The following is a 57671-nucleotide window of genomic DNA, read 5'->3' as shown; positions in this document are numbered from 1 at the left end:
CGCGATCACGGTCGACGAAGTCAACGCGCGTTCGGTCGAACTGTTCCGCGCGCGCGACGCCGCGCAACTGCTTGGCCCCGCCGGGCGTCTGTGGTCCGAAAGCCCCGGCACACTGCGCCGTGCGTTCGAAAGCCGCTATCACGGCGAAGCGCGTTTCGACGAAGAGATGAAGGTGGTCGCACTCGACGGGCGCGTAATCGACGTGCTGTGCACGCTGTCGCGGCCACAGCCGATTGGCAGCGACACGCCGACGCTGCTCGGTCTGATCGACATTACCGAACGCGTGCGTGTGCGCGAAAAACTGCAGCAACTGGAAACCGACCTCGCCCATGCGGGGCGAATCTCGCTGCTCGGCGAACTGATGGCATCGATTGCGCACGAGATCAACCAGCCGCTCGGCGCCGTCGCGGCCAGTGCGCAGGCCATCCAGAACTGGCTGAACCGACCGGAGCCGCCGCTCGACGAAGTGCGCGAGCTTACGGCGCTCACGCTCGCATCGGCGCGCCGCGCGAGCGACATCATCGTGCGCACGCGCGCGATGGCCGCCAAGAGCCAGCCGCGGCGCGAACTGATCCGCCTCGACGAAGTCGTCGACGAGTCGCTGATGTTGCTCGGTCACGAGATCCAGGCAAGAGGCGTGGAGATCGGGCATCGGCCCGCGATCTTTGCACCGCGCATCATGGCGGACCGCACGCAATTACAGCAGGTTGTCGTGAACCTGACGGTTAACGCAATGCAGGCGCTGGCGCAGTATCGCGCGGGCCACGGCAGGATCATGGTGACGACCGCCGTGCCGGCAGCAGGCCAGGTCAGCTGCACGATCGAAGACGACGGACCGGGCATCCGGCAGGAAAATCTCGCGCTGCTTTTCAACCGCTTTTTCACCACCAGCGAAGGCGGCATGGGACTCGGCCTCGCAATCTGCCGGACGATCATCGAAGCACATGGCGGCCAGATCCGTGCAGACAACGAATCGACGCTCGGCGGCGCGCGCTTTACGTTTGTGCTTCCGGCCGGCGAGTAGTCAGTTACCCTATCCGCCCGGTAGCCGGCGGCCGGCACGCGCTGCCGCAGAATGTCGCTTCGCTTTCAGGATCGAACGGCATCGGCGCGCATGCGATTTCGATAATTCAGCACGAGGCGACATCGGAGCGGCGCTACGCCGCGCTATCTTCCAAAGCGCCGCCCGCCTTGCAAACGCATCGGCCATCGTCTACAAAGCGACGATGTACCTGGCTATTCGCACCATTGGCTTTCGTTTTGACTCATGCATGCTTGCTCGCCTCTTCCAGAATGCCTGCATCGCCTGTCATGACAGCACATCTGTGAAATTTACTTAGTTCAACCGGAGAAAAGAATGACGATCGTAGCCGATCAATTCGTCGACGTCCTGCTGGCCGCAGGCGTCAAGCGTGTCTATGGCATCGTCGGCGACAGCCTGAACGGGCTCACCGACGTGATCCGCAAAACGGAAGGCATCGAATGGATTCACGTGCGCCACGAGGAAGTCGCCGCGTTCGCGGCCGGGGCCGAAGCGCATCTGACCGGCAGTCTCGCCGTCTGCGCGGGCAGTTGCGGGCCAGGCAACCTCCATCTGATCAACGGGCTGTTCGATTGCCATCGCAACCGTGTGCCGGTGCTGGCGATCGCCGCGCATATTCCGTCGCGCGAGATCGGCAGCGGCTACTTTCAGGAAACCCATCCGCAGACACTCTTCAAGGAATGCAGCCACTACTGCGAGCTCGTCTCGGTACCGGGACAGATGCCGCGCACGGTCGAAATCGCGATTCGCGAAGCGATCGGCAAGCGCGGCGTGTCGGTCATCGTGATTCCGGGCGACGTCGCACTGCAGGAAGCGGTCGAGGCGCCACCGATCTCGTCTGCGGGGCTGATCCCACCACGCGCCGTCCTCACGCCCGCGCAGGACGAGATCGACGCGCTCGCCGATCTGCTCGACGCGAACGAGCGCATCACGATGCTGTGCGGGTCCGGTTGCGCGGGCGCCCATGACGAAGTGATCGCGCTCGCGGAAACGCTGAAATCGCCGATCGTGCACTCGCTGCGCGGCAAGGAGCACGTCGAGGCCGACAATCCGTACGACGTCGGCATGACCGGTTTGATCGGCTTTTCGTCGGGCTACTATGCGATGCGCGATTGCGATCTGCTGCTGATGGTCGGCACCGACTTCCCGTATATGCAGTTCTATCCGTCGAAGTACGAGGCGAAGATCGTGCAGATCGATCACGAACCCGGCAATCTCGGGCGCCGCGCGACGCTCGACCTCGGCATCGTCGGCGACGTGAAGGCAACGCTCGCCGCCTTGCTGCCGAAGCTCACGAAGAGGACCAACACCGCGCATCTCGAGAAAGCACAGCAGCACTACAAAAAGGCGCGCGCCGAACTCGACGCGCTCGCGCAGGAAAGCACGCGCGCATCGCTGATCCACCCGCAGCAGATCGCCAAGGCGTTGAGCGACCAGGCGAGCGACGACGCGGTCTTCACCTGCGACGTCGGCCTGCCGACCGTGTGGGGCGCACGCTACGTCGCGATGACCGGCAAGCGGCGCCTGCTTGGCTCGTTTTGGCATGGATCGATGGCCAATGCGATGGCGCAGGCGATCGGCGCGCAGTACGCATTTCCGGGCCGCCAGGTGATCTCGATGTCGGGCGACGGCGGCTTCGCGATGCTGATGGGCGACTTCCTGAGTCTCGTGCAACTGGGCCTGCCGGTGAAGGTTTGCGTATTCAACAACAGCGCACTCGGCTTTATCGAACTCGAGCAGAAATCCACTTCGTTCATTCCGTACGGCACGGGCCTCAAGAATCCTGATTTCGCGGCGATGGCCGAATCGATCGGCATCAAGGGTATCCGCCTCGAAAAGCCGTCCGAGGTCGAAGCGGGCATCGCGGCTGCGTTGAAGCACGACGGACCGGTGCTCATCGATGCCGTCGTCAATCGCCAGGAGCTGGCGATCCCGCCCGCGATCAATCTGGAGATGGCGAAGGGATTCTCGCTCTATATGCTGAGGGCCATTCTGAACGGCAAGACCGATGAAGTGATCGACCTCGCGCAAACCAATCTCTGGAGATAGCGCGCGCGGTGCGAACACGGCCGGACACGCGTGACGTTGCATCGCACCGGCGATCCATTGCCGAAGGGCGCACCGGGGTAGTGTGCGCCGGTGCACAACAGGATGCCGCATAATAGCGACGCCCTTCTGCCGATCCGGCAACGCACGCAGCGCCGCCTTTACCGACAAACGCCTTGCACGCGCCTCGCGCGTGCAAGGCCGCGGATTCTTGCATGTCGGTTGGTTGCAGGCAGCGCGATTTCGCGAGGTAAAACATGGTTCCTCAATCCGCGTATTCGTATTCCCCTGCGATCACCGGACTTCGCCGCTACGCCGTCGCACTGCTCCTGACCGCCTGCGCGGCGGTGCTCGCGTGGACCACGAAAGCGCATGTATCGTGCTTCCTGCTCGCGCTGATCATGAGTTCGCTGTATGGCGGCCGCGCCGCGGGGCTCGTCACGCTCGCGACGTCGCTCGTCGCGTTCATGCTGCTGATCGGAACGCCGCCCGCGCATGGGCTGTCGATCCATGAAATGCCGCGACTGATCGTCTTCGTGATCGTATCGTTGATCATCAACGATCTGATCACCTCGAAACGTCAGACGCAAACCACGCTGCGCGAACAGGCGTTGCGCAATGCGATCGACGGCATTCCCTGCATGGTGGCAGTCAGCGATGCTGAAGGTTGCCTGCAGTATGCGAACCGGCAGTTGCTCGACTTCGTCGGCAAGCATGGGAGCGAGCTCGCCAACGGCGGCTGCATGAAGCTGCTGCATCCGGACGACGCGCCGCGCGTGATCGCCGAGCGGCGCCGCTGTGAAGCAGCGGGCGTGGCGCTGACCACAACCTACCGGCTGCGCCGCCACGACGGCGAATATCGCTGGATCGAGACGCGCATGCAGCCGTTGCGCGATGCCAAAGACCATATCGTGCGCTGGTACGGCGTGCACGTCGACGTGCACGACAGCATGACGACGGCCAATGCGTTGCGCGATACGCAGGCGCAATTGTCTCGCGCATCGCAGGCCGCCACCGTCGCCGAACTGTCCGCCTCGATCGCGCACGAGGTCAATCAGCCGATCGCGGCAATGGTGACCAACGGCCATGCGTGTCTGAACTGGTTGCGTGCGAAGGAGCCGAATCTCGAACACGCGATCGGCGCGGCCGAGCGCATCGTGCACGACGGCACCACCGCCGCGGAAGTGATCCGTCGCATTCGCGCTTTATTCCGGCAGGCGCCGCCCGTGATCGCCGCGTTCGATATCAACGCGGCGATCGGCGAAGTGCTCGAATTGAAGCAAGGCGAACTGCGGCAGCATGACATCGCGGTCGAACTCGATCTCGACGCGTCGCTGCCGATGCTCGACGCGGACCGCCTGCAGATCCGGCAGACACTTTTCAATCTCGTCGACAACGCGCTCGATGCGCTGTTGCAAGTCATTGCGGAGCGCAGGCTGCTATTCATCCGCACGGCACGCAAAGTGCGCGACGGCGGCGATTATCTGCTGATCGAAGTTCGCGACCACGGCCCGGGCTTTCCGGACGCGAACCGCATTTTCCAGCCGTTTTTCACGACGAAGCAGAATGGCATGGGCATGGGCCTCGCCATCTGCCAATCGATCGTCGACGCGCACGGCGGCCGCTTGTGGGCTTCGAATCACGAAGGACCCGGCGCGACGCTGCATATGCGGCTGCCGCTTGCGCGCGTGCCGCACCACACGACGCTCGTCACGCCAAACGTACCGATTGCACCAATTGCAACAATCGAGTCGATCGAATCGATCGCGCTGATTCCGGCCCCGCAGATTCACGGCTCGGCCAGATAGCCGCCGTTTTGAGGCGTCGCATTTTCATCCGCGCCGGGCAGCACGAACTCGAACGTCGCGCCGCGCGTCGAATTGGCTTCGACGCTCAAGGTCCCGCCGTGCGCTTCGACGATCGAACGGCAAATCGACAGGCCCATGCCCATGCCACCTGCCTTTGTCGTATAGAACGGTTCGAAGAGCTGGCCGATCGCGTCGGCGCCGATGCCCGGGCCCGTATCGGACACCGCCACGCGCGTGGCCTGTGCGTGATCGGCCGACGTCGCGATCAGCAACTCGCGCGGGCCGTCGCTCACGCCGCTCATCGCTTCGATTGCATTGATCATCAGGTTCAGCATCACCTGCTGCAACTGCACGCGGTCGCCGACGATCGGCGGCAGCGCATCGGTCAGGCGCGCTTCGACTATCACATGATGTTTGACGGCTTCGCCGCGCGTCAGCGCAATCACCTCGCGAATCGCTTCGTTGATCGCCACGCGCTCCGTGCGCGCGGGCGCTTTCTTCACGAGCGCGCGAATGCGCCCGATCACGTCGTTGGCGCGCGAGCCGTCGCTGACAATACGTTCGAGCGCCTCCCGGACCTCGTTCAGATCGGGCGTGCGCGCGCCGAGCCAGCGCAGCGCAGCGTGCGCATTCGTCATGGCCGCCGCGATCGGCTGCCTGATTTCGTGCGTGATCGAAGCGGTCAGCTGACCCATCGTCGCGACGCGGTTCGCGTGGGCCAGTTCGACTTCCATCTCGCGGTAACGCCGCTCGCTTTCGCGTGCGTCGAATTCGGCGCGCTTGCGCTCGGTCAGATCGACGATAAACGCAACGCCCTGATCGCGCGCCTCGCCGAATGTCGCCGCGCCCACCAGCACGGCGACGCGGCTGCCGTCCACGCGCAGAAATTCCTTTTCGTACGGCGGCACGGAACCATGCACCTTGATGTCGGCGACCGCGCGCGCATCGCGCCCGCGCCCGCTTGCGGGCGTCAGACTGGTCCAGTGCAGGCGCCCCGACGCGAGGTCCATGCGATCGTAACCGAGCAGACGCAGAAACGCGTCATTCGCTTCGTGAATGCGCCCTTCGAAATCCCAGATAAACACGCCGACGATATTCGCGTCGACAAGGCGTCGGATTCGCGCTTCGCGCTCGGCGAGCTCGCGATAGAGGCGCGCGTTCTCGAGCGAGATCGCGGCCTGTGAAGCGAGCAGCTTGAGCACCGCGATGCGGCTCGCCGTAAATACATTGGGTGCGAGATTGTTCTCGAGATACAGCACCGCGACGAGCTTGCCCTGGTTGACGAGCGGCATGCAGGCAATGGAGCGGACCGATGCGGGGACAGAGGCACGCGCACCTGCGCGCGCGATATACGGATCGCCCGAAAAATCGTGCTGCGTCGAGGCGTCGTCGAGTATCACGCATTCTTTCGCGCGCATCGCATAGTGGACCACCGATTCCGGCAGCAGATCCGGGCTCAACACCTGCTTCCCGAGGTTGACGCTAAGCGCGTCGCCGCTTGTCGACGCCTGCGCCACGATGCATGGCGCGGCCTCGGTCGGCACGATCAGCAGGCCGCGCTCGGCACCGGCATGCGCAATGGCGCTTTGCATGATCATATGGATCAGATTGTCGGGCACGATCTCGCTCGATACGGCCTGCGAAACCTTGATCACGGTGGCGAGATCGAGATGCTCGACCGGCGTCTCGATCGTGCCGGCTGCGCGCGGGCGTGGCTCCGGCGTCGCGAGGTGAGGATGGAAATCGTCGAGTTGCCGCACTTTTCCATTCGCGCCCCAGCGCAGATACGCGTAGCGCGCGTTCTTCAGGTACAGATGCGCAAATTCCGTGAGCCCGCGCACCGCATAGAAGCGCGACGCCGTTTCGTAGGCGACGGCCTCGTTATGAATGAATGCGTTTTCGCGCGACGAACGGATCGCGAGTTCGTAGAACTGTTCGGCGTCCGCCACGCGGCCTTCAATCCGTGCGAGTTCGGCGGCGACCAGCGCCGCGCGGTTGCTGAAATTCTGCGGGCAATTCGCCGCCCATATTTCGAGCTGCCGATGGTGCGCGATGATCGCCGCCACGTAATCGTTCCGGACTTCAGCATCCCCGACGTCGGCCTCCTTGACACCAGCGACTTGCGTGCCCGGCGATGCCGCGCCGCACAGCGCTGCGTGCGCGAGCGCGCTATAGAAGTGGTATTCAGCCGTTTCCAGGAACGACGGCGATGTCCACAGTAACGCACGCGCCTTGACCGATGCGTCGACGGCCGCCGCGAAGTCGCCCGCGAAGTACCGTGCCTGCATCTTGCGAATCCAGTACCAGCACTCCGCGATCGCCAGCGACGGATCGCTCGACAGGCGGCTTTCGAACTGCGCTTCGCTCAGATACCCGTCGTCGAGCAAGCCGAATTTGAGCGTCGAGCCGCGCAGCGTGCGCGTCAACGCACACTGCGCGGCGATGATATCGACCACCAGCCCGAAGTGGGTTTTCTGCGCAAACGCGAGTCCGCGTTCGGCCTCGCGTTGCACCTCGTCGAGCGGATCGCCCGCCACCAGCAGGTTCGTATTCAGGTTGTTGCAGCTGTAACCGGCAAAAGTAACATCGCCGGTTTTGACCGCGATATCGAACGCGCGGCGAATCAGATCTCGTCCGGTGCGCACGTGCTGGGCCCAAGGCGTCACGAGGCTCCCGAAATTCATGTAGACCTTCGCCTGCGACTGTTTCAACCCGCGCTGTTCGACGAGTTCGTAACCGAGACGCGCAAACCGGAAGCCCGCGTGATAGTCGCCGAAATGCGGCCCGGCTGTCATGCCGAAGTCCACATAAACGGCCGGCGACGTTCCACAGTTGCCGTATTCGAGCGACAGGTTCACGGCGCGGCATACGGCCATCGAAAACAGATTCGCGTCGCTGAAGATGGCAGCCGGCGTCAGGTTGTTGAGCACGCCGATGGTCGCAAGCGAATTCGGATCGGTCATCAACGGCAGATCGATCAGCGATTCGATCGTACGTTCGCCGAGCTGCGGCGCAACGCGCGCATATTCGCTGCGCGCTTCCGCGTCCGACGGATGCGGCGACCAGTCGATGCCGATACGCCGCAAATAGTCGAGACCGACGGCGACCCCCTCATCGGAACGGTCGAGCGTGACATAGAGGTCGATCGCGAGGCAGGCGAGTCTCGCATGTTCGGCGATGCCGTGCGCGAGAGGAAAGAGCTTGACCAGCCGCGCTTGCGCGGCCCCCGGGTCGCCGCTCAGGAACTCGCATTCGGCGCGGTGCACTTCGAGCGATAACGCGAGCGCGTGCTGGGTCTGCCAGCAATCGTCGGCAAGCGCTTCCATGCCCGCTTTCAGATAATCGAGCGCCGATGCGTAGGCAGCCGAGGCCTGAGCGCGCCTGCCCGCCATCAGATTCAGTTCGGCGAGGCGATCGAGTTCAGTCCGCTCGTCGATCAGCGCGACACCGCGGTTGAGCTGGTTGACGATTTCGAAAACCGCGTCCTCGAGCTTTGCGGGCGGCGTCCGTGCGGCCAGCAGCCGGCCGATGCGCAAGTGTGTTTCTGCGCGCTGCGCGTACGGAATCAGCGAATAGGCCGCTTCCTGCACGCGGTCGTGCACGAAGCGGTATGCGCGTTCCTGATAAAGCACGAATTCCTCGCGGATCGCGTCCCACAGGTCCGCATGGACCTGCGCTTCGGGTTTCTCGAACACGAGCGCAAGCGTGCCGGCGTCGGCCTGATGCCCGATTGCAGCGAGGCGCTGCAAGGCCGTGCGCGTCGCTTCGGATAGCCGCGCGAGTTTCATGACCATCAGATCGACGACGTTATCGGTGTAGCCCTTCGCGCGAATGCGCTCGACGTCCCATGCCCATATCGCCGGGCCATGGTCGAAAGCGAGCAATCGTTCGCTCGCGAGCGCGGTCAGAAACTGCAGCGCAAAAAACGGATTGCCGCCGGTCTTCTCGTGCACGATACGCGCGAGCGGATCCGCGCGCTCCGGTGCGCAACGCAACGCATCGGCAACAAGTGTTCGCAGATCGCCGATCGACAGCGGCCGCAGCGCGATCTGCCCGACCGCGCCATGCAGGCGGCGAATCGCGTCGAGCTTGCGCATCAGCGGATGGTTGCGATCGACCTCGTTGTCGCGGTAAGCGCCGATCAGCAGCAGATGGTGCAGATCGGGATCGACGAGCAGGCTTTCGAGCACATCGAGCGTTCCCGAGTCGAGCCATTGCAGATCGTCGAGAAATAGCACGAGCGGATGCCCGGCACGCGCAAAGACTCCGATGAAACGCTTGAGCACGAGCTGGAAGCGGCGCTGCGCGTCCTGCAACGGCAAGTCGGCGATCGGCGGCGGCTCGCCGATGAGCAGCTTGAGTTCGGGCACGAGATTGACGATCAGCGAGCCGTTCGGGCCCAGCGCGTCGCGCAGCCGCTCGCGCAGGTCTTCGAGTTCGGCGTCGCGCTTGCCGAGAAATGGCCTGAGCAACCCCTGGAACGCCTGGGCGATCGTCCCGTACGGAATGTCGCGCTTGTACTGGTCAAACTTACCGGCCGCAAACAGGCCGCGCGGCGGCACGAGCACCTTCTGCAGTTCGCCGACCACCGCCGATTTGCCGATGCCCGAATAGCCCGTCACCAGAACCAGCTCGGGCCGTCCGCCGGCCATGACCCGCTCGAAGGCCGCGAGCAGCGTCTCGACCTCGCGTGCGCGGCCATACAGTTTCTCCGGGATCAGCAGGCGGTCGGGCGTGTCGTGCTCGGCAAGTGGGAAGGGTTCGATAAGCGGTTCGATAAGCGGCTCCCTGTGGGACTCGATCTGAGACTCGATGCGGGGATCGATATGGTCGCGCGCCTCCAGACGATGCAGGCACGTATCGAGGTCATGCTCGAGCGCGGCCGCGGTCTGGTAGCGGTCTTCGGCGGCCTTCGCGAGCAGCTTCATCACGATGTCGGATAGCACGGCCGGTACGGCCGGCACGCGCTGGTTCGGCGGGACCGGCTTGCGCGCGATATGGCTGTGCACCCAGTCCATCGGGTCTTGCGCGGAGAACGGCAGCACGCCCGTCAGCAACTGGTACAACGTGACGCCGAACGAATAGAGATCGCTGCGCGAATCGACCGAGCGGTTCATCCGGCCCGTCTGTTCGGGCGCCATGAAAGCGAGCGTGCCGGCAATCGATTCGGGCGGACACGGCGTCTGGCGCTCGCGCGCGAGAAACGTCGCGATGCCGAGGCCCGTCAATCGCACGGCGCCGCTCGCCTGATTGATCAGGATATTGGACGGCGTGATGTCCTTATGAATGACGCCCGCCGCATGCAGCCTGCCGAGCGCTCGTGCGACATCGATCGCAGTCCGCAAAAAACGGTGCAAGGTCATCGGGAGGGGTTCGCGCGCGATCGGCTCGCCGCCGTCGTCTTCGAGCACGAGGACGAGGCGGCCCTGTTCACGTAATAATTCCAGCGGCCGCGCGATCGGCGCACCGGCAAGTTTTTCCGCCAGCGCGAATTCGTGCTCGAGGCGGCTCAACGCGGCGGGCGTGGGCTGCTCTGCCACCGGGCGCACGGTCAACACCGATTCTCGGCTGCCATCGGGCCGCATACGCCATTGCCTGGACATCACGCGCTCGCCATCGTCCCATAGCACTTCCGACGATGAGGCGCCTGATGCCGCTCCGAACGCGCCTGATGGATCGAGCGACCGGTTCACTCCGGGGCCTCCATGGTGAAGGGAATTGCCTTCCCTCGAAGAAAGGCTCCAGCATATCAGCAGAAATCGGCTCCCCGTGCAGGGCCTCGACGATTATCAGGGTAACTAATTGCGCCTCGAAGCGCGTTGCACACCACGTTGCGGCCGGCTCGCGGCCGATCTGTCACATCGTCGCAATGTGGCGCCCCTATCGTACGGTTTTCGCTGCCAGGGTGGACCGATGGCCGATCAGACGAGCCACGTGTCGCAGGAAGGAGCAACACGGATCATTATCGCGAGTACGGCATTGAACGCGGTATTGGCGACCGTGCAGGCAGCCGCTGGTTTCTCCGCGCATTCGTCCGGTCTGATCGCCGACGCATTGCACGCGACGACCGATATCGGCGTCGATCTGATTCTGCTTGCCGCATGCTGGTTCGCTCAGCGCGGCAGGTTGGCGCGCCCGCGCAAGCTTTCCGGATTCGTGCAGAATGCCGTGCCGGCCGTGGTCGGCGCGATGCTGGTGATCGCGGGCATCGAAATCGCGCTTCATGCGCAAGGCCGGCCGCCGCTCGCCGGAGCCGCCGCGATCGTCGCATCGGGCATCGCCGCGTTTTCCGTCGTGAGCCGCGGCCTGTTGTATCGCGCGCTCTCGCTAAGGGCGCGGCGCCTCGCTTCGCCCGTGCTGTCGGCGGCGGCGTGGCATGTCGGGGCCGACGCGCTGTCATCGCTCGTGGCCACCGCCGGCATTGCGACCGCGTCGCTGGGCTTCGCGGGTCTCGACGCGATCGCGGCCGCGCTGATCGGCCTTGTGATCGCATGCGGCGGCGTGCGGCTGATCGTGCCGCCGGTTACCGGTTTGCTGCGCCGTCTATCGAAAACCGTCGCGATCGGCGTGGCGGCGAAGAAGAGCGGCTAATGCGGCGGCTGACTGCGGCGGCTGACTGCGGTGCCGTCGACATGTCCATTCGGCGCAAGCGCTGCAACGGCCCGCATGCGTCCGTGCGCGTACGTTGCGTGCCCAACCATCGGTCAATCGAGCCGCGCCTTGGTGCGCCACCGGTTCGGCGTATCGCCGACCATCCGCCTGAACACGGTCGTGAAATGCGCCTGGCTGCGAAACCCGCAATCGAGCGCCACGTCGAGCAGCGTTTTCTCGGAGCGCTGCAGCAGGCGCTGCGCGTGTTCGACGCGCCTTCTCAGCAGATACGTATGCGGCGTATAGCCGGTCGAGCAGCGGAATTGCGCGGCGAAATGCATGCGCGTCAGGCCGACGCTTGCCGCGATATCGCCAAGCCGGACCGGCTCCGCGAGATGCGCATCGATAAAGTCGAAGGCGCGGCGCAGCCGCCATTGCGGCAGCGGCGTCGCGCGCGTGATCGCGGGCAGCGTACGTCGCGTGAAGTGCCGCTCGAGCAGACGGGCGACGATCGCAATGCAGATGCTGTCGACGTACAGCGACGCGAACGTCGCATCGGCATACTGAATTTCCGCGAGCGCGCGGCCTAATCGTTCGAGCGACGTATCGCGCGTGATCTGCGACGCGCCAATCGCTAGTTCACCCGCATGCGGACGGCCGAACGCTTCTTCGTAATGCAGTTCGAGCACCTGTTGCGGAATGAACAGATGAATCGCGTCGCTGGCGGCCCGAAAAACGACCTCGGCGCTTTCGCCGGGACCGGTCACCTGCATCGCCCCCGCCGCGAGCTGCCCGTCGAACACGAGCGAGCCGGAGCGGAAATGCACGGCGGTCGGTTTGAGCACGATGCCGACCGTGTGCTGAGCGGTGCCGCTTCGGCTCGTGTGTTCGACACCGTCGACTTCATGCCGCGTCCAGCGCGACGCGATCACGAGATCGCGGTGCGCATCGGCGGCCTCGATGAGGCCATGCATGCCGCCGGGATCGACCATTGCGCCCGCATCGGGCGCGTACTGGTACGGCGGCGGCACGCGCCAATGGTCTTCCAGTGCGACCAGCACGCGCCGCGTCGCAGGCGCGTCCAGCCTCTGCGGCCCATTCGCGCCGTTCTGCTGCACGCAGCATGCGGGCATTTGCCCGCCGGCACCGATGCCGTTCTTCTCGAAGTTCATGTTGGGCTCCGTTACCACGTACGAAGCCGCGCGAACCGGGGACGCGGCGTGCACCGCGTCTGCCCGTACGAGCGGCAGCCGCGCGACGTTAGGCACAGGCTTCGATGCTAGTCGACATGACGCAATGCGCAAAGCATGTCATTTTGTCAGACACGCGCAAGGCATATGAAAATCATCGCGAACGGCAGGTGCACAAAGGGATGACGGCTGCATCGAGCCAGATGCGAATACACTGCGCCGCGCTCGTGCGGTTTTCAACGAATACAAAATAAACACACCCGCGCGCATGCCCTATGCGGCACGCCGACACAATCGATTACAAAACAGTTTGGCATTGTCCGGGAGCAGCAGGAATAAGCGCACGCGTTACTGCGTTTTTGCTTTGCGTTTTTGCTTTGCGTTTTTGCTTTGCGTTTTTGCTTTGCGTCTTTCCTCTTATGTCTTTTCGCTCGTGCTTTTTCCCGCCTGATTCAATTGCTCTGTTTATTACATCGCCATGCATCTAACCGAAACCGCCGCCGCTACACGTTCCGCCGCCGTCTCCTCGTCATGGTCGCGGCTCGCGATCTTCTTTCATTGGGCTACCGCGCTCGCCGTGGCAATCGGCCTGCTTGCGATCGAGATACGCGGGCCTAAAGGTACGGGCAGCCGTGTGTTCTGGACCGGCATCCACATGTGGGCGGGCACGCTCGTGCTGTGCCTGTCGGTGCTGCGCGTGTTATGGATGCTATGGCATGGCACGCCACGCGAGTTGCCGGCGAGCCGCGTGCAGCGGTTCGTCGCGCGGCTCGTGCATCTTGCGCTTTACCTGCTTGTATTCGCGCAGCCGTTGTTGGGTATCGCGATGGTCAACACGAGCGGCAGCGCCGTTCAACTGGCAGGGACCGGTTTGCGCATTCAACTGTTCGCGAACGATCCGGTTGCGCACCGGTTTCTACACGACGCGCACTTTCTGATCGGCAACGCGGCCTTCTGGCTCATCGGCCTGCATGCGCTTGCGGCGATCGTGCATCACACGGTTTTCAGGGACGCGACGCTTATCCGCATGCTGAAGGTTGCCAAAGACACCTGACGTCGCCGCGCCTGTGCGTGATGCGGACCGGCGCATCACGCGGCATCCTGTTCCCAGATCTCGTAACCGGTTACACGGCGAATCAACCCGTCTGCGATATGAAAGGTGTTGAGACGCCGCACGCGCGCGTGCGCGCCGACCGGCAGCGGACCTTTGTCGAAAGCATCTCCGATCATCGTAAAGCTCACGCACGAATCGACGAATACGCGCTCGGGCGTCGCAAACTGCTCGATTAGCGCGAAGCGCAAATCGCGCACGTTGCGAAAGAACTTCTGATAGTTCGCGCCGATTGCGGCGAGCCCGTCGTAGCTGACATTGCGCAACGGCGCTTCCCACACCGCATCGAATGCGCAAAGGCGCAGGCACTGCTCGAGCCGTTGCGCACTCTCCTCCTGCAAATACACACAGACCAGGTCCAGTGCGTACTCGCATCGCTCTTCATAACTTTCGGTCGACGAACGGCGCGACAGAATCGCGTCCACGCTGTCGGCACGGCTCGCACTGCCGGCGCAACGCGTCTGCAGATCGTTCATGTTGTTTGTCCTCTGCTTCTCTGAATATGCCATTTCGCCTCGTGCCGATGAGGCCTGTCCCGCCGACGTCGAACCAGTGAGGTTCGAACGAGGAGGGTTCGAACAAGGGAGGCTCGAACGGGCCCCGGCGCGCAGCTTGACTGCCCGCTCGTACTGCAATGTGCCTCCGCTACCGAAAACACGCGAAGCGAGAGCCGTATTCCAGAACCGGCGCAGCACGTGCCGCGCCGCGTGCGTCGCGACGCGCGCCGCGCGAGCGCGCACCGGCCGGGTGCATCGCGATGAATAGTCATGACCAGCGGTATCGGCGAATCCCTAGCATGTATCCGCAACGTCCATGCAGCGAGGCACGTCGCGGCGCCCGTTGCGACGAGCGTCGTCGTGCAAACCATCCGGCTTGCGTCCCGTCCGATCGAACAAAGGCAATTCGAACAAAACATGGCCCACTATCACCAGAACACGTCCGTTGCGCCTCGTCGCAGCTTTATCGCCGACATGGCCCGGCTGGCCGCCGCCGGCGTCGTGAGCGGATGGACGCCCATTTATCAGATCGCCGCGCATGCCCAGGGCGCGGGCACGACGCCGCCCGGCTTTCCCGCAGGCATCGCGCTGTACCGTCAGGCATTTCAGAACTGGAGCGGCGAGATCGCGGCCGCGAATGTGTGGACCGCGGCGCCCGCGACGCCCGACGACGTCGTCACGATCGTCAACTGGGCGCGCGTCAGCGGCTACCGCGTACGCCCGCGCGGCCATATGCACAACTGGTCGCCGCTGACGCTCGAAGCTGGCGGCGCCGCGCAAGTCGTGCTGCTCGACATGACGAAGTCGCTGACGAAGGTATGGGTCGACGCATCGTCGCGGCCCGCGCGCGTCACGGCGCAAACCGGCGTATCGCTCGAAACGCTGCTCGCGAAGCTCGAGACTCATGGCCTCGGTGTGACGGCGTGTCCGGCGCCCGGCGACATCACGCTGGGCGGCGCGCTCGCAATCGGCGCGCACGGCACGGCCATTCCGGCCGCGCGTGAAACGCTACTGCCCGGCCATACGTACGGCTCGCTCAGCAACCTGATTCTCTCGCTGACCGCCGTCGTGTTCGACGCCGGCAAGCAGCAGTACGTGCTGCGAACGTTTGTGCGCAACGATCCGGAAATCGGCGCGTTTCTCGTCCATATCGGCCGCGCATTGATCGTCGAAGCCACGCTCGAAGCCGGCGCAAACGAGCGGCTGCGCTGCCGCAGCTTCGTCGATATTCCCGCGTCGGAACTGTTTGCGTCAGGCGGCTCGCGCGGCCGCACGGTCGCGTCGTTTCTCGATCAGTCGGGCCGCGTGGAAGCGATCTGGTTTCCGTTCACCACGTGCCCGTGGCTCAAGGTCTGGACCGTGCAACCGGTAAAACCGCTTTTCTCCCGCACGGTGAACCAGCCGTTCAACTACCCGTTCTCCGATTCGATTCCGCAGCCGCTATCGGAGCTTGTGAAGCGCATCGTCACACGCGGCGAATGCAATCTGACGCCGCTTTTCGGGCAGACCCAGATGTCGATCGTCACCGCGGGCCTTGCGCTGACCTTCGCCTCCGATATCTGGGGCTGGTCGCGCAACGTGCTGCAGTACATCCGGCCGTCGACGTTGCGGGTGACCGCGAACGGCTACGCGGTGCTGGCGCGGCGCGGCGACGTGCAGCGTGTGATCGCCGAATTCGTGCAGTTCTATCAGAACCGCGTCGACGTCTATCGCGCACGCGGCGAGTATCCGATGAACGGGCCCGTCGAGATCCGCGTGACGGGCCTCGACCAGCCGGCCGATGCGGGCGGCGGCGCGGCCATGCCGCTGCTCTCGCCGCTTCGGCCTCGGGTCGACCGTCCGGACTGGAACATTGCGGTCTACTTCGACATCCTGACGATGCCGGGCACGCCCGCCGCGAATCGCTTCTACCGCGAGATCGAGCAATGGATGATGTCGAACTACGCGGGTGCTTATGCGACGGTGCGGCCCGAGTGGTCGAAAGGCTGGGCGTATACCGAGGGCGCTGCATGGCAGGACATGGCGCTGATCGGTTCGGCGATTCCCGCTTCGTTCAGCGACGGACAGCCGGCCGGCGGCAAGTGGGATGACGCGCGCGCGGTGCTGAACCGGTACGACCCCCAGCGGATTTTTTCTTCGCCTCTGCTCGAACGGCTGTTGCCGTGACGGCGGTGCGACCGATATGCGCGCTGCGCGAACGCGCTCGCTCCATGCGGATTGTTGGCGGCCGTGCGCGCCAACCCTACCCGGCCAGACGGGACATCTGGTGCATTCAACGACAAGGAGGCCTTCGTGCTCTCTGGTGTATCAGGCAATCGGGCTTACGGTAACGACGCCGCCTACGGCGACGACGCTTCGTCCAACGGACCGATGATCAATATGATCAACAAAGGAAACGACATCCTGAACACGCCGGCCCTCGCGTCGGTGGGACAGACGCTGAACCTGCTCGGTCCGGTGGGAAAGCTGGTTCACGTCATACCCGATTTTTTCATCGGCCAACTCGGGTCGAAACTCGGCGAAGGCATCGCGCACATGCTCGGCGAAAAAGGCCAGGTCAAGACGCACTTCGAAAAGGAATGGCTCGGGCGCGACGGCGGGTTGAAGAACGGGGAGTCGCCCGACAAGGATCGCACGGCCCGTGGGACCGGCCTGGGGTGCGGCGCCGACCATCGGAGCACGTGCAACCCCTCGCACAGAACGGATTCCGCGCTGCCGGGCCTGAACAGCCGGCACACGAGGATCACGATGAAAACGATCGAGGTCACGGACGGCAGCGCAATCTGAAATTGCGCCGGCCCGTACGACGGCGCCGGCCGACACCCGGCCAGACGGGTCATCTGGCATCCACACTGATAAGGACACCACATATGTGTATTCAAGCGATAGCGAAAGCACTCACGGGCGACGTCGGCGGCGCGGTCAAGGCTGAGGCCAACGCATGGGGCCTTGGCGGAGCGAGCGCAAGCAGCAGTTTCTGCGGCACCGGAAGCGCATCCGCTCATGGATGCGGATCGTACCGCGAGAGTCACGGTTCGCACGGATGCGGCAGCGGATTGAGATCGCATTGGGACGGGCACAACGGCGGCCACAGCCGCAGCGACGGCTCGTTCGAGAAGACCACCACGCAAACACACGTCGGCCCCGACGGCAGCATCACGCGAAAGACTACGCAGATCAGCCATTCGGGCACATCGGGCGGGGACTACCGCCGTTCCGGCTACGACGCGTCGGGCTATGACCACTTCGGCGCCAACCGTAGCGAGCGCGCCTATCAGGCCGGTTACAACGAAGGAAGGTTCGGCGGCGGCTTCGAAAGCAGCGGCGCGCGCGACCTTGGCAATCAGCAGCACGTCAGCATGCAATGGCGTTCCGATCCGGCCGGCGGTTACACCGCGTCCGGAGTATCGGCAGGGTCCGCTTCGTTCGCGATGGCACAGGCATCGATCGCGCCGACCGGGCTGCTGGGCGGACTTCTGAACCTGTTCGGCGGCGGCAACCCCCAGGCAGCATGAGCAGCGCGCGATGCGCATAGGCCGGTCTCGCGCATTGCCCATCCGCACTGATCCGGCGCACGCGGCCGCCGCCCGCGCCCGCGGCCGTGTGCCTTTCCCGCCACGCCATGTACGCCGGCCCACGCGGCGGGCGGGCTGTCCATGCTACGATGCCACGAACCGTATCGAGCATCGACCCGACATGGCAACCCTATACACGAAGCTTGGCGTAGCGGAAGACGCGAGCGCCGCCGAAATCAAACGTGCCTATCGCAAGGCCGCGATGAAGTGGCATCCGGACCGCAATGCCGGCAATGAAGAAGCCGCGCGCGCAACCTTCCTCGACATCAAGGATGCGTACGAGATCCTCTCCGATCCGGACAAGCGCAAGGTCTACGACTCGGTCTACGCCACTGAGATGCACCGCTGGGAAACACAGCAGCAACGCCGTCATGAACAGCAGCGGCAGCATCGCGAGCATCAGCATCGGCAGCACGCTCAACAGCAACAGCAGCAGCGCGACCGTGAGAAGTCCGAACGGGCGCGGCGCGAGCGCGCCGAGCAGGTCGCGGCCGAAGCGAAATATCAGGAGCGCGTGAGCTTTGCGATGCGCTTTGCGGAGCAGGGCCATAACCGCGATGTGCTGTTCGGCGTGCTGCTCGGCCGCGACTGTCCGCCCGAGATCGCGGCGCGCATTGCCGATAGCGTCTCGGCGCTGCAGCAGGCGCGGGTCGGCGCGGCGCGCGCCGCTGCCGCGACGCGCAAGAGAAGACCCGCACCACGCGCATACAGCGCGGCCACGAGCACCGCGCCGCGCGCGGCAGGCGGCAAGGCGGACGCGCACGGCAAAAAGCCGTCAGGCTTCTTCGATTCGCTGTGGCATAGCTTCTTTGGCGTGCGCTCGTAAGTCGAATTGCGCCGCCGCACCTCGCCCCGTCTCGCCCGTCAAACCGTGTGACGAAACACGGTGGCGCGGGCAGCCCGTCAGGCTTCAGCGTTGCCACGGCGCAGTCCGCGCCACCTCCGCACCACCCTGCCCGCCTTCGCCGCGGTAACGCGCAATCGCTTCGCGCACGACGCTGCGATCGATTTCGCCGTCATCGGCCAGCGCATTGAGCGCGGCGATCACGATCGATACGCGGTCGATTTCGAAGAACGCCCGCAACGCGCTTCGCGTATCGCTGCGGCCGAAGCCGTCGGTGCCGAGCGTCACATAGCGGCGCGGCACGTAAGCGCGAATCAGCTCGGGCACCGCTCTGACATAATCGGTCGCGGCAATCACGGGGCCTCGTGTGGCGTCGAGCGCGGCCGTTACGTACGGAATCGGCGCCTCGTCCGATGCGCCACGCGCCGTGCCGCTGTTGCGCGCGTGCCGCTCCGCTTCCATGCCGTCGCGCTGCAGTTCGGTAAAGCTCGTCACGCTCCATACCGCTGCGTCGATATGCCAGTCGTCGGCAAGCATGTGCCGCGCCGCGATCGCCTCGCGCAAAATCGCGCCGGAGCCGAGCAGTTGCACGCGCGCATTCCGCTGCTCGCTTCCATGCTCGCTTTCATGCACTTTTTCATGCTCCACGGCGCGACCGTGATCGACGGCGGAAACCGGCAACCGGTACATTCCCTTCAGGATCGGCTCGCGCAACGCATCGAACGTCGCGGCCGGCGCCGATGGCTGCGCGTAGTTTTCGTTCGTGACGGTCACGTAATAGAACACGTCGCGTTGCGCATCGACCATCTCGCGCATGCCTGCGTCGACGATCGCCGCCACTTCGTACGCGAAGGCCGGATCGTACGCGCGGCAGTTCGGTATCGTCGATGCCGCCAGATGGCTCGTGCCGTCCTGATGCTGCAAGCCCTCGCCGCCGAGCGTCGTCCTGCCGGCCGTCGCGCCGATCAGGAAACCGCGCGCGCGCTGGTCGGCCGCGGCCCAGATCAGGTCGCCGATCCGCTGGAAGCCGAACATCGAATAGTAGATATAGAACGGCAGCATCGGCAGATCGTGCACGCTGTACGACGTCGCCGCCGCGATCCACGACGACACCGCGCCCGCCTCCGAAATACCCTCTTCGAGAATCTGTCCTTTCGTGTCTTCGCGGTAATAGAGCATCGAGCCAAGATCCTCGGGCTCGTAGAGCTGTCCGAGCGGCGAGTAGATGCCGACCTGACGGAACATGTTCGCCATGCCGAACGTGCGCGCTTCGTCAGCGACGATCGGCACGACGCGTGGACCGAGCGCGCGGTCCTTCAGAAGCGCGGTCAGCATGCGCACGAGCGCCATCGTCGTCGAAATTTCGCGGTCGTTGGAGTCGAGCGCGAATTGGGCCCAGTCGGCGACGGGCGGCACCGGCAGCCCGTGCGTCGCCGTGCGGCGGCGGCGCGGCAGATAGCCGCCGAGCGACTCGCGGCGCGCGTGCAGGTACTGCATTTCGGGGCTGTCCGCGGCAGGCTTGTAGAACTTCAGCTGCTCGACATCGTCGTCGGAGAGCGGCAGGCGAAAGCGGTCGCGGAATGCCTTCAGTTCGTCGACGCCAAGCTTTTTCTGCTGATGCGTCGTCATGCGACCCTGTCCCGCTGCGCCCATGCCGAAGCCCTTCATGGTCTTCGCGAGTATCACGGTCGGCTGGCCGCGGTGGCGGCGCGCTTGTGCATACGCGGCGAACAGCTTGCGCGCGTCGTGGCCGCCGCGGCGCAGGCGGTCGATATCGTCGTCGCTCATCTGTTCGACGAGCGCTGCGAGCGCCGGATTCTGCCCGAAGAAATGCGCGCGGTTATAGGCGCCGTCGTTTGCGGAGAAGGTCTGGAACTGGCCGTCGACGGTATCCGCGAACGCGCGCAGCAACGCGCCCGTTTTGTCGCGTTCGAACAGCGCATCCCAGTCGGAGCCCCACAGCACCTTGATCACATTCCAGCCCGCGCCGTTGAACTGCGCTTCGAGTTCGTCGACGATGCGGCCGTTGCTGCGCACGGGCCCATCGAGCCGCTGCAGATTGCAGTTGATGACGAACACGAGGTTGTCGAGCCCTTCGCGCGCCGCGAGCGACAGCGCGCCGATCGATTCGGGCTCGTCCATCTCGCCGTCGCCGAAAAAGCCCCAGACAGTGCGCCCATCGGTTTGCGCGAGACCGCGGTTCTGCAGATAGCGCATGAAGCGCGCCTGGTAGATCGCGTTGATCGGGCCGATCCCCATCGAGCCGGTCGGAAACTGCCAGAAATCGGGCATCAGCCACGGATGTGGATACGAACACAGGCCCGGACCCGCGATTTCGCGGCGGTAATGGCGCAAGTGCTGTTCGTCGAGAAAGCCTTCGAGAAACGCGCGCGCGTAGACGCCTGGCGACGAATGCGGCTGAAAATAGACGAGGTCGCCGCCGCTGCCGGCTTGCTTGTCGACCTGCTTATCGGCCCGCGCGCCCGGCACGGACGCACGGAAGAAGTGATTGAAGCCGACTTCGAACAGATCGGCCGCGGACGCGTAGCTCGCAATATGGCCGCCCAGTTCGCCATACGCCTTGTTTGCGCGCACAACCATGGCGAGCGCATTCCAGCGCAACGCGGCCGCGAGCTTTTCCTCGAGTTCGACGTTGCCCGGATAACGGCCCTGCTGCGCAAGCGGAATCGTGTTTTCGTACGGCGTAACGCGCGTGCGAGCCGATTGCACGCCAAGCGAGCGCGCATGTTCGGCCAGGCGATCGAACAGGAACTGCGCGCGATCCTTGCCCGCGTGTTCGAGCACGCCCTCGAGCGCGTCGAGCCATTCGGCCGTTTCCTGCGGGTCGGCATCTTCGCTGAGCCGCAACAGTTGCTCATTGCCATTGGACAAGTCCGTCATCGCATACTCCAGATCCGGTTGCCGATTCAAGCTCCATCGGGATGAGGAATATGTTAGCGACGGGTGCGCAAAATGTGCATCTCATTTGCTTGCGCTTTTCGGCTCGCGTAGTGTATTTATTCTTAAGCTCGCACCATAACCGGAATATTCGCACTATGACCTCGCCCACCCGCCCTACCGTCACGTCCCGCCGCCTCGACCGCATCGACATCGGCATTCTCAACGAGTTGCAGCAGAACGCGCGCATCACGAATTCGGAGCTTGCGCGCGCGGTGAACCTGTCGCCCACGCCGTGCTTCAACCGCGTGCGCGCGCTCGACAAGCTTGGGCTGTTCAGGCAACAGGTCACGCTGCTGAACCCTGAAGTGCTCGGTTTGCAGATCAACGTGTTTATTCAGGTGAGTCTGGAAAAGCAGGTCGAAGACGGACTGCGGCGCTTCGAACAGGCGATCGACGAGCGCCCCGAGGTGATGGAGTGCTATCTGATGACGGGCGACGCCGACTATCTGCTGCGCGTCGTGATGCCGGACATTCACGCGCTCGAGCGCTTTATCGTCGACCACCTCACGAAAATTCCGGGCGTGTCGAACATCCGCTCGAGCTTTGCACTGAAGCAGGTGCGCTACAAGACCGCGCTGCCGCTGCCGGCGGGCGGTCTGACGCTGCATGGGCGCGAGGACGACGACCTCGCGTAGACGCGGCCACTCGCTCGCCGCGTACTTCGCGTGTCACGCTTTGTTTGACGCTCGCGTCAAGCGTCGACCCAGTCGGCGAACGTCGCTGCCTGACCGCGGTAGGTACCGTCGTGATCGACGAGATTCCACACGACAGCCTTCTCGATCCAGAAACGGCGTCCTGACTTCGCGATGCGCTGTCCGCGATAGTCGGCGGAGTAGCCTTTCGTGCGTACGTCGTCGAGCAGGCGCGCGCGTTCTTCGCGATTCGGCTGCTCGGCGGACAGGCGCGAATGAAGCGTGACGAATTCATCCCAGTCGTACTCGAAGCAACGTTGCGCAGTGCGGTTCGCGTACACGAAGCGCGGGTCCGCGCCGGTATTGTGCGAGACCACGACGAACGGCGCGTCTTCGTAAAGCCAGCGCGCGGCGTCGGCGGCGGGAATCTCCGCCGGCAGCAGCGGGCGGCCGACGAGGCGCCGATAGCTGTCGGTCAGTAAGGCGGCAAAAGCGGGATCGGTGGCAAGCGAAGTCATTGAAGGTGCAAGTGCATAACAGTTGAACAGGCAGGCGCAAGATCGCACGGCAACGCGCCCCCATAGCCTGCAAATACTAGCGTACGCTCACAGACCGTGCAGCGTGGATGCCAAGGCGGCTTCGATACCTGGCGAATTCAACCACCCCTGGTCGCCTCGCAAGCGACGCCCGCGCCAGCTAAACCTGTTTGCCAGCTAAAACCTGTTCGCCTGGTGAACCCGTTCACGTCAGCCGCAAAAATTCGCCTCGCATGCCTAACTAATCTGACGAGGCAAGCGCCGGCCCGCTGCGCCGCGCGCGAAGATGCTTCGCCCGACCCAATGCAGCGCACGCGGCGCAGCGCATCAGCGAAAGCGCGACAGTCCGCGCAACCCAGCGTGCGCGGAATCCGCACGCCCTCCCTGGAATAGAGCCAGAACGATGGATGTTTAAGAGGACAAGCCGCAGCACACGCAGGCACGCAGGCGGCGCCCACCATCGTCCCAAGGAGAACGATCATGCTCCAGCGTTTCCGTCCCGGCCCCTCTCTGCAGGAACAGGTCGAGCAACTCGGCCTGCTCGCCGACCTGAGTGGCCGCTGGTCCGGCCGCGGCTTCAATCTGATCTCGCTGCCCGACTTCGATTCGACGCCGCCGAGCACAGGGCCGAAGCCTTTTCGCGTGCTGCTCTCCGCCACACACGAAACATTGGAGCTGGAGCCGATCGGCGCCCATGTTCCAAACCGCGGTTCGGAATCGCAAGGCACCCCCACAACGGGTCAACCGGACATCACCATCTTCGGCCTGCGCTATCTGCAGCGGATCAACGACGTCGATTCGCACGAGCCATTGCATATCGAAAACGGCTTCTGGCTCAATGTGCCATCGAGCGCGATTCCGAAGGAAGACCCGTCGATCGTGCGGCAAGGCTCGATTCCGCACGGCTCGTCGATTCTCGTGCAAGGCAAGGCCTTCGAATCGCCGAACGGCAAGCCGCAATTCGCCACGCTCGACTCGACGCCGCATCGCAACCCGGCCGGCGCCGCCCTCTCGGGCGCCTACCTCGAACCGCTGACGAGCGCGACACTGCCCCCGCGCATCACGAACAAGGACGCGGTGAAAAACCCGAATGTCGTGCTTGCCGATGCGATCCAGCCCTTCATCGAGCATCTGACTGCCACGACGGTCCTCACCGTATCGAGCAAAACAGCAGGCGGCGTGCTGAACATACCGTTCCTGCAGAACGCGACAAATAACAACGCAGCGGCCACGGCCGTCGAGGCAACGTTCTGGATCGAGACAGTGCAGCCCGAGCGCGGGCATCCGTTTCAGGTTCTGCAGTATTCCCAGACTGTCACGCTGAATTTCCTCGGCATCGACTGGCCGCATATATCGGTGGCGACGTTGTATCGCCAATGAGCGGCAAATGAGCGGCATTCAGCGCCCATGACTCGCACGCGGCGCGGCATCGCTCGTCGCCCCAAGCATCGATCGATGCACGCGCCCGCTTCTTTCAGTCGTTCCTTTTTCTAGTCTTTCGCGTCGGCTGCCGGGTCGTGCGCCATCGGCGGCTTGAAGTCCGGATCGACCTTGTCCTGTCGTGCCGGCCCGCTCGAACGGTCGCGCGAGCCTTCCTCTCGCGCACGTTTCGCGGCCGCGCGTGCAATTTCTTCAGCGTCCAGTTCAGCCAGCGGCGCTTCCGGTCCGCCTGGCTCGTCCATCGTGTTCGCCGGCTCGTTGGGCCGGATGTCCGCGCCTTCGCTCGACTGTGCGCGCGATGGCCGGCTCGATGCTCGTGTCATGGCGTTGCTCCTCGATGAAAAACACATTTGAAGCGCGCTACTGCATTAGCGCGCACTGACGATTACACGCCACAACACGATGCAATACCCATTCCCGTAAGCGCGCGGCACATGACGTGCTACGTGCCGATGTTCGACACTCTCGAACCACCCGACCTTCACGTTCACGCCGGCCACCGGCGACGCGTATGCGAGCGCGTATATCCGGCCGCTTGCGCCGTCGCTCGTGCCGCCGCTCGCCGAAGGCGGCATTCCGATCGACCTGCTGTTGCGCATCGTCGCGCAATCGATCGGCGGCTTGCAGAACGGCTCTGCATCAGGCGGCGCGAACAGCGCCGGCACGCCGAAATTCTTCCAGATGCTGCAAGCGCCGCGGCGTCTGCAGCTTGCCGGCGAGCTCAACGTCGAATTGCGCAGCGGCGGCAACGGCAACGGCGCGACAAAGCCGACCGTGTCGCTCGTCGGCGGCGAGACGCGCCCGATTCGAAATACGCGTTCACGGTCGTGCAAAACCTGATGGCGCTCGCCGAAAGCGATACGAACAGCAAGGCGCCGATCGTGACGATTCCAGCCAACCGACGCGCGGCCGCCGTGCGGCAGCCGCTCGTTCACTGTCCTTGCCGCGTGCGCGCGATCGTATGCATGAGCTCGATCAGCGCATCGGGGCTCACGGGCTTCACGAGGTGATGGGCAAAGCCCGATGCGCGCGAGCGCGCGAAGTCTTCCGGCTGGCTGAAGCCCGTCAACGCGATCAGCACGGGACAGACGCGCTGCGATTGCGCCGCCAGATGCCGTGCAATCTCGTGGCCGCTCATGCCCGGCAATGCGATATCGAGCAGCGCGACGTCGGGGTCGTACTGCTCCGCAAGCGCAAGCGCCGACGGACCGTCGGCCGCCGTGCGCGTGTCGTGCATGTCGAGCACGAGCGCCAGCGACTCGGCCGCATCGCGATTGTCGTCGACGATCAGAATACGAAGGCGTCTTTTCGGCACGTCGGCATCACGGCGGCCCGCATAGTGCTCGCCCGCAAGCGGCGTATCGGCCGGCGACGCAGTGGCCGGCACCGGCACGCCGGCGAGTGGCAGCGTGATCGAAAATTCGCAACCCTTGCCAACCCCGTCGCTTGACACCGAGATCGTGCCGCCATGCATGTCGATCAGCTTGCGCGCGACGAACAGGCCGATTCCGAGACCATCGCGCGCGCGGCCTGCGGGCGGCGTCGCCTGCATAAACAGGTCGAACAGCGCCGGCAGCTCGGCCGCCGCGACGCCGATGCCGCTGTCCTTCACCGCGATGCGTGCGCGGCCGTTCACGACTTCCGCGCGGATATGGATCTCGCCGCCGTCGTCCGTGTATTTGATTGCGTTGTCGACGAGATTCGACAGGATCTGCGTGAGCCGCGTGCGGTCGCCATCGACCGGAATCGGCGTCGCGCGCGTGTTCAGAAAAATGCGATGGCGTCGTTGCTCGGCGGCCGGTCCGTTGATTTCCATCGCGCGGCCGATCGCATCGCGCAGATCGAGCACTTCGCGCTTCAGGTTGATGCGGCCCGTCGTGATGCGCGATACGTCGAGCAGATCGTCGATCAGATGCGACAGGTGGTGGCTTTGCCGCTCGAGCACCGCCTGCACCCAGCGGATTTTCGGCGGCAGGTCTTCGCTATCCTGCTTCAGCACATGCGCGGCGTTGCGGATCGGCGCGAGCGGATTGCGCAGTTCGTGCGCAAGCGTCGCGAGAAACACGTCCTTGCGCCGGTCCGCTTCCTTGAGCGCTTCCTGCGCGTTGGCTCGTGCGGTGATATCGGCGAGCGTGCCGACGAACGAATGCCGCACGCCGTGCGCGTCGTAGCGGAAGCGTCCGTGCATTTCGAGTACGCGCAGCGCCCGGTCGCCGATGCGAAATGCGCGAAACACGGTATGGAACGGCCGATGTGCCTGCTCGTCGGCGCGATAGCGCTCGACGAACGCGGCGGCGTCGTCCGGGTGAATGAAATCGCGCATGAAGGCTTCGTTCGTGAGCGGCCCGACGTCGATCGGCTGCCCCGTAATTTCAAACATCCGCGCGTTTTCCCACACGCCCGAGCGCGTCCCCGCATTCCATTCGAAGATGCCGAGGCCGGCCGCGCCTGCCGCGATGCGCAGCCGCTCGTCGCTTTCCTGACGCGCGGCCAGCGCGCGATCGCGCTCGCGCAGCGATGCGCCGATCCGCTGGTTCTGCTCGTCGAGCAACTGGCGGATCGCGCCGTGGATCGTCGCGCTAAAAAAGCTTTCGATCGTCTGATGCGCACCCGCCTGTTCGGCGCGCGGCGACAATGTGTCGGCGAAGTACTCGCGCACGACGTGCTGCACGCTGACTTGCAGCAGATCGAGCTCGCGATAGAGTTCGTCGAGCTGATAGCCGTGCATCCAGCGCTTGCGCGCGTACTGGCGCGCATCGAAATCGATCCGCGCATTGAGCGCGGAATTCGGCACCGCGGTCAGCGCGGAGCATATCTCGTCATAGAGCTGCGGAAGCAGATCGATCAGTTGCCGGTTCGTCAGCCGGTCGGCCGGCTCGATCGACGGGTCGGAGCGGACTGCGCGCAGCCAGCGGCGGGTAATGCGCCAGCGCTTGAAGCGAATGTGTAGCGCGAGATCCGCATACGGCCCGGCTTCGGGCGCAATTGTCGTGTTCAAGCGTGAGTCATGCGATGTTGCGTCGAGTTTCGGAACATATCACGCGGACGCAGTCGGAGCTTTGACGAATGCGAACCGTGTTTCCGGCAAACGACATATTAGCCAGGGTTTCGGTGTCGAATACCGCGCATGGCCCGGCTTTCCTGCCTGCCTTTGCCCCCACACCTGGCTGCGCGGTGCGATTGCATATAAGCGGTACGACCCTTGCTTGCAGAACTGGGATCGTCCCGGACGATTCGTCAGGCATCGGCCGCGCGCCGGCGTCCGTGCCGTCCCCAAACCTGCTTTCATGCGAGGCCCAACGCGCTCATGACCCTCGAAGCGACGTGGTATCTGATCATCGGCGGCCTGCTCATCGCAATGGCGCTGGCGCGCAAGCTGATTGCGCATCTGCCGATGACGGGCGCGATGGTCTATCTGGCAGTCGGCTTCGTGCTTGGTCCGGCGGGCACAGGGATGCTGACGTTCGACGTCGCGAGCGGCGCCTCGGTGCTGCGCATCGTGACCGAAGCGGGACTCGTCATCTCGCTCTTTGCAATCGGCATGCATCTGCGCGTGCCGCTGCGCGACCGCTTATGGTGGCTGCCGCTGCGCCTCGGCGTCGGCGCCATGCTGCTGACGATCGCGGCAATGACCGCGATCGGGTATTACGGGCTCGGCCTCGCGCCGGGTCTCGCGCTGATCGTCGCCGCGGCGCTCGCGCCGACCGATCCGGTGCTCGCCAACGAACTGCGTCCGCGTGCCGCCGGCGATTCGGAGCCGCTGCGCTTCGCCCTGTCCGGCGAAGGCGGCTGCAACGACGGCGCGGCATGGCCGTTCATGCTGCTCGGTCTCGCGCTTTGCGGCGTCGGTGCAAACGGCGGCGGCGCAGGCGGTACGATGGGGTCCATCGTCAGTTTCACCGGCTTCGCGGCGAGCGTCGCATGGGGCATCGCGAGCGCGCTTGCGATCGGCTGGGCGCTCGGCGCCGGCGTCGTCGCACTCGTTACGCGCTTGCGGCTGCGTTTCGATCTCGCACTCGGCGTCGAAGGCTTTCTTGCGCTCGGCCTGATGTCCGCGTGCTACGGCGCCGCGCAACTCGTGCATGGCTATGCGTTCGTGGCGGTCTTCGTCGCCGGTGTCGCGTTGCGCCACGAGGAACTGCGTGCGACCGGCAAGCATACGGCGCCGACGGCCGCGCTCGAAAAGGTCGAACACGGCGAGCGCGACAAAGCCGCGCGCACGCCGGAGCTCGCGCATGCATTCATAGCGGAATCGATGATGGCCTTCGCGGTCGAGGTCGAACAGACGGTCGAGCTCGTGCTGATGCTGCTGATCGGCAGCGTCGTGTCCGCGCATTGGCGCGAGCTGCTCGACTGGCGCGCCGTGTGGCCCGCGCTCGCATTGCTGTTCGTCGTGCGGCCGCTGTGCACGCTCGCGGCGCTGGCCGGTTCGAGTGCGACCTGGCCGCAGCGGATGCTCGCCGGATGGCTCGGCATACGCGGCGTCGGCGCGTTCTACTACCTGCTGTTTGCCATCGAGCGGCTGCACCGCGTCGCGCAAGATGCGGCGCTCGCGGTCGTCATGGCCGCAATCGTCGGGTCCGTGCTGCTGCATGGCGTGTCGGCGACGCTGCTGCTCGACCGCTATCTGCGTGCGCCGCGCGAGCCGTGAGGCGTCGACGCGATGCGCGAACCGCGCCGCAATACGCGTAGCGTCCCGTGCACCACGGTGCAACGGCTTGCGCGACGGCTCGACGCGCGCATACGGCTCGCGCGTACGACTCATGCGTACGACTCATGCGTACGCGCTAGGCCTCGGGATTCCGCAGATCGCCGGTCACCACGTTTTCGCCATAGCGCTGTGCCGCTTCGCGCGCTTCCCGGCCGCTGTCGAACGGGCCGATATCGGGCGCGCCGGCGAACGGAAACAGAAGCCGCCCGTCGGTCTTGCGCACGACTTTCAGCAGTCCGACGAATGCGCCTTCGGTCGTCCGGCGGTACGTTGCATAGATCTCATAGTCCGTTTTTGATTCGGCACGCGAAGTCGCGGAGTCTCGCGACTTGGGGAAAATCATTCGTGGCCTCGTCATGTTGCCGCTCCGGATCGATACGCACGCCGGCGTCCCCGCCGGCAGAAAGGGCTTTGCAAAGGAACCGCAAGCGATGTGCCCGTGCGGCATTCGCGGTGGACTTGCCGGCGCGACGACGCATCGGGAGCGCCGGATGCGCCGTATTCGGCACGCGCGGCGCGTGCCGCCCGCTCGTCGTTCAACGGAACGCGCAGCGCGCCGGCCGAGGGCTTGCGCAATGGCGCGAAAAGTTACACCGCTTGAGTATGTTTGCAACGCCACAGGCGGGCCGGTTGTTCGACGCGCGGTTCGATCGTGCGACGGGAGGGGCCGATCATAAGTCCACCTATGCGCGTGGCACACTGTCCGTACCGTCTATCACCGCAACGACGGGAGCCGAAACATCATGGAGCGTGCATTTACCGATCGCGCCGAGGCCGGCCACACGCTGGCGAACCTGCTCGACGCCTATGCGCATCGCAACGACGTCGTCGTGCTCGCGCTGCCGCGCGGCGGCGTGCCGGTCGCATTCGAAGTCGCGCGCACGCTCGGCGTGACGCTCGACCTGCTCGCGGTCCGCAAGCTCGGCGTGCCATGGCACGCCGAGCTTGCAATGGGCGCCGTCGCATCGGGCGGCGCGCTCTACGTCGACGAAGCGCTCGTGCGCGAGATCGGTTTGACGCAGGCCGCGTTCGATCGCGTCCTCGCGAACGAGCGCGCCGAACTCGCGCGGCGCGAGCAGTCGTACCGTGCTCAATACCAGGCGCCGTGCGAGATTCAAGGTCGCATCGCGATCGTCGTCGACGACGGCGTGGCCACGGGCGCGTCGATGAAAGCCGCGTTGCGCGCGTTGCGCGCGCGACGGCCCGCGAAAATCGTCGCTGCACTACCGGTCGCGCCGCCGGGCGCGGCAAGGCGGTTCGAAGAGGAGGTCGACGAATTCGTCTGCGCACTGACGCCGGCGAACTTCTACGCGGTCGGCCAGTTCTACGCCGACTTCAGCGAGACGACCGATGACGACGTGCGTGCGCTGCTCGCGCAGGCCGGCTCGCGCGGCACGATATGAAGCGCCGCCTGATTGGCGCCGCTTCATTGATGCGACTATTCAGCACAGGCAGCGCGCCCGGCCACGTTGCAGGGCAACGCGGCGCGGCGCGTTACAGGGCACGCATCGAGCGAAGCGCCGTGATTCAGAACGCGCGCGTGCGCGGCGTCAGCAACGACTTCGCCATGATCAGCAGGTGGAAATAAAACCGGCGGCTAAAGCCATAGTTGTACGCGGACAGATGCGAAAGCGCGAGCTTGAGGCTCTCGAGCGGCGCATGATTGCGTGCGTGGATCGACACGACGATCGGCACCATGCGCCGCAGCGCAAGCCGGCGCGCCGGTTCGAGTTGCGGCGGCAGCGCAAGCGCGCGCAGGAAGTTGTACGCGACGAGCGTCGAGGCGCTCGTCGAGGCGCGCGTCGTCGTCGTAATCGAGACCTCGGTCTGGCGGTTGTACGACACGTATTCGTTCAGGTAAACCACGCCTTTCGCCGCGAGGCAAATCTCGGTACCGAACACGTAATCGCAGGCGACGCCATTCTGTTCCCGGTAGCCGATGCGCTTGACGAGATCCGCGTCGGCCATCCAGCCGTTATTCGGGAACATCTGGACGAGCCCGGTTCGGCCCGGCTGCTTTTGCAATCCGGCCGCGTCGCGCGTGCGGTGGTAGGCGCGATTCAGATGCTCGCTCGCGGCGGGAAGCACGGTGCCGCGCGAGTCGGTCACGTACTGGTCGCCGAACGCGACCTGAACGTCCGGATACGTGCTCCACGCCGAAAGCATTCGCTCAACCGCGTTTTCGACAAGGAAATCGTCGTCGTGGATCAGCAGAATCTTGTCGCCCGTAGCGCGCGCGAAGAGACTCTCGACGTTGCGCGCCTGCCCGAGCGACGGTGTGTTCCTCGCATAGCGCACGCGCGGATCGGCCGCATATCGCGCTTCGATCAGCGACTGCGTGCGATCGTCTCTGGAGTCGTCGCCGATCAGCACCTCGATGTTCGCGTGCGTTTGCGACAGACATGAATCGAGACACTGCCCGATCAGTTCGGGACGCTGATAGGTCGGCAGGCAAATCGAGACCCTGGTTCGTGTTGTCATGAAGCGATCCCTCTGCTTTCATCATGCCATTGTCAACCGCTGCTTAATGTCGTCGCCATAAAAATCAGCGTGCCCGAGTATGATTCGGCGGCGCAAGCGCGTCAACGGAAGCAACAATTTGTTTATTTTTCGTTTATCGGCCGATTAATTTTCTTCATAGACTGGGCTTGGCGTGGCATTGCCGGAAGGCTCGCGTGGCATGCCCCGCCTGCTCCGGCGCGCGATCGATGCATTGCAGGCGCCGCGCCAACCGCGTCGCATTTTTACCCGGCGCGTCAATTGACTCACGGTAATTTCTCTATGGATACACACATGACTGGAGTACTGTCTATCCAGATGCGTGCAGTCGGTCATAAGACATACGCGAAGCTGATTCGCGACACGTCCGGTTATGAAACCGATCTCCACGTCGATTCGTTCTGGGTCGACGACGAGCGCTCCGTCATGACGAAGATCGTGCGGAAAATGGCCGAGTTCCGCGTGCCGAAGCTGAACCGACGCAATCTCGATTTCCGTCGTGCGCGTGCCGAGTGGGCCACGGGCGCCATGGGCTCGAAACTCGCGCATAGAAAAGCCGCCCTGAAGAACTACGACGTGCTGCACTTTCACACGCAAACCGCGGCGTTCGGCAGCGTGAGCCTCATGAAGTCGATTCCGACCGTCATCACGATCGATATGACCGCGTTCCAGCTGATGCGCGAGCACGGCTCCGGCCCCGAGTGGACCTATCGCCCGAACGTGCTGATGGAGCGCAACGTGTTCCGGCACGCGGCGCATATCGTCGCGTTCTCCGATTGGGCCCGCGATTCCGTGATCGACGAACACGGCATCGCCCCGGAGCGTGTGTCGGTCATCACCCCTGGCGTATTGAAGGAAGCATTCCATCAACCGCAATTCGAATCGGGCTCGGTCACGAAACCGAAGATCCTGTTTGTCGGCAATGAATTTCGCCGCAAAGGCGGCGACGATCTGATCGCCGTATTTTCAGAGCACTTTGCGCACAAGGCCGAACTCCATCTGATGACGAACGATCCGCACGTTCCGTCGGGCGAGTCCGTCTTCGTCCATCGCGGCGTCTCGTCTTACACGCCCGAATGGCACCGTCTCTATGAGGAAGCCGAAATCTTCGTCATGACGAGCCGCGCCGAGGCGCTCGGCATGGTGTTTCAGGAAGCGGCCGCGTCGGGCCTGGCATTGATCGGCACCCGCATCGGCGGCATTCCGGAAATGATCGACCATGAAGGCAACGGCTTTCTGATCGCGCCGGGCGATCGACGCGCGTTGCGTCAGTATCTGGGCGCGCTGATCGACAATCCGGCCATGCGCACGCGGATGCGCCACGCGAGCTACGAAAAAGCCGTACGGGAATTCAACGCGAGAATCAACACGAGACGCGTGTTCGAAGTGTTTCGATCGGTCGCCACACCCCACGACGCACAACAGGTGTTCGTCGGTTCGTAGGTCCGGACCTGCAGCGCGGCTGGGCGTAGCGCGTAGGCCGCCACCGCCCAACGCGCACTGCACCACTCGCGCTTCGACGACAGCGGGTCAGCGAAACGACGCGCGCCGACGCGCACGGTAGACGCGCATGCGCGCCTTGCGGCGCCGGCCGCGGAAGGCCCGGTGACCGACCCGACCGGGCACGGCCCCATGGCTGCGAAGCAACGGCAGCGGGGCCATCACTGATGGCCCCGCGTTCTTTGCATGCGGCAAGCGGCGCGCGGCTGACCGGTCACCTCAAGCGGCCGCGGCCGTGAGATGCGCGGGCAGATAGCTTTGCAGGTATTCCTCGAACTCGGCGCGCACTTCCGGGTGACGCAACGCGAATTCGACTGTCGCCTTGAGGTAGCCGAGCTTGCTGCCGCAATCGAAGCGCGTGCCGAAGTAGCGATAGGCGAGCACCTGCTCCTCGGTCAGCAGCGATTCGAGCGCGTCCGTCAGTTGCAGTTCGCCGCCCGCGCCCGGCTTGAGCGCGCGGATATGGCGGAAGATGGTCGGCATCAGCACATAGCGGCCCACCACGCCGAGGTTCGACGGCGCGACTTCGGGCGCCGGCTTTTCGACGATGCCCGACAGCTTGATCACGTCTTCTTCCCACTCGCGGCCTTCGACCACGCCGTACGAACGGCTGTCTTCGCGCGCGATCGTTTCGACGCCGACCACCGAGCTGTGATAGTGGTTGAACACGTTGACGAGCTGCTTCATCACGGGCTTTTCGCTGTGCAGCAAGTCGTCGGCGAGAATCACCGCGAACGGGCTATCGCCGACGAGCTTCTCGGCGCACAACACCGCGTGACCGAGGCCCAGCGCTTCCGCCTGGCGCACGTAAAAGCAGTCGACATTGGCCGGCTTGATGCCGCGTACCAGTTCGAGCAGCTTTTCCTTGCCGCGCGCTTCGAGTTCCGACTCGATCTCATACGACTTGTCGAAGTGATCTTCGATCGCGCGTTTGCTGCGGCCCGTCACGAAGATCATCTCGGTAATGCCGGCTTCGATCGCTTCTTCAACCGCGTACTGAATCAGCGGTTTATCGACGATCGGCAGCATTTCCTTCGGACTCGCCTTGGTGGCAGGCAAAAAGCGCGTGCCGAGACCCGCCACGGGAAAGACGGCTTTGGTGACTTTCAGCATGGTATGCATTCCCACTCGGTTGATGACGTTGGCAACCGCCGGTTTCCGGAGCGGGCGTCCACCCACGTCCGTGCAGACCCGGCGGCGAATCTGATGTGCAAGAAGCGTAGCGGAAAAATAATAGGACTTTCGTTAAAGAGCCGCTAATTTCCTCGAGTGGCTTTCGCAGATTTACCGCAGCCGTACTCTAAAACCGATAAAGCCGTTTTGCTTACCGCATAAACTGCCGCCGGCGGCCGGCAATTACGTAAATATTGCCGGCCGCCGACTATCCATCGGAAATTATTGAAGAGCGGACTCTTCGTTATCATCGAACTGCGGGAGTTTTCCCGGGTTCATGCGAAAACGGCCAATGGGCTCGTTGCGCAACGCTTCGCGGTACGCCGAGACTGCCACCAGCACGAGCAGCACGATGACTCCAGCCAGCACATGTATGCTCATTGACAACCCCCTCGTCAAGAATTTGGCCAGTCCAAGTTATCACAAAAAAAGTAGTGGATAACGCGAACAGTATTTACCCGCAATATTTAATCTTGACACTGCCGTGACAGTGACCGTTGTAGATCAAATGCGCATATTTTCCAGGACTTTTTTATCTCTTTTATTTCAAACACGATGCATTAGCATAGCGATGTGCGGTCTGCACGCGGCGGCCATTCGTCCGCGCCGGTGCCGCCGCACGATACCGGAGCCGATATCGCGCGCACCCGCTTTCATTCACCTGTCGCGCCACCGTGCCGGCATGCAGTAACGAGGACCGCATGAGCGACACCGCTCTGACCGCCACCACAGCTACTACAGCCGCTGCACGATCGCCGACCTTCTCCGCCGCGCCTGCCGACGCGCATGTGTCGAGCGCGGGCAAGGAGCAGGTGATCGACGCGATGCGCGGCTTCGCCGCCCTGCTCGTCGCTTACTTCCACTGCCGCCAGGTGGTGTGGGTCGGCATGCAGAGCTTTCACCACGCTGTCGGCACCTCGCTCGCGCCGGGTTCGCTCATTGCATATGCGACGTTTCCGATCGCGTGGGGTTCCGCAGGTGTGCCGATCTTTTTCGTGATCAGTGGCTACTGCATCCATCGCGGCGCCGCATTCAAGCTCGCCCAGGACCCGCATTACCGGCTCGATGCGGGCAATTTCTGGATGCGCCGCTTTGCGCGCATCTACCCGGTGCTGCTCGCCGCGCTGCTGCTCACGCTCGCACTCGATTCGGTCAGCCTGCAACTGCCGCCCGTCAACCACAAGATCCGCGAGATCGGCCTCTATCCGTTCCTCGTCAACCTGTTCTCGCTGCAAGGGGTCGCAGGCCATACGTACGGATCGAACGGCGCGCTCTGGACGCTGTCGCTCGAAGTGCAGTTCTACGCGATCTATCCGCTGCTGTTCGCCTTGCGCCGCCGTTTCGGCATCAATGCGATTCTCGTCGGGGTTGCGCTCGTCAATATCGTGTCGGCGATCGTGCTCGAGCGGCACGACATTCAGTTTTTCCCGTCATACTGGTTTTCGTGGATGCTCGGCGCGTGGATCGCCGAAGCGCAAGCCGGCGCGACGCGCGTGCGGCCGCCGCGCCCGGCGCGCCTCTGGTACGGGCTCGCGGCGCTCTTCACGCTCGCGGGCTGCGGCGCGTTCTATGTCGGCCAATACCTCGCGTTCCAGCTGTGGGCGATCGGATTCGCGTGCTACCTGTACAAAGCGCTCGAGACCCGCCGCGCGACGGCCGGCTCGGCGCCGATGCGGCTGCTGTCGCGGCTCGGCGATTTCAGCTTCTCGCTCTACCTGATCCACCTGCCGCTTTTCGTGCTGCTGTCGTCGGTGATCTACCGGTCCGAGCTGCAGATGTCGATCTGGCCGTCGCTCGGCTATATGTGCATCGCGATTCCGGTCGCGTATGCGTTCTACCGGCTCGTCGAATTGCCGGCGATGAAGTGGTCGGCAAATCTGAAGCCGAAGTCGCGCGCGAAGGTGGAAGGCGCGGGCGTGCGGGTTGCCTGAAGCGGAAAAGCGTAGCGGCCGGGGGCAGAAAAGCCCGCTGGCCCGAGCGCGCTTCGCGTGAGCCCCATGTAAGAGCTAACGCGGCCCGTTCAGGCGCACCCCGGCCCGCTTCGGTGACGTCGCTTGGGTCACGTCGCTTGGGTCACGTCGCTTGGGTCACGTCGCTTGGGTCACGTCGCTTGGGTCACGTCGCTTCGGTGACGTCGCTTCGGTGACGTCGCTTCGGTTGCAAAGCTAAGGTAACGTCGCTTGGCTTGCCCCGCGCAACTAGCGCCCATCGAATCGCGTCGCTCAGGCGGCCTTGTTCTGCTGTGCCTGCCCGCGCCGGTCACGCGGCGCCACGGCCGCCACCCGCTTCAGAATCCGCTCGACCCCGTCGACATACGCCACCGTGCCGAACGAATCGACCGCAGTCCGGTAGCCATGCATCACGAGCCGGTCGCGCAGCGTCCGGTTAGCGTGCAATCCGGCGAGCGCGGCGGCAAGCGCACGGGCGTCGCCCGGTTCGCAGAGCATGCCGTTCTCGCCGTCGCGCACGATCTCCGTCACGCCGCCCGCACGCGCCGCGACGACCGGCCGCCGCGCGAGCATGCCTTCGACGATCACGCGCCCGAACGGCTCCGGCGTGATCGACGTATGCGCCACGACGTCCATCGCGCCCATGCAAGCCGCGATATCGTGCTGGAAGCCCAGAAAATGCACGCGCCCGGTGAGCCCGTGCTGCGCGACGAATGCGCGCAGTTCCGCCTCGTACGCATCCTCGCCGAACAGCGCGGAGCCGACGAAGACCACGTGCATCTGCGGATTCAGACCGGCGCCGCCCTGCGTCATCGCCTCGAGCAGGACGTGCTGTCCCTTCCAGCGCGCGAGGCGGCTGAACGAACCGACCAGAAACGCGTCGCGCGGCAGGTTCAGACGCGCGCGCAGCGCCGCTTGCGGCATGTCGCGCAGCGCGTCGAACGGCGCGCTTGCGATACCGTTGAACACGACGTCGACCTTGTCGTCGTCGAATTTCGTCAACTGCATGAACGCGCGCGCGGAAGCGCCCGAGTTCGCAATAACATGCGCAAGCCCGAAGCGCGCGCACCATTTGATGACCGCAAGCTGCCGCCGGCCGAAGTGCTCGGCGCTGACGATGTCGCGCAAATGCCAGACCACCGGCTTGCGCGCGAGCTTGCCGGCCAGCACGCCGACCACCATCGAGCGCTGCGTATTCGCATAGATCACGTCGTTGTCGCGCGCCCGCGCAGCGGTCGCGCGCACCAGCGACCAGACGCTTTTGAGCGCGCGGCCAAGCGGCGGTGACGCGCCCTGCTTGCGCATGTCGCGCGTCGCGCCCGCGTCGAGCACGGTAACCGGCACGCCGGCCCGGTCGAGCGCCGCGCGAAACGGGCCGTCGTCGAACAGCACCACATCCATGCGCGCGCGCAGCGCCTTGACGATTTCGAGCAGCGACAACTCCGCGCCGCCGAGCACGCCGCTCTGGTCGACCGCGAGCACGCGCAGCGACGCAGCCGCGTTCGCCGCCGCGCCTCTCGGCGGCGGATCGTAGGGCGGCAGCTTCGCGCCCTGCAGGGCGGGCACGTGTGCGCACACGTGCGCGAAGAAACGCTCGCGAAACAAGGCCGCCGAAAAGCGTTCGGCGCTCGCGCGGCAGTGCGCGGGCGCGAAACGGCCGTGGACCGTACCTTGGCATGGACCTTCGCGCGCACCTTCACCGGCGCCTTCACCCGCACCTTGGACCGAATCCTGCCCCGTCCCGAGCCCCGGCGCCGACTGCGCCTCGAAGCTTTCGACGGCGGCAACGATCGCCTCGGCGGTCTGCTCGTCGAAGAACAGGCCGGTCGGCTGCGGGTGCGACAGATCGCGCACGGTTTCGAGCGCGCCGCCCTTGCCGTAGGCGATCACCGGCGTGCCGCAGGCCTGCGCTTCGACCACCGAAATGCCGAAGTCCTCTTCGGCGGCGAACACGAAGGCGCGCGCGCGGCGCATGCGGTCGCGCAGCACCGCGAACGGCTGATAGCCCATGATCTCGACGTTCGGCGCCGCTTTTGCGCGAATCTTCTGCATCTCGGGCCCGTCGCCGATGACGACGAGGCGCCGCTGCGGCATCTTCGCAAACGCTTCGACGATCAGATCGATCTTCTTGTACGGCACCATGCGCGACGCGGTCAGATAGAAGTCTTCCTTCTGCTCGAGCACCGAGAACGCTTCCACGTCGACGGGCGGATTGATCACGTCGGCATCGCGCTGATAGACCTTCTTGATACGCCGCGCGATAAAGTCCGAATTCGACACGAACGAATCGACCGAATTGGCCGTGCGCACATCCCAGTTGCGGATGTAATGCAGGATCAGACGCGCGAGCGCCGACTTCGGGCCGGCCGTGAGCCGCGATTCGTTCAGGTATTGATGCTGCAGATCCCACGCATAGCGGATCGGCGAATGCACATAGCTCACGTGCACCTGGTCGGGACCGGTCAGCACGCCCTTCGCCACCGCATGGCTGCTCGAAATCACGAGGTCGTACGCGGACAGGTCGAGCTGCTCGATCGCGAGCGGCATGAGCGGCAGATATGAGCGGTACTTCGTCTTCGCTTTCGGCAGCCTCTGGATGAACGATGTCGTGACCGGCTTGCCGCGAATGAAGCTGCGGTCCTCGAGGAAGTCGACGAGCGCGAACAGGTCCGCGTCGGGGAAGCACGCGATGATCTGCTCGAGCACGCGCTCGGCGCCCGCATAGGTGACGAGCCAGTCGTGCACGATCGCGACGCGTACGCGTTGCGCGGCGAACGGCGGATGCGGCGTCATGCGCCGCGGCGGGACCGTCGCCGGCCTGTCGAACGCGGCGTGGCCCGCGGGCGCCAACGGTACCGGCGAGGCAGCGGAATGCGCGAGCGTGCGCGTCGGATTCGGCAGCCGCGTGTCTTCAGCGATATCGTGGTTCATGATGCGCTGTTCCTTGAATACAGTCTCGAGAGCCTGCCCAGCACGGAGCGCGCCAGATCGCGCAGCGCCGGTGTCATCGTCAGCGACCAGGCGACGTTCGCGGCGGTCATCAGCACGACAGCCACGGCCGCGAGCGGAATGGTCGTCGCGATCGTGGCAATCCACAGTGCCGCCACGAGAAAGGCGAGGTGCGGCACCATGTCCATCACGATCGGCCGCGCATGCACGCGCGACAGTCTGAGCAGGACGAAATAATCGAAGAAGCCGCGCGCGGCCACCGCGATCGCCGCGCCGGTCAGCCCGAAGTAATGCACGCCGGCCCAGATCGCGCCCGCGAACAGCGGCGTTTCGATGATGCTCACGCGCGCCGCGACGGCCGGATGCACTTGCGCCTGGATCATGATGCGCGCGAGGTTCGACTGCCCCGTGAGCCACACGAAGATGATCAGAATGCGGCCCACCGGCGCGCCCGCGCTCGCGACTTCGTTGCCGACCCACAGATGCAGAAACGGTTCGAGCACGAGCATCGCGACGAGCATGACCGGCGTGAATACGCCGTTCAGAAATTCGATCGACTGCCGCAGCACGAGGTCCGCATTCTCGCGGTTGAGTGCGGACAGACGCGGAAACAGCGTGCGCATCATCGCGCTCGGTATGACGCCGAGACGCCAGACGAGGTTTTGCGGCACCGAGTAATAGGTCACGAAACGCGCGCCGAGCGCCGAGCCGACCAGCACGCGGTCCATCGAATCGCCCATCAGTTGCAGCGTCGACGTGACGAGCATCCAGCCGCCGAAGCTGAACAGCCCCTTCGCGACGCCGAACTGCGGCGGCAGGATCTTGCGGATCTCGAGCACCTTCAGCGCGGAGCGGCCGAGCATCAGCGCCGCGATGATGCGCGCCGCCACGGCAGCGGCGAGCACATTCGGCAAGGTCGGCGCGATCCACCACGCGGCGAACAGCGGCAGCAACTGGAACAGGAACGTGCCGATCGTCTGGTTCGTGTTGTAGCTGCCGAACTTCTCGGCGCCGCTGATCGCGCCGGCAAACACCCACGACACATTCGCGATCGGTATCGCGAGCGCGAGCCACGGCAACGCGCCGATCACTTCGTGATGCAGTTCGGGCGGCACCTTCGAGAAATACGCGGTGTAGATGAACGTGCCGAAATAGATGAGCAGCCCGCCGATCGCGCCGGTGCCCAGGTTGAGCCAGGTGGCGCTCCAGAATACGCGCGCGCATTCTTCCTTGTCCGCGGACGCACGCGCCTTCGAGATCTGGTTCTGCGCGGCCATGCTCATGCCGAGATCGAGAATGCCGAAGTAGCCGATCAGCACCCAGACGAGACTGACCACGCCGTACCGTTCGACGCCGAGCGCCTTGATGTACGCCGGTACGGTCACGAGCGAGACGAACGTGGGCAGTATCAGGCCGATGAAATTGATCCCTACGTTCCTCAGGATGCTTTTGTCCATCCGGTACCCTTCACGTCAGTCGTCGACGCAGATCGACGCATGTAAAAAGACGGCGCCGCACGTCCCGTGCAGCGCGAAAGAAAACGCCGCGTGCGTGGTGCGAATACAGGTCGCATCGCACGCTCATGACGGCTTCCAGCGATACATCATGACCTTGCCGCGCGCATCTTCCTCGACGAAGATCAGGTACTCGCCGTCGCTGCGCCGCGCCGCGCTCACACCGTTCGCGACGTCGACCCAGCCCGAGGCGCGCCCCACTTCGGGCCCCGGCCGGATCACGCCGATTTCCTTGCCGCGGTCGTTGTCGTACACGTGCACGACGCCGGCAGGCTCGACCGCGAAGATGTATTTCCCTTCCACGGTGAGGCCGATGATCGTGAAAATCGGCTTCGCATCGGTGTCCCACGGCAGCTTCAACGTATAACGCGCGACCGGCTTGCCGCTCGACCACTTGTCGTAGCGCACGAGCACGCGGCCGACTTCCTTCCATTGCTGCTTGCGCGGCGGCGCATCGTCGGTGTAGCCCGTCACGTACAGCGAATCGGTCGACGCGTCGTAGATCGCGCGTTGTGCCTGCGTAAACGGCGCCGGCACGTCGTACGCCTGCATGTTGTCGTACGAGTAGATCGGATTGCCGGACTTGTCGAGGCCGCCGAAACGGAAGCGATAGATGCCGTGCGAATCGACTGTGCGCCAGACGTCGCCGGCCGTGTCGACCCACCAGCCCCAGCCGCCGACGAGCCGTTTGCCGGTTGTGTTGCGCGCGAATTCGCCGTCGTCGAACCGGCCGTTGCTGTTCGCATCGCGCCAGATCCAGTCGCCGCCCGCCGGCGCGTTCGGAATCGACTTCGGATCGCGTAGCCCTCGCCCGCCGAAAAAGCCGGACGGTATCGCCGTTTCGCCTTCGCGCGCCGCGTCGAAGCGATAGATCTTCAGGTGATCGGCGTACATGTCGGTCAGGTAGAGGAACGTGTGGCCTTTCACTTGCCGCGCGATCGGCAGGCCCGGCCACTGGTCCGTATGGAAGACCGGATCCTCCGGATATCTGAAGCGGTTCGACAGGAAGCCGACGTAGGTCCACTGCTGGCCGGCAGGCTTCGACAGATCGAGTTCGAAGCGCTTGTTGCCGGTATAGACGCTGTTCGGACGCGCGGGATCGATCCATGCGCCGTCGACGAAGAGCAGCCCCTGAACCTGCCATAGCCGCTTGCCGTCCGGCGCATAGCTCTCGAGTGTCGCGCCCAGTCCCGCGCCGAGCGCGGCGCCGAATCCGGAACCCGGCGGCGAGAAGTTCGGGCCGATACCATTGGTCGACACATAGATGTTGCCGCTCTGATCGACGCCGACGCCGGTCAGGCCGTTGAAGCGTTGCGGACCGGGACGCCCCGCCACGCCCGAGAAGATGCCGCCGCGCTCGCCGAGCGAACCCGATGCCGCGTAGCGGCCGTTCTGCCTGCTGAAGAACAGCACCTGCTGGCGCGGACCGTTGTCCGCGACCAGCACGCGCCCTTTCGCATCGACCGTGACGTCGGCCGGCACACTGTCCGACGGCAGCGGCAAGGTGTCGTCGAGTTTGTCGCCGCTCGCCGAATAATGGACGATCTGCGATTTACCCGATAGCGTATCGGTCAGCACCCAGAGCGAGCCGTCCGGTGCGACGGCGAGATGGCCCGGTTCGTGTGCCTTGAACGAACCTTTGCGCATCATCGAATCGGGATCGTAGATATCGACGCGATCGAGCGCCGCGGTCGCGACGTAGAGCACCTTGTCGTTCGCGGCGAGGCCCGTGACTTCGTTATGGACGTTCCATGCGACGTCGCTGACGATCGCGAGGCTCGCCGCGAGCCGCGCACGCGGATCGGTCGCGTTCGCGACCGGCTGGAACGGCGCCGTGCGCTGCGGGTCGCCGATCTCGCGCCGCGAGACGCCATACCAGATGTGTCCCTTCTGCGGCCACACGCCCTTGCCGACCAGGTGATCTCTTTCAGTGTTGACGCTGACCGCGATAAACGCGTAGCGACGGTTGACCGCGACGGCGTTGCCGCCGCCGTTGCCCCAACCATGCGTACCGTTCGCGTAGCCCAGCATTTTGCCGTCCTGATAGATCCCCGACTCGGCGCCGCTTTCATCCCACGGCGCGTCCGTATAGACCTTGCCGTCGGGCGAGACCGCGATCGCGGTCACATTGATCTGCGTCCAGGTTCCGTTGCCGTAGCCGAAGGTGTTGCCGATCCATGACGTTTGTGCGTCGAGCGTCGCGGCAGCGCCTGGCGACTCCTGCGCGGAGTCGCGCCCGCGGTCTTGTCCGCGGTCTTGTGCGCACACGCCTGATACGGCGATCAGCGATGCAAAAGCGCAAAGCGCTCCGGCAAACAGGGCTCGGATCAAAGGCACTTCTCCACAGTCGGAACCCGGGACTGACGAACCTTGCGGCGGCCGCCGCGCCGGGTTGCTTGATGAATGAAAGATATTGCGTTCGAGGACCGCTCTGAACGATGCAGCGCAGAACGAACGAAACTCGAACGAAACTGCGGAAACTGCGACGACAGCAACTGCGCAGCAACTGCGACGACACAGCGTATGAAATCCCGCGAGCAGCGCACGACGGCGCAGGTGGCCGCAGGGAAGCCCGGATCTGAGATTAAGCGGAAAGGGTGCGCGCGAAATAAATCCAAAAAATTCAAAATAATTCAGCGCAAAATCGAACCGGCATTAAACGGTATATTGCGGCCATAGATTTTTAACTTGCGGGCGAAAATGCGCGTGCCAGGTTTTTCGTAATCCGCAGCTTTTGCCAGATGAATACGCGTCTGTAGAACTTACCTACCGCAAAATCGTTATCCCATTGCACGGCCCGTGTGCCTGCCGTGCGTGCATCGGGCACCGCGCCACGCGCTCTGCTGCGAGCCGGCGCCGCTCACCTTCGCGGGATCGATGATTAATCGTTTTCGTTCGAGTTTTTTCATCGATTTTCTCTTTCTAGAATGAGTGACCACTTATGTCGGTCGCTTCGGCCACTGCGGCATGGACCGCGAGGCCCGGCTGATTTTGCGGCCGGCGCGGCGCTGCACATACCCGCGCCTATACCGCGCACGCACCGGATCACAGGCAACGAGAAAGGCAAACGATGACAACTCAACGCAAAGCCATCATTACCGGCGTATCCGGCCAGGACGGCGCCTACCTGACCAAGCTGCTGCTCGGCAAGGGCTATCAGGTGACCGGCACGTATCGGCGCACGAGTTCGGTGAACTTCTGGCGCATGGAAGAGCTCGGCGTGCTCGACCATCCGAATCTGAGGCTCGTCGAACACGATCTGACCGATCTCGGTTCGACGCTGCGCCTGCTCGAATCGGCGCAGGCCGACGAGGTGTACAACCTCGCCGCGCAGAGCTTCGTCGGCGTATCGTTCGACCAGCCGGCGACCACCGCGCAGGTGACGGGCGTCGGCGCGCTGAATCTGCTCGAAGGCATTCGCGCCGTGAACCCGAAGATGCGCTACTACCAGGCGTCGACTTCCGAGATGTTCGGCATGGTGCAAGCGATACCGCAGCGCGAGGACACGCCGTTCTATCCGCGCAGCCCGTACGGGGTCGCCAAGCTGTTCGCGCACTGGACCACGGTCAACTATCGCGAGTCCTACGGGATCTTCGCAACGAGCGGCATTCTGTTCAATCACGAATCGCCGTTGCGCGGACGCGAATTCGTCACGCGCAAGATCACCGATACGGTCGCGAAAATTCATCTCGGCAAGGCGGAGGTGCTCGAGCTCGGCAATCTCGACGCGAAGCGCGACTGGGGCTTCGCGCTCGAATATGTCGACGGCATGCATCGCATGCTGCAGGTCGACGAACCGGACACGTTCGTGCTCGCGACCAATCGTACCGAGACCGTGCGCGACTTCGTGAAGATGGCCTTCGCCGCGGCCGGCACGCAGCTCGAGTGGTCGGGCAAAAACCAGGGCGAGACGGGCATCGAGGTTGCGACGGGCCGCACGCTCGTGCGCATCAACCCGAAGTTCTACCGTCCCGCCGAGGTCGATCTGCTGATCGGCTGCGCGGATAAAGCGAAGGCGAAGCTCGGCTGGGAACCGCAAACCACGCTCGAGCAGTTGTGCCAGATGATGGTCAACGCCGATATCGCGCGCAACCGGATTCACGAAACGTTCTGACGGGCCGGGCCGTTCCCGTTCGCAGCTCTTCCAGCCTCCCTCCTGATGCGTGGGCGTTGCCGGCGGCAACGCCCAGCGCGCCCTCGTTCCTCTCTCCCCGCTGTCGCATTGCGGCGCCGTAGTGCGTGCGCACGACCCTGCACGACGCCGCTCAGCCGAAGATCGCAGGACGTCAGCGGCATGCGTACCGCACAACCCGAACGGAGAAAGGAATTGGATGTCCCGATAGCCACCCGGCAGTACCCGGATCGACCATACGGCGTCGCCGCCTCGAGCGAAGCCGCCAACGAAGCGCGGTCCGGCGATGCAAAAGCCGGCGCGATGTCCGGCGCGATCTCCGGCGCACGCGCAGCGTCCGTCGCGCGAGCGCGACCGGGCAATCCCGATGAACCGCATGGAACACATGGAGCGCATGGAACGAATCGCGGACCCTCCTGCGCCCTCACCGCGACCGAACTCGATCGGCTGTTTCACGACTATGCGGAGCAACGCCAGCCCGGTAGCGGGACCGACGTGCCGACGCTCGCCAACGACACGCGCAACGGACGGACGCTCGCGGACGGCGCGGCGCGGGACCTGACCGGCTACCCGCGCGAGATTGCCCGCTTCGAACAGCGCCATGCGGGTTTGCTCGATCAGCTCGCGGCGCTCCCGCCAAGCCAGTCCCGATTCTATGCAGCCGGCGCCGCGACCTTCGCCTCGGCCTACCGGATGGCGACGCCCGACGGGCGCGCGGACGTCGACCGCGAATTCGGACAGCTCGAAAACGCGGTTCGCGACGAATACAACCGCGCCGTCAACGATCCGCTCGAGCGCGTGCTCGGTGTCTTCAATACGCCGGTCGGTGCGGGATATCTCGACCGTGCGGGCCAGAGCAGGGTCGGCCAGCTGTCGCGCATGCGCAGACGGTTCCTCGCGGCCGCGACGCCGGAGCAACGCGCAAGCGTCTACCGGTCTGCGCTGTCGTTCAAAAAGAATCTGCAGTCGCAGATATCGGGAGCAATCGATGCGTATGGCCGCCGGCAGGCGGCGGACTGGAAGGCAGCCAACGACGACGTCGACCGGATGCTCGGCGAAGCCGGGCGCGTCGACGACGATCCGGGCAAGCGCTACGAGCTCATTGCGCGCCAGCTCCACACGTCGAACCCGGGCAGCGGCGAAGATCCGTTCGAGGACAAACGCATTCTCGCGTTCACCGAACGGATGCAGGACGACCCCGCGGTGCGCGACAAGCTCGCGCAATGGGGCTTCGATGCGGGAAAGAAACTGAACAGCTTTGGCGTGGGCGGTCCGAAACGCTACGCGGACATCGTGAACGATCCGCCCACGGCGGGCCCCGAATACGTACGCGACCTCGCCGACCGCTACGACGCCGTGCTGCGCGACGCCACCACGAAGGACCAGTCGATCGCGCCGCAGGAACGCGCGAAGCATGTGGCCGCGCAGATCCTCGAGGGAAGCGCGCGTTTCGTGCTCGGCATGACGCCGTTCGCACCGCTTTCCACGGTGTTCGACGCCCATTCGTCGTTGCCGCCGAACGCGCGCATCGGCGTCGATGTCGCGGCAAATGTGCTCGGCACGTTGCTCGATCCGGCAAGCGCCGCAAGCGGCGCCATCGCGGAGTCGAAGGCGTTCGCCGACGCGATCGCGGCCATCGACGCGGCGGCCGATCTCGGACATGACGCCGCAACCGTCCCGGCTGCGGCGTCGGCGAGGCGGCCGCTCGCGCCCGCTTCGGCAGTCGGATATGCCGGCTCGCCGGACCGCATACCGGCACATCCGCCTACCGTCCCCGCCGCATACGCATCCGATGCGCCGCTTGATTCGTTGAAAGCGTCCGCCGAGGCAAGCGCGATCCTGGAGAACGCGAGCGGGCAGAACTTCGTCGCGATCGGCGGCCGTGCGTACCCGGCCCGCTATGACAAAAGCAGCGGGACAGCGCGCGTCTACGACGCGGACAATCTATGGAATCCGAGCTATTCCGCCCGGCTGAATTCGAAGCACGAATGGGAAATCGTCGACGTCGGACCCATGCGGCTCAGAGGCGGCGGCGGCGTGGCCGAAGCCGGGCCGTCGAGCTCGCCGCCGATGTCGCAGGAGCTGAAGACTGCGCTGCAAGCCGAGGACTGGCAGTCGCCGGCGAACGCGTACCTCGACGATCCAGCCTATCGGCAAAGCTACCAGGCCGCGTTCGACAACCTGAGCGCCGACCAGAAAACGGCGCTCAGACGATGGACCGCGCTCGACGAAAGTGCCTCGAACGACAGCGACAGCGGCAGCGGCAGCGGCAGCGGCAGCGGCAGCGGCAGCGATAGCAACCACAGCAGCGATACCGATGGCGGCAGCATCGGCAGCCGCAGCACATCGGGGCTCAACTTCGACCTGAACCACGACTTGCGCGCGGGCAATCCTTCCGCTGCGATGATCAAGGCGCGCGACGATCTCGCAAGCGCGCTCGAGCGCCTGCCGGCCCCCGCAAAACAGGATGTCCGCCTGCTTCGCATAGCCGACGTTCCCGCCGACTACGCAAGCCGGTTCAAGCCCGGCGATCTCGTCACGGATAAAGGCTTTATGGCCGCATCGAGCGACCGGCAGTACGCGCTCGACTCGATTGCGGACGATGGTGCCGTCGGCGGCTCGGAACAGCCGGCAATGGCCTTTTACGCGATCCAGTCGCGCTCCGCGAAGCCCTTTATTGCGGGCATCGACACCGATGCGTCGAACGAGAGCGAGTGGCTGATGCGCCCCGGCACCGTATTCAGGGTCGACGAAATCGCCACGCTCGTTCCTGCCGACACCGAACTCAAGCCGCGCATCGGACTGCGCCTGACCGAAGTGCCGGTGACGGCGCCCGTCGACGCCAAAGACATCTACAGCGGACAGTCTGTGCACGTTTCGCCGGGCGGGCGGATTACCGACGAACCGCCTGCCGGTCCTCCCGCGAAAAAGCAGAAAACCGGCTCGCCCCGACCGCGCTAGCGGCCGGTTCAGTGCACCGAAGCGTCGGAGATCGCTTCGCTGTACACGGCCGCGACGCGCTTCGCGATCACCGGATTGTCGAAGTGCGCGCGCGCGTATGCACGGCATGCGTCGGCATCGGGCAATCTGAGCGTCCCGTCGAGCGCCTTCGACACGCCTTCCGCGATCGCGTCGGCGCCGGTCGACGGCAGCACGAGATCCGGCGACAGTCCCGCGACCGCTTCCGGCAGGCCGCCGACCGGCGTCACGAGCACGGGCGTGCCCGACGCCAGCGATTCGACCGTGATCAGCCCGAAACCTTCGAGTGCCACGGTCGGCACGACGCTAAGCGTCGCCGCGCGGTACAGCGTCGCCAGATGCTGGTCGGGCACGAAGCCGAGCAGCTTCACGTTGTCGGTCAGGCCGGCTTCGTCGATGCGCGCCTGCAGTTCGCCCTGCAGACGCCCCCTGCCGGCGATCAGCAGCAGCACATCGGGGGCGCGGCGCTTGACGATCTTCACCGAGTCGATCAGATCCTCGAGGCCCATGCGGCGCACGAGACGCCGCACCGCGAGCACGATCGGCCGGCCGAGCGGCAGTTGCATCTTCAGGCGCGCTTCGTTCTGCGTGAGCGGCAGATCGAACTGGTCGACGTTCACGCAGCCCGGCACCACGCGGATACGCTCGGGCGAAATGCCGAAGCGCGACGTGAGGATCTTGCCGAACGCGTCGGACAGCACGATGAGCCGCGACGAGCGCGCATAGACGGTCTGCTCGAGATAGCGCTTCGCACGCTGGCCGAGCGAGTCGGCCCCTTCCACATGACTTTCGTCGGCCCACGGCCCCTGGAAATGCGACACCTGCGGAATGCCGCGCGTGACGTCGAGCCCCGGAAACGTATAGAGCGCGAAGTGCGACGAGATCACGTCGGGGCGCTGCGCGCGGATTTCGCGGCGCAGCGCGCGGCGCGCGGCCATCAGGCGCAGCGGCAGCGATTGCGCGGCCGGCCCGAAGCCCTGGATCGCGCCGTTCGTGTCGGCCGCGACGCGCGGCGAGCCGGCCACCACGCCGCGCACCTCGACGCCGGCACCGGGCAGCGCGCCGATCAGCGAGTAGTACATCCGGTCGAGGCCGCCCGCGCGCTCGGGAAACCAGTGCATGCCGATCTGCAGAGATTTGATCGAAGAGTGAGTCATGGCCATTCCTGTTGGTGTTCGTCGTGTTGTGCCGGATTCATTTGCCGGTGTGCCGCTCATGCGCGATCCACGCCGCGCGGCGCGCCGGCGAGCAGCCCCGGCGTCGTCATGTCGGCCGCGATGTCGGCATCGCGGCTCGCGCCGTTGCGGCTGCGGTCCTCGCGCGGCCCGGCGATCTGCCGGTACAGCGCGATGTACTGTTCGGCCATGCGCGCCCAGCCGAAACCGACCGCGAGCTCACCGGCCGCGGCGCCCATCGCGCGGCGCAGGTCGTCGTCGTCGGCAAGCCGTCCGATCGCGTCGGCGAGCGCGCGCGGATCGTCGGGATCGTCGAGCACGATGCCGCACTCGGGCGTGATGATTTCGGCGCCGCCCGCGGTGCGCGCGGTCACGACAGGCAGTCCCGCCGCCATCGCCTCGAGCAGCGACAGGCTCATCGCCTCGTAGCGCGACGGAAACACGAACGCGTCGACCGAATGCATGAGCACCGGCATGTCCTTGACGAGCCCGAGAAAATGCACGCGATCGGCAATGCCGAGCGCACGCGCTTCGTCGGGATACGGGCTGCCCGGCAGATAACCGGCCACCGCGATCTGCACGTGATGCGGCAGATGCTGCAACGCGCGCAGCACGGTGCCGAGGTTCTTGCGCGGCGTGCGCAGGTCGCCGACGAACAGCAGCAGAAACGCATGCGCGGGCAGCCTGAACTTCGCGCGATCGCCGCTCGCCGCGGCGAAACCGCGCGTATCGACGCCGTTGTAGATCACGTCGAGCCGGTTGCGCGGCGTGAGGCCGATTGCGCGGATCTCGGCAGCGACCTTTTGCGACACCGCGGTGATCACGCGCGAGCGCCGGTACGCCCAGCGTTCGAGCATCGCGTTCACGCGCGTGTACACGTACTGGTATGCGGACCACACGCCGCCGGTGATGCCGAACGGGTAGTACTTGCTCGCGAACCAGCCGCTGTGCACGAAGTGCGCGGTGTTCACATCGGCGGCCGTCCACGAGATAAAGCCGTTCACATGCAGCACGTCGTATTCGCTGCGATGCGCACGCAGCCATTGCGCGCTCTTCAGCGCGAACACCTGCTGGCGCAGCAGATTGGTCGGCCACCAGCGGCCGATCTTCATCGGCACCCAGCGCACGAGCGGATGTTCGAGCAGTTCCGGCGCCACATGCGACGCGACGAGCGTGACCGAAATGCCCGCTTCGAGCGCGGCGCGCGCGATCTCGTGGTTGACGCGGCCCTGTCCATCGTTATGACGCACGACATGCGTGACAATCGCGACTCTCAATCGGTAACTCCGTGAAGAACGACCCTCGCCCTGCGGTGCTGCTTCTCGTAATGCGCCGCGGAGAGAATCGAAAACAGACTCATGAAAAGCAGTGCCCCGCCGGTGCCGACGAGCGTGTTCGTGAACACGATCATTGCCAGAATGGCCAGCGACAGCGACAGGCATGACGCGACGAACTTGTCGTCGCCGAGCTTGAACGTGGCGAACACCGCGCGCATCACGAGCCACGCGATACCCATCACATACAGCAGCGTGCCGGGCCAGCCGAGCACGAACGGAACGTTCATCACGCCGCTGTCGAAGCTGCCGTACTGGCCCTGCTGGCCGTCGTTGCCGGACGCGAGCTTGGTCGACGTGCCGGTGGCGCCCATGCCTTCGCCGGCCACATCGGTAAACGCGGTTTTCGCGAAGGTCGCGTAGAACTGGTTACGCGCCTGATAGCTCGGGTCGCTGTCGAGGTCCGTGAGGGTCTGCAGACGCGTCTGCATGCGGTCGGCAACCGGCCCGATCGCGAGCAGCGGCACGCCGAGCCCGATCAGCAGCACGCCGCTCGCAATGATGCGAAAGCGCACCTTGTTGTTCGATTTGACGAGCAGCATCGCGAGCGCGATGACCCAGCCGCCCCACGTCGAACGCACGAGCGAGAGCGCGAACGAGATAAAGCCGAACGCGCCCGCGATCCAGCGCACCTTGTGCTGCGCCGCGAGCACGAACACCATCGCGCCGAGCATCGCGAGCGCGAACGGGCCCGACGAGTTCATCGTGCTGAACACGCGCACGCCCTGCGGCACCGGGTCGCCCTGCGAACTCATCTGCGAGCCGAGCATCCACAGCACGTCCCACGCCGGCATGATGAAGAACTGCACCACGCCGTAGACGCCCATCACGAGCATGCCCCAGATAAACGTGTTGACGATCGTCTCGCGAAACTTCGGGTAGTCGCGCGTGTTCACCATGATGTGAAAGCCGATCAGGATCGGATACAGCCAGTTTGCGAGGTCGTACACGGCGGCGAGCGGCCCCGCGGACACGATGCCGATCAGCAGCCCATAGGCGAGGCCGAACAGGATCAGCAGCACCGGCAGGCCGCGCCGCTGCGCGAGGATCGGGTAATAGCGCAGCAGCGACAGCCCGCAGATCATCGTAACCGCGAGCGGCGCGATCTGGATCAGGCTCGTCGGCGTGTACGAACCCTTCGACCAGTCCGCAAGGCGCCGCACCTCGGGGCTCAGGAACCACTGCCACCAGACGAAGCCGATGTAGCGCGCCGGACTCCTGAAATAGAGCCAGGCGCCGACCAGCACCGAGAGCAGCGGAAAGCCGTAGGTCAGCGCGGTGCCCTGGTGGCCGACGATCAGCACGGCCGTGACCAGCCACAGCAGCGCCGGCGGCATCCATTCGGAGCGATCGCCGCTGACGAGACCGCGTGCGCTCGTCGCGCCGGCATGCAGGAGCGAGGCCATCGCCTACGCGCCTCCGCGATTGCCGCGTGCGGCGACGCGCGGCGCCGCCGCGCTATCGACACCACTGCCGACACCACTGCCGACACCACTGCCGACGCCGCTTGCCGACACGCCACTGCCGGAGACACCGGCGGCGCGCATGCGACGCTGCAGCAGATCGCGCGTGATCTTCACATGCTGCCGCGCGAACTGCTGCGTCGTGAAATCGCGCGACAGCAATTCGGCGGCGGCCGCGCGCGCCTGGCGCAGCGCGGCGTCCGGCGACGCGGCGAGGCGATCGGCGGCCGCGCGCAGCGCCTCTGGATCGAACGGCGGCACGTAGCTCGCCGCCTGGGCCGAAAAATACTCCTTCAATCCGCCGACGTCCGTCACGATCATCGGCTTGCCGACGGCGGCGGCCTCGAGCGTCACCGTCAGACCCGAGACATGCGAGTTATGCCGCAACGGCACCACGATCACGTCCGCCCACGCGTACAGATCGCGCTGTTTCGCGATGCCCGATGCCGATGCGATCTCGACGTTCGGCGCGTGCAGCGATGGCGGAATGCGCCGCCGCGTCGCGAGCTTCACTTCATAGCGGGCGTCGTTGCCGAAGGCCTCGATCAGCGTGCGCCAGTCGCGGTCGCGATCGTTGCCGATCGCGGCGACCCGCAGCGGCGTATGCGGCTGCCACGCGTCGGGCTGGCGGACCGGGAAATCGCTCGTGTTCAGGCCATAGAACACCTGCGTCGCATCGCGCTGCAGATAGCGGCGGCACAGCGCGGCATTGACGCTCGAGTGCGTCGTCAGCACGTCCGCGCGCGCGACGAGCTTGCGGTAGAACCAGCGCCGCAAGATGCCGTAGCCGGGCCATTTGTCGAGCAGCCAGATGCTTTGCGCGAGCAGCAGCGGCGCCGCGCGGCGGCGAAAGCGGTGGCCATGCAGCATCAGCAGCAAGGCGACGGCGAGATGCTCGTGCTCGGTGTGGGTCCAGACGACGTCGGCGTTAAGGATCTGCTCGCGGTTGCGCCACGTGTGGATCATGTCGAACCCGGCCAGCGCTTTCAACGCGCGGCGCACAAGCCTGACGGGTTTGCTTTCGCGCGCGTCTTCGGAGTACGTGAGGCGGAACTCGTCGGATTCGGCATGGTGATAGCCATACAGGCAGCCGATGTTGTCGCCCTTGCGATAAGTGCGCGGGTCTGCGCCGTAAAACAGATGGACGTTGACATTGATGCTCATGCAGGCACTCCTGTCTGCGTGTTCAGGGCACATTGCGGGACATCGTCATGATCGGCGCAACGGCGCAACGAACATGCGGGGTGGAACGCAATGCAGGAATACGAAACGGCGCGAAACGGCGCGAAACAGCGCTGAAGCGGCGGCGCCGTTACGGCAGCGCGCGGCGCGCTTCACGCGCGCCGCTGCGCACCGCTTTCCAGCGCGACAGTTGCGCGCGCTTGCGCGAGACCATCGCGAGCACCGCATGCACGAAGCCCGGATAGGCGCGCGTGCCGACCAGCGTGTACCACCACCATGCCGTCTCGCGGTGCAACGGCGGCAGGTGCGCGCGCAGGATCAGATGCAGGTTGTAGGCGGCGTTGCCGATCGCGGCCATCGTCTGCGCGTCGCGCCGGTCGTCGTCGTGACGCTCCGCGGGGAAATGATCGACCGCGACGTGCGGGTCGTAGACGAGCTTCCAGCCCGCGCGCTTCACGCTCATGCTGAACGCCATGTCGTTGTGCACCTGCGCGCCCGCGCCGCGCAGACGCGTATCGAACCGGATCGTGCGGATCGCCGCGCGCCGGTAACTCATGTTCGCGCCCTTCAGCATGTCGACTTCGCGCGCGTCGCCGACGCCAAGATGGTGATTGCCGATCAGCTTGCCCGAGCGCGTCAGCTTGCCGACCATTGCGCGCGAACCGTTCAGCACGCTGCCCTTCTCGTGCACCCAGTCGCGCCCGCCGAGCGCGCCGAGCTTCGGGTCGGCGGCGAAATGCGCTTCGATGCGCGCGACCCAGTCGGCGTGCGGCGCGGCGTCGTCATCGGTAATCGCGATCACGTCGCCCGTCGCGGCGTCGAGGCCGCGATTGAGCGCGGCCACCTGCCCCGGCGCCTCGACCGGCGCGATGACGAGCGGCAGCCGCTTCCTGGCCACATGCGCGTCGAGGCACGCATGCGTCTCATGGTCGTCGGGACGCGCGACCACCACGACTTCATCGGGCGCGCGGTGCTGCCGCTCGAGCGCGGCAAGACAGCGCGTCAGGTCGTCCGGACGGCGAAAGGTCGGAACCAGCACCGTAATTTTCATCCTCTCCTCCGTACAGGCTCAGCCAGGCTCGATCACGTGCTCAGGTATTCCTGAACGGCCGCGTAGCTGCGGTCGTAGCCGCCGCGCGCGCGTGCCGGCATCGCGTTGAAGATCGCACCCTGCACGTGCACGCCCGCCACGCTGAGGCGCTTGAGCGAATCGCTGATCTCGTTCTCGGTATGCATGCCCGAGCGCACGACGAAGAACGTCGAGCCGACATAGCCGCCGATGATCGACGCATCGGTCACCGCGAGCACCGGCGGCGTATCGATAAGCACGACGTCGTAGCGCTTTTGCAGCGCGTCGAGGTACTGCGGCAGGCGCGGCGACATCAGCAGCTCCGACGGGTTCGGCGGACGCACGCCGCACGAGATGAACATGAGGCCCGGCGTGTCGGTCGGGCGGATCGCTTCTTCGAGCGAGATCTGCCCGGACAGCAGTTCCGACAGGCCGTTCGCCTGCGTGCCGCCGAGGTGCCGCTCGAGCGAGCCGCGCCGCATGTCGCCGTCGATCATCAGCACGCGCTTGCCCGAGTGCGCGAGCAGCACCGCGAGGTTCACGGTCAGGAAGCTCTTGCCGACGGCCGGCATCGGGCCGGTCAGCATGATGATGCGATTGCGCGCATCCATCAGCGTGAACTGGATCGACGTGCGCAGGCTGCGCAGCGCTTCGACGCAAACGTCCTTCGGCTTCGCGTTGGCGAGCACCTGGCGCTCGCGCGCCGCGCCGCGCGAAACCTGGTTCTCGAGCACGGCCTGCTCGGCCGACAGCGGCACGAGACCGTACACCGGCAGATGGAAGATGCGCTCGACGTGCTCGGGATCGTCGATGCCCTTGAACATGTTGCGGCGGACCAGCACGAAGCCGATGCCTGCGATCAGGCCGAGAATCGTCGCGGCCGACAGGATCAGGAATTTCTTCGGCTTGACGGGCTCGCCCGGACGCAGCGCCGCGTCGACGATATGCACGTTGCCGCCCGTCCCGGCGCGCTGCACCGAGAGCTCCTGCACGCGGTTCAGCAGCAGCACGTAGATGTCTTCCGCGACCTTCGCATCGCGTTGCAGCTGCACGGCGCGCACTTCGGTTGCCGGCAGATCGCGAAAGCGCGCCGAATACCGCGCTTCCTGCGCCTGCAGTTCGGCCATCTGCTCGCGCGCGGCCTTCAGGATCGGGTGATCGTTCGCGTAGGTCTGCTGCAGCGACGCGATCTGCATCTTCAGCGAGGCGATCTGCTTCTGGTAGTCGACGGCGCCGTTCAGGTAGATCGTCGCTTCATCGGATGCATTGATCGAACCGGATTTGCTCTGATACTCGGTCAGCGCCGCTTCGGCATTCTCGAGTTCGGACTTCAGGCGCGGCTCTTCGCTCTTCAGGAAGTCGAGCATGCGGCTCGCGTCGGCCTGCTTGGTCTGGATGTGCTCGCGCAGGTACGACTGCGCGACGGCGTTCGCGATCGCCGCGGCCTGATCCGGGTCGCCGCTTTCGAGCGAGATCTGGATCACGCCGGTCTGCTTGCCCTGCTCGGCCACCTTGATCGCCCCCTGGAAACCGGCGATCGCGTCGAGATCGTTCGCGCGCACCACGGTGAACTGCGTGCCCGGCCGCGCCACGAGCTTGTCGACGACGATCGTCACGCCGCCGCCCTGAGCGGTTTCGCCGACCTGGCCGCGCAACAGCAGCTGGCCGTTCGGCGCGCGCAACTCGTACTGGTTGCCTTCGAGCGCGGTCATCGTCAGCTCTTTGCCTTCGAGTTCGGGCGTCACTTCGACCGAATCGACGACGGCCTGCTCGCCGCCCCATGCATAGCTCTTCAGACCGAACCACGGTTTCCCGAGCCCATCCGAATGATGCAGGCGCGCCGCGAGCCGGCCGAGGAACGGAAACGTCTTCGGCGTCACCGAGAAGTTCAGTTTCAGCTGCTGCACGACAGGGCCGAGCACGCCGCGGCTCTTGATGATTTCGATCTCGGCGTCGGTCGGCAGCGATGACGCGCCGCCGCCGGTCGTGATGGCCGCGCCGGTCTGGTTTTGCGTCAGCGCCTGCGACGTGTTGTCCTGCGGTTCGACGCGCACATGCGCATCGGCCGAGTAAGTCGGATCGTAGCCATGTCGTTCTGTGAGCCAAGGAGTTGGTAGAATGTTTTGTCTTCCTAAGACCGCTTGGCCTCCGACTTCGTCGATGATCGTCTGGATCAGCTGGCCGAGGACGACGTCCTCTTCCTCGGTTCGGCCCTGAATGGCCAGATGCGTGTTGACTTGAGTACTCACGGTTCAATCCCCGGGTTAATCCCCGCTCGGTTCGAGGCTTACTGCGGTTTCGGGTGCGGCCGGCCTGCGCACGGCAGGACCGGGCCGCCGGCGATCGCATTGCGCGTGCCCGTTGCTTTCGCATCGGACAGCCGCCGGGGCCGGTTCGGCCTCAGGCGGCGCAACCACGGTCGCAAGGGGCGATCAGTTCGTCAGCTCCTTGATGAAGAACACGGACTGCAGGGCCGGCAGGATCTGCTGGATCATGCGGTTGAACGTCGCGCCCGCCGCTGTGCCGACATAGACCACGTCGAGCGGCTTCAGCTGAAATTGCGAACTCAGCATCACCGCGTCGGGTTGCGTCATGTCGAGCCGGAAAATCTCCGGCGAGGTCGGGTTGTCGCGCATGCCGCGCATCACGAAGATCTGCCGCGGGTTGGCGTCGGTGTCGAGAATGCCGCCCGCGCCGGTCAGCGCGTCGGCGATCGTGAAGCGGCCCTTCAGCATGCTGAGCGTGGCGGGGCTCTTCACCTCGCCCATCACGAAGATGCGGCTGTCGGTGCGGTCCGGCACGTTGAGCACGTCGCCGGGCTGCAGCAGCACGTCTTGCGACGTGTCGCCGCGATCGAGCATCGCGTCGGCGTTCAGGATGTAGAGCTTCTGGTTGCGCGTGAGGCGCACGCGCTGCAAATCGGCATCGGGATTCGTGCCGCCCGAGCGCGTGATCGCGTCGACGAGCTTCAACGGCACGTCGCTGATCGCGAGCGGTCCCGGTGTTTTCACTTCGCCGGTCACCTCGACGCGCTGGCTGCGGAACGCGAGCACGCGCACGTCGACCTGCGGATCCTTGATGAACGGCCTGAGACCGATCGAGAGCTCGTCGCGAATCTGCGTGGTGGTTTTGCCCGCCGCGCGAATCCGCCCGACGAACGGGAAGAAGATCGTGCCGTCGGGGCTCACGGTCTGGCCGAACGGATCCGCCTGGCCCGGCAGCGCGGTCGTGTACGGCTGCTGCAGCACGCTCGAGATGGTTTGCGTCGTGTTGCCGCCGGTCGACAGCGACGTGCCGCTTTGCGTCGTCAGCTCCGGGTGATTCCATACGGTGACGCCGAGAATGTCCTGCGGCTCGACGTGATAGACGTAGTTCTGCAAAGTGTATTGCGACGGCGGCAGCGGCGCCGGCGCCATCGCGGCGGCGAATTTCGCCTGCTCGACGACGAGCTGCGCGTCGATCACCTTCACGTCGTAGGTCGGAGCGGGGCCGCTCGGCGGCTGTTCGTTCAGGCGCGACGTGTCGAGGTGGTTACCGGGTGCAACCGAGCACGCCGACAGAAAGATCGTCAGCGCAAACAGAAAAAGACAGGTGATATTTCGCTTTAGCATATTTTGTTGAGCCATCCCATGACCAGATGTTCGATGAGGACGAGGCTTTCGCGGTATTCGCGTTCTTCGCCTCCGTGCGGGTCGACGACGTCGGACCCCTCCCATTTGCCGAGCGCGTGGACCTTGCCGCGTGCGGCCGGGTCCAGCGCTTCGACGTC

General features: G+C 64.9%; 39 protein-coding genes and 1 pseudogene (2 of these 40 running past the window's edge). 18 read left to right on the top strand and 22 right to left on the bottom strand.

Annotated elements, in window-relative coordinates; translation table 11 throughout:
• The 3 genes from QYH69_RS08230 to QYH69_RS08220 form a co-directional block, all read left to right on the top strand.
• On the top strand, nucleotides 1–1024 hold the 3' portion of the coding sequence (locus QYH69_RS08230; protein ID WP_308831396.1) for an ATP-binding protein. 890 nt of this gene lie to the left of the window's left edge; only the last 1024 of its 1914 coding nucleotides appear in the window; its start codon lies off the left edge, out of view; its stop codon occupies nucleotides 1022–1024.
• Between the two features lie 333 nt (nucleotides 1025–1357).
• Nucleotides 1358–3091 carry a ubiquinone-dependent pyruvate dehydrogenase gene (gene poxB / locus QYH69_RS08225; protein WP_308831395.1) on the top strand — a complete coding sequence of 578 codons (1734 nt, stop codon included), beginning with the start codon at nucleotides 1358–1360 and terminating at the stop codon, nucleotides 3089–3091.
• 254 nt (nucleotides 3092–3345) lie between these two features.
• Entirely contained in the window at nucleotides 3346–4896 is a 1551-nt protein-coding gene (locus QYH69_RS08220; RefSeq protein WP_308831394.1) for an ATP-binding protein, read from the top strand.
• Here QYH69_RS08220 and QYH69_RS08215 read toward each other — a convergent pair.
• Nucleotides 4878–10589 carry an AAA family ATPase gene (locus QYH69_RS08215; RefSeq protein ID WP_308831393.1) on the bottom strand — a complete coding sequence of 1904 codons (5712 nt, stop codon included), beginning with the start codon at nucleotides 10587–10589 and terminating at the stop codon, nucleotides 4878–4880. The genes QYH69_RS08220 and QYH69_RS08215 overlap by 19 nt on opposite strands.
• A 220-nt stretch (nucleotides 10590–10809) precedes the next feature.
• Between QYH69_RS08215 and QYH69_RS08210 the strand changes: the two genes are divergently transcribed.
• Entirely contained in the window at nucleotides 10810–11487 is a 678-nt protein-coding gene (locus QYH69_RS08210) for a cation transporter (RefSeq protein WP_308831392.1), read from the top strand.
• A 113-nt stretch (nucleotides 11488–11600) separates the two neighbouring features.
• On the opposite strand, the gene QYH69_RS08205 is transcribed toward QYH69_RS08210, so the two are convergent.
• On the bottom strand, nucleotides 11601–12659 hold the full coding sequence (locus QYH69_RS08205) for an AraC family transcriptional regulator (protein ID WP_308831391.1): 1059 nt from the start codon (nucleotides 12657–12659) through the stop codon (nucleotides 11601–11603).
• 496 nt (nucleotides 12660–13155) lie between these two features.
• On the opposite strand from QYH69_RS08205, the gene QYH69_RS08200 reads away from it, so the two are divergent.
• Nucleotides 13156–13731 (top strand): cytochrome b, encoded by a 576-nt coding sequence (locus QYH69_RS08200; protein WP_308831390.1) that lies wholly within the window; start codon nucleotides 13156–13158, stop codon nucleotides 13729–13731.
• Nucleotides 13732–13766: 35 nt separating this feature from the next.
• Here the strand turns inward: QYH69_RS08200 and QYH69_RS08195 are convergent, their stop codons facing one another.
• Nucleotides 13767–14264 carry a nuclear transport factor 2 family protein gene (locus tag QYH69_RS08195; RefSeq protein WP_308831389.1) on the bottom strand — a complete coding sequence of 166 codons (498 nt, stop codon included), beginning with the start codon at nucleotides 14262–14264 and terminating at the stop codon, nucleotides 13767–13769.
• 438 nt (nucleotides 14265–14702) lie between these two features.
• Between QYH69_RS08195 and QYH69_RS08190 the strand changes: the two genes are divergently transcribed.
• The 4 genes from QYH69_RS08190 (at nucleotide 14703) to QYH69_RS08175 (ending at nucleotide 18686) form a co-directional block, all read left to right on the top strand.
• Nucleotides 14703–16451 (top strand): cholesterol oxidase substrate-binding domain-containing protein, encoded by a 1749-nt coding sequence (locus QYH69_RS08190; protein ID WP_308831388.1) that lies wholly within the window; start codon nucleotides 14703–14705, stop codon nucleotides 16449–16451.
• 63 nt (nucleotides 16452–16514) lie between these two features.
• Nucleotides 16515–17072 carry a hypothetical protein gene (locus QYH69_RS08185; protein ID WP_308831387.1) on the top strand — a complete coding sequence of 186 codons (558 nt, stop codon included), beginning with the start codon at nucleotides 16515–16517 and terminating at the stop codon, nucleotides 17070–17072.
• A gap of 83 nt (nucleotides 17073–17155) precedes the next feature.
• Nucleotides 17156–17800, top strand: coding sequence for a hypothetical protein (locus QYH69_RS08180; RefSeq protein ID WP_308831386.1), 645 nt, complete (start codon nucleotides 17156–17158; stop codon nucleotides 17798–17800).
• A gap of 181 nt (nucleotides 17801–17981) precedes the next feature.
• Nucleotides 17982–18686, top strand: a complete 705-nt coding sequence (locus QYH69_RS08175; RefSeq protein ID WP_308831385.1) for a DnaJ domain-containing protein — start codon at nucleotides 17982–17984, stop codon at nucleotides 18684–18686.
• Between the two features lie 84 nt (nucleotides 18687–18770).
• Here the strand turns inward: QYH69_RS08175 and mdeB are convergent, their stop codons facing one another.
• Nucleotides 18771–21605, bottom strand: a complete 2835-nt coding sequence (mdeB, locus tag QYH69_RS08170; RefSeq protein ID WP_308831384.1) for an alpha-ketoglutarate dehydrogenase — start codon at nucleotides 21603–21605, stop codon at nucleotides 18771–18773.
• A 155-nt stretch (nucleotides 21606–21760) separates the two neighbouring features.
• Here mdeB and QYH69_RS08165 point away from each other — a divergent pair, with 155 nt between their 5' ends.
• Nucleotides 21761–22300, top strand: coding sequence for an Lrp/AsnC family transcriptional regulator (locus tag QYH69_RS08165; RefSeq protein ID WP_308831383.1), 540 nt, complete (start codon nucleotides 21761–21763; stop codon nucleotides 22298–22300).
• A gap of 56 nt (nucleotides 22301–22356) precedes the next feature.
• Here the strand turns inward: QYH69_RS08165 and QYH69_RS08160 are convergent, their stop codons facing one another.
• Nucleotides 22357–22815, bottom strand: a complete 459-nt coding sequence (locus QYH69_RS08160; RefSeq protein ID WP_308831382.1) for an MEKHLA domain-containing protein — start codon at nucleotides 22813–22815, stop codon at nucleotides 22357–22359.
• Nucleotides 22816–23313: 498 nt separating this feature from the next.
• Between QYH69_RS08160 and QYH69_RS08155 the strand changes: the two genes are divergently transcribed.
• Nucleotides 23314–24213, top strand: a complete 900-nt coding sequence (locus QYH69_RS08155; RefSeq protein ID WP_308831381.1) for a heme-binding protein — start codon at nucleotides 23314–23316, stop codon at nucleotides 24211–24213.
• A 110-nt stretch (nucleotides 24214–24323) separates the two neighbouring features.
• On the opposite strand, the gene QYH69_RS08150 is transcribed toward QYH69_RS08155, so the two are convergent.
• The gene (locus QYH69_RS08150) at nucleotides 24324–24596 is read right to left on the bottom strand and encodes a hypothetical protein (RefSeq protein WP_308831380.1); all 273 of its coding nucleotides are present in this window, start codon (nucleotides 24594–24596) and stop codon (nucleotides 24324–24326) included.
• Between the two features lie 142 nt (nucleotides 24597–24738).
• Here QYH69_RS08150 and QYH69_RS08145 point away from each other — a divergent pair.
• Nucleotides 24739–25172 (top strand): annotated as a pseudogene (locus tag QYH69_RS08145) (hypothetical protein); the annotation flags it as partial.
• Nucleotides 25173–25204: 32 nt separating this feature from the next.
• Here the strand turns inward: QYH69_RS08145 and QYH69_RS08140 are convergent.
• Nucleotides 25205–27271 carry an ATP-binding protein gene (locus QYH69_RS08140; protein WP_308831379.1) on the bottom strand — a complete coding sequence of 689 codons (2067 nt, stop codon included), beginning with the start codon at nucleotides 27269–27271 and terminating at the stop codon, nucleotides 25205–25207.
• A gap of 309 nt (nucleotides 27272–27580) precedes the next feature.
• On the opposite strand from QYH69_RS08140, the gene QYH69_RS08135 reads away from it, so the two are divergent.
• Nucleotides 27581–28924 carry a cation:proton antiporter gene (locus QYH69_RS08135; protein WP_308831378.1) on the top strand — a complete coding sequence of 448 codons (1344 nt, stop codon included), beginning with the start codon at nucleotides 27581–27583 and terminating at the stop codon, nucleotides 28922–28924.
• 136 nt (nucleotides 28925–29060) lie between these two features.
• Here QYH69_RS08135 and QYH69_RS08130 read toward each other — a convergent pair whose 3' ends face one another.
• Nucleotides 29061–29342: a DUF6723 family protein gene (locus tag QYH69_RS08130; RefSeq protein WP_308831377.1), complete on the bottom strand. Its 282-nt coding sequence runs from the start codon at nucleotides 29340–29342 to the stop codon at nucleotides 29061–29063.
• A gap of 385 nt (nucleotides 29343–29727) precedes the next feature.
• On the opposite strand from QYH69_RS08130, the gene QYH69_RS08125 reads away from it, so the two are divergent.
• Nucleotides 29728–30387: a phosphoribosyltransferase gene (locus QYH69_RS08125; protein WP_308831376.1), complete on the top strand. Its 660-nt coding sequence runs from the start codon at nucleotides 29728–29730 to the stop codon at nucleotides 30385–30387.
• Between the two features lie 124 nt (nucleotides 30388–30511).
• Here the strand turns inward: QYH69_RS08125 and QYH69_RS08120 are convergent, their stop codons facing one another.
• The gene (locus QYH69_RS08120) at nucleotides 30512–31465 is read right to left on the bottom strand and encodes a glycosyltransferase family 2 protein (protein ID WP_308831375.1); all 954 of its coding nucleotides are present in this window, start codon (nucleotides 31463–31465) and stop codon (nucleotides 30512–30514) included.
• Between the two features lie 312 nt (nucleotides 31466–31777).
• Between QYH69_RS08120 and QYH69_RS08115 the strand changes: the two genes are divergently transcribed.
• Nucleotides 31778–32926 carry a glycosyltransferase family 4 protein gene (locus QYH69_RS08115; protein WP_308831374.1) on the top strand — a complete coding sequence of 383 codons (1149 nt, stop codon included), beginning with the start codon at nucleotides 31778–31780 and terminating at the stop codon, nucleotides 32924–32926.
• Nucleotides 32927–33202: 276 nt separating this feature from the next.
• Here the strand turns inward: QYH69_RS08115 and galU are convergent, their stop codons facing one another.
• Both galU and QYH69_RS08105 read right to left on the bottom strand, forming a co-directional pair.
• Nucleotides 33203–34096, bottom strand: coding sequence for a UTP--glucose-1-phosphate uridylyltransferase GalU (gene galU / locus QYH69_RS08110; protein WP_075158810.1), 894 nt, complete (start codon nucleotides 34094–34096; stop codon nucleotides 33203–33205).
• A gap of 282 nt (nucleotides 34097–34378) precedes the next feature.
• Entirely contained in the window at nucleotides 34379–34537 is a 159-nt protein-coding gene (locus QYH69_RS08105; RefSeq protein ID WP_198039137.1) for a hypothetical protein, read from the bottom strand.
• A 320-nt stretch (nucleotides 34538–34857) separates the two neighbouring features.
• Here QYH69_RS08105 and QYH69_RS08100 point away from each other — a divergent pair, with 320 nt between their 5' ends.
• Nucleotides 34858–36087, top strand: coding sequence for an acyltransferase (locus tag QYH69_RS08100; RefSeq protein WP_308831373.1), 1230 nt, complete (start codon nucleotides 34858–34860; stop codon nucleotides 36085–36087).
• A 291-nt stretch (nucleotides 36088–36378) separates the two neighbouring features.
• Here the strand turns inward: QYH69_RS08100 and QYH69_RS08095 are convergent, their stop codons facing one another.
• From QYH69_RS08095 to QYH69_RS08085, 3 genes are all read right to left on the bottom strand, one after another.
• Nucleotides 36379–39036 carry a glycosyltransferase family 4 protein gene (locus tag QYH69_RS08095; RefSeq protein WP_308831372.1) on the bottom strand — a complete coding sequence of 886 codons (2658 nt, stop codon included), beginning with the start codon at nucleotides 39034–39036 and terminating at the stop codon, nucleotides 36379–36381.
• The gene (locus QYH69_RS08090; protein WP_308831371.1) at nucleotides 39033–40511 is read right to left on the bottom strand and encodes an oligosaccharide flippase family protein; all 1479 of its coding nucleotides are present in this window, start codon (nucleotides 40509–40511) and stop codon (nucleotides 39033–39035) included. The genes QYH69_RS08095 and QYH69_RS08090 overlap by 4 nt, the downstream gene beginning before the upstream one ends.
• A 123-nt stretch (nucleotides 40512–40634) precedes the next feature.
• Complete coding sequence (locus QYH69_RS08085; RefSeq protein WP_374992373.1) at nucleotides 40635–42836, bottom strand: hypothetical protein; 2202 nt, start codon at nucleotides 42834–42836, stop codon at nucleotides 40635–40637.
• 802 nt (nucleotides 42837–43638) lie between these two features.
• Between QYH69_RS08085 and gmd the strand changes: the two genes are divergently transcribed.
• Nucleotides 43639–44682 carry a GDP-mannose 4,6-dehydratase gene (gene gmd, locus QYH69_RS08080; RefSeq protein WP_308831369.1) on the top strand — a complete coding sequence of 348 codons (1044 nt, stop codon included), beginning with the start codon at nucleotides 43639–43641 and terminating at the stop codon, nucleotides 44680–44682.
• Nucleotides 44683–44895: 213 nt separating this feature from the next.
• Complete coding sequence (locus QYH69_RS08075; RefSeq protein ID WP_308831368.1) at nucleotides 44896–47661, top strand: hypothetical protein; 2766 nt, start codon at nucleotides 44896–44898, stop codon at nucleotides 47659–47661.
• A gap of 8 nt (nucleotides 47662–47669) precedes the next feature.
• Here QYH69_RS08075 and QYH69_RS08070 read toward each other — a convergent pair whose 3' ends face one another.
• The 8 genes from QYH69_RS08070 to QYH69_RS08035 form a co-directional block, all read right to left on the bottom strand.
• Nucleotides 47670–48836 (bottom strand): glycosyltransferase family 4 protein, encoded by a 1167-nt coding sequence (locus QYH69_RS08070; protein ID WP_308831367.1) that lies wholly within the window; start codon nucleotides 48834–48836, stop codon nucleotides 47670–47672.
• A 56-nt stretch (nucleotides 48837–48892) separates the two neighbouring features.
• On the bottom strand, nucleotides 48893–50131 hold the full coding sequence (locus QYH69_RS08065) for a glycosyltransferase family 4 protein (protein ID WP_308831366.1): 1239 nt from the start codon (nucleotides 50129–50131) through the stop codon (nucleotides 48893–48895).
• A complete protein-coding gene (locus tag QYH69_RS08060) occupies nucleotides 50128–51594 on the bottom strand; it encodes a glucose-6-phosphate isomerase (protein ID WP_308831365.1) in 1467 nt (488 codons plus the stop codon). Before QYH69_RS08060 ends, QYH69_RS08065 begins: the two co-directional genes overlap by 4 nt.
• Nucleotides 51595–51597: 3 nt before the next feature.
• Nucleotides 51598–52815 (bottom strand): glycosyltransferase, encoded by a 1218-nt coding sequence (locus QYH69_RS08055; protein ID WP_308831364.1) that lies wholly within the window; start codon nucleotides 52813–52815, stop codon nucleotides 51598–51600.
• Between the two features lie 148 nt (nucleotides 52816–52963).
• Nucleotides 52964–53884 carry a glycosyltransferase gene (locus tag QYH69_RS08050; RefSeq protein ID WP_308831363.1) on the bottom strand — a complete coding sequence of 307 codons (921 nt, stop codon included), beginning with the start codon at nucleotides 53882–53884 and terminating at the stop codon, nucleotides 52964–52966.
• 32 nt (nucleotides 53885–53916) lie between these two features.
• Nucleotides 53917–56151 (bottom strand): polysaccharide biosynthesis tyrosine autokinase, encoded by a 2235-nt coding sequence (locus QYH69_RS08045; protein WP_374992366.1) that lies wholly within the window; start codon nucleotides 56149–56151, stop codon nucleotides 53917–53919.
• Between the two features lie 183 nt (nucleotides 56152–56334).
• Nucleotides 56335–57513: a polysaccharide biosynthesis/export family protein gene (locus tag QYH69_RS08040; protein ID WP_308831362.1), complete on the bottom strand. Its 1179-nt coding sequence runs from the start codon at nucleotides 57511–57513 to the stop codon at nucleotides 56335–56337.
• Nucleotides 57507–57671, bottom strand: the final stretch of a protein-coding gene (locus tag QYH69_RS08035) for a low molecular weight phosphotyrosine protein phosphatase (RefSeq protein ID WP_308831361.1). 279 nt of this gene lie beyond the right edge of the window; 165 of the gene's 444 nt are visible here — the last part of the coding sequence; its start codon lies beyond the right edge, outside the window; the stop codon is at nucleotides 57507–57509. Before QYH69_RS08035 ends, QYH69_RS08040 begins: the two co-directional genes overlap by 7 nt.

It is taken from the genome of Paraburkholderia sp. SARCC-3016, assembly GCF_031119615.1.
In the GTDB taxonomy this organism is placed as follows: Bacteria; Pseudomonadota; Gammaproteobacteria; order Burkholderiales; family Burkholderiaceae; genus Paraburkholderia.
The sequence above is the reverse complement of the archived record's forward strand: the minus strand, read 5'-3'. Positions and strand labels throughout refer to the sequence as shown.

Excerpts from the sequence above, each read along its gene's own strand:
- QYH69_RS08070 (WP_308831367.1), bottom strand. The coding sequence starts at position 48,836 with ATGACTCACTCTTCGATCAAATCTCTGCAGATCGGCATGCACTGGTTT.
- QYH69_RS08050 (WP_308831363.1), bottom strand. The coding sequence starts at position 53,884 with ATGAAAATTACGGTGCTGGTTCCGACCTTTCGCCGTCCGGACGACCTG.
- mdeB (WP_308831384.1), bottom strand. The coding sequence starts at position 21,605 with ATGACGGACTTGTCCAATGGCAATGAGCAACTGTTGCGGCTCAGCGAA.
- QYH69_RS08205 (WP_308831391.1), bottom strand. The coding sequence starts at position 12,659 with ATGAACTTCGAGAAGAACGGCATCGGTGCCGGCGGGCAAATGCCCGCA.
- QYH69_RS08165 (WP_308831383.1), top strand. The coding sequence starts at position 21,761 with ATGACCTCGCCCACCCGCCCTACCGTCACGTCCCGCCGCCTCGACCGC.
- gmd (WP_308831369.1), top strand. The coding sequence starts at position 43,639 with ATGACAACTCAACGCAAAGCCATCATTACCGGCGTATCCGGCCAGGAC.
- QYH69_RS08100 (WP_308831373.1), top strand. The coding sequence starts at position 34,858 with ATGAGCGACACCGCTCTGACCGCCACCACAGCTACTACAGCCGCTGCA.
- QYH69_RS08060 (WP_308831365.1), bottom strand. The coding sequence starts at position 51,594 with ATGGCCTCGCTCCTGCATGCCGGCGCGACGAGCGCACGCGGTCTCGTC.
- QYH69_RS08200 (WP_308831390.1), top strand. The coding sequence starts at position 13,156 with ATGCATCTAACCGAAACCGCCGCCGCTACACGTTCCGCCGCCGTCTCC.
- QYH69_RS08055 (WP_308831364.1), bottom strand. The coding sequence starts at position 52,815 with ATGAGCATCAATGTCAACGTCCATCTGTTTTACGGCGCAGACCCGCGC.
- QYH69_RS08105 (WP_198039137.1), bottom strand. The coding sequence starts at position 34,537 with ATGAGCATACATGTGCTGGCTGGAGTCATCGTGCTGCTCGTGCTGGTG.
- QYH69_RS08130 (WP_308831377.1), bottom strand. The coding sequence starts at position 29,342 with ATGACGAGGCCACGAATGATTTTCCCCAAGTCGCGAGACTCCGCGACT.
- QYH69_RS08160 (WP_308831382.1), bottom strand. The coding sequence starts at position 22,815 with ATGACTTCGCTTGCCACCGATCCCGCTTTTGCCGCCTTACTGACCGAC.
- QYH69_RS08040 (WP_308831362.1), bottom strand. The coding sequence starts at position 57,513 with ATGCTAAAGCGAAATATCACCTGTCTTTTTCTGTTTGCGCTGACGATC.
- galU (WP_075158810.1), bottom strand. The coding sequence starts at position 34,096 with ATGCTGAAAGTCACCAAAGCCGTCTTTCCCGTGGCGGGTCTCGGCACG.
- QYH69_RS08125 (WP_308831376.1), top strand. The coding sequence starts at position 29,728 with ATGGAGCGTGCATTTACCGATCGCGCCGAGGCCGGCCACACGCTGGCG.
- QYH69_RS08120 (WP_308831375.1), bottom strand. The coding sequence starts at position 31,465 with ATGACAACACGAACCAGGGTCTCGATTTGCCTGCCGACCTATCAGCGT.
- QYH69_RS08095 (WP_308831372.1), bottom strand. The coding sequence starts at position 39,036 with ATGAACCACGATATCGCTGAAGACACGCGGCTGCCGAATCCGACGCGC.
- QYH69_RS08195 (WP_308831389.1), bottom strand. The coding sequence starts at position 14,264 with ATGAACGATCTGCAGACGCGTTGCGCCGGCAGTGCGAGCCGTGCCGAC.
- QYH69_RS08115 (WP_308831374.1), top strand. The coding sequence starts at position 31,778 with ATGACTGGAGTACTGTCTATCCAGATGCGTGCAGTCGGTCATAAGACA.
- QYH69_RS08155 (WP_308831381.1), top strand. The coding sequence starts at position 23,314 with ATGCTCCAGCGTTTCCGTCCCGGCCCCTCTCTGCAGGAACAGGTCGAG.
- QYH69_RS08220 (WP_308831394.1), top strand. The coding sequence starts at position 3,346 with ATGGTTCCTCAATCCGCGTATTCGTATTCCCCTGCGATCACCGGACTT.
- QYH69_RS08150 (WP_308831380.1), bottom strand. The coding sequence starts at position 24,596 with ATGACACGAGCATCGAGCCGGCCATCGCGCGCACAGTCGAGCGAAGGC.
- QYH69_RS08190 (WP_308831388.1), top strand. The coding sequence starts at position 14,703 with ATGGCCCACTATCACCAGAACACGTCCGTTGCGCCTCGTCGCAGCTTT.
- QYH69_RS08210 (WP_308831392.1), top strand. The coding sequence starts at position 10,810 with ATGGCCGATCAGACGAGCCACGTGTCGCAGGAAGGAGCAACACGGATC.
- QYH69_RS08175 (WP_308831385.1), top strand. The coding sequence starts at position 17,982 with ATGGCAACCCTATACACGAAGCTTGGCGTAGCGGAAGACGCGAGCGCC.
- QYH69_RS08135 (WP_308831378.1), top strand. The coding sequence starts at position 27,581 with ATGACCCTCGAAGCGACGTGGTATCTGATCATCGGCGGCCTGCTCATC.
- poxB (WP_308831395.1), top strand. The coding sequence starts at position 1,358 with ATGACGATCGTAGCCGATCAATTCGTCGACGTCCTGCTGGCCGCAGGC.
- QYH69_RS08180 (WP_308831386.1), top strand. The coding sequence starts at position 17,156 with ATGTGTATTCAAGCGATAGCGAAAGCACTCACGGGCGACGTCGGCGGC.
- QYH69_RS08090 (WP_308831371.1), bottom strand. The coding sequence starts at position 40,511 with ATGGACAAAAGCATCCTGAGGAACGTAGGGATCAATTTCATCGGCCTG.